The organism is Planctobacterium sp. AWM4_229, from assembly GCF_056160305.1.
Genome location: NZ_JBSWWX010000005.1, coordinates 1 through 57,671, shown reverse-complemented (window position 1 = coordinate 57,671; position 57,671 = coordinate 1). Strand labels below are relative to the sequence as shown.

Genomic DNA, 57,671 nt, shown 5'->3' with positions numbered 1-57,671 from the left:
TCCGGGTCAATGGTTTCAACCGCTGAAGCAACCATATCTACTATCGCGTCCACTTCTTCACTATTTAACACCGCGCCGCGGCGCATGGTAATAACCACTGTAGCACTACCACGAGACATTTTGCGGGCAAATACGTTTTCGCGTGGCATCGCCAGCAATACTTTGGCTTTACTGACATTAGACATGTCTTCAATTGTGCGTGCAATCTGTTGCTCACGGGCATGCTTTAAGCGCTCTTTCTCTACTCGCTGACTGACACCAAAGCCCATGTCTTGCATGATGATATCGGTACCAGAATCAGGCGCTTGTGCTAAACCCTGACGCGCCAATGAGAGCTTTATCGCTTCATATTGGTCTTCGGGCACTAAAATCGTATTGCCTTCCAACTCATAAGGGATTTGCGCAACATCCAGATGATCCAGTGTTTGAATGAGTTCATCGGTGGGTAATTTAGCAAGCGGTCTGTAATCGGGTTCTTGTGCCCAAATGACGATAAAAATTGCGATAGCTACACAAATTACCAAGGCTACAACAAGGATAATTTGACGCAGCATATCAACACTGCCCAAAGCATCCATAAAGCCGGATTTTTGTTCTGCGGATTCCAGGTCAAGATTATCGCCCGGAACAGTTAAGTCTGTGGTTGCGTCAGCCATTTCTTATTGCTCCGTTATACAGGCATTTGCATGATTTGTTTGTAGGCTTCCATTACTTTATTGCGCACCTGTAAGGTGGCTTCAAAAGCAATGCCCGCCTTCTCTTTGGCTACCATCACGTCAGCCAGGCTTAAATTGGGGTCACCCATTTCAAAGCGATTAGTTAATTCTCTACCGTGTAGCTGCATATCATTCACGCCATTGATGGCGGAACTGAGCATATCAGCAAAGTTTTCACGGGAAGGATTTGTTTGCAATTCAACAGAGGGCGTAAGCTCAGTTTTAGTTTGAGCCGCCAACATTTGCATTTCTCTGTATAAGGAATCTGCTTTGATATCCATCACTTTCTCCAGGATTCTGTCATTTTTTGACAATGTACCCTGTTAAAGCAATGATGATGCCAAAGTTTAAATGCACATATTTATCAATAACTTAAGCGGGGTTCTTTAGTATTTTGACAGGCACTTGAACACGCGTCAGCATCGGTGACAATTTCTTGTCACCGATGTTATGCAACGAGAGAAGGTGTTTTATCAAGCAGGCAGATCGATGCCCATCTCCCGCATTTTAGCCAACTTATAACGCAGGGTTCTGGGACTGATACCAAGTTTTTCGGCGACATCCTTGCGTTTACCATTGCAGGAAATCAACATTTCTAAAATGATTTGATTTTCCTGCTGTTTTAATTCTTGCCCTAATAAATCGGTGTTTTGTGACTCCGGTGGAACTTGTTCTTCTATTTCATTGACTGGAACGTGACAATCCAGCATTAACTCCTGTTCCGATATCTCGTTGCTATCACATAAAATCAATGCGCGCTGGATGACGTTTTCCAGCTCCCGCACATTGCCAGGCCACTTGTACTGCAATAGTTTTTGCTTGGCGGAAAAGCTAATGTCCGGAATGCGGTAGCCTTGTCGCAGGGCATGACGCTCAACCAGGTGCTCCGCCAACGGTACAATATCACCCACTCGCTCTCCTAAAGGCAGCCAGTGCAGTGGAAACACGTTCAATCGGTAATACAAATCTTCCCGGAATTGCCCCTCCTGAACCGCCTGCATCAGGTCTCGGTTACTGGTAGCAATGATGCGGACATCCAACTTAATGGTTTTGCGGCTACCGAGACGTTCTACTTCGCGCTCTTGCAACACTCGCAACAATTTCGCCTGTAGACCTAAATCCATCTCAGTCACTTCGTCCAGCATAATAGTGCCTTGCTGGGCTTGTTCGAATTTTCCTATTGAGGTTTGTAAAGCACCGGTAAATGCGCCTTTTTCATAACCGAACAAGGTGGCTTCCAACATATTTTCAGGTATAGCGGCACAGTTGATGGCCACAAATGGTCCATCTGCGCGACTACTCTGTTCGTGAATGTAGCGACCCAATACTTCTTTACCTGAGCCACTGGGTCCCAACACCATGACTGTGGCGTCGGTTTTGGCAACCCTTTGGGCCAACTGTAAGAGCCGTTTACTGGACTCATCCCCGACTATTGGTCTAAAACTATCACTTGATTGCACAGGTGCATATCTTGCAATCAGATTCAGCAGCACATCGGGCTCGAATGGCTTGGCAATATAATCGGTGGCACCAGTTTGCATTGCAGTAACGGCGTCATCAATTTGGGCATAAGCCGTCATCAAAATCACGGGTAAATTGGGGAACTTGTTGCGCACCACTTTAAGCAACTGGATACCAGTCATGCCGGACATTTGAATATCGCTAACGATCAGATCGACTTTGACTTCATTGATACGTGATATCGCTGACTCCGCGCAATCACAAACCACGACCTTGTAGCCACCTAATTCCAACGTGTCGTAAAGGGCTTCTCTCAGGCCGTGATCATCTTCCACCAGCATTACACATTTCTGATTCATGCACGCTCTCCCTCAGTTTGTACTTTGGCTTGTTTGGCCCTTTCTTTAAATTCTACTTTTCTGTGATGTTGTGAAAACTCGCCTTGTGGAAAGAACAAGGTGAATTTAGCGCCGCCATTGCTCTGATTTTCAACAGTAACGCGCCCTTGATGGCTGGACATAACAGACCTGACGACTGAAAGCCCAAGACCCGTGCCTTGTGCTCTTGTAGTAAAAAACGGTTCGAATATTTGTTTTATTTGTTGTTTTGGAATGCCAGGTCCATTGTCAGAAATCGACAATTGCATACCTTGCCTGCAATTATCCAATTGCAGTTCAATCTGGCTGGAGCCTACGGAGATAGCATTTTGCAGCAGATTATTAATCGCACCGCAAATCGCAGTTCGATTACCTTTCAGCTCTGAGTTTTTGCTCAGGTTTTGAAACTCTATCCTGATTGAATGCGATACGGTTTCTCGTATGTCATCCACTAAAGTTTCTACCAGGCTCGCCAGATGAATGTCTTCAATAATTTCTTGCTTGCCACTTTTGGCAAACAACAACATGTCATTGATCTGACTTTCAAGACCTTTGAGTTGACCAACTAATTTGTCGCTGAAGCGCTGTTGTTGCACTGCAGATATCCCGCTAGCTTGAATATTCCTTGCATAAAGTAAGGCGGCAGACAAAGGGGTCCGTAATTGATGTGCCAATGAAGCCACCATTTTCCCCAGTGCACTCAGGCGCTGCAGATGACTCACTTTTGCCTGTAACGTGCGAGTTTGGGTAAGATCGGTCAAATGGATGAGTTGCCCGGGAACATCGGGGACTTTGGAAATGGCAAATTTAACTTTCCGACCATTGACCAGCGACACCTCTAAGCCATCGTCTTTTTGCGGTTCAAATGAGGTTTCAACAACGTTGCGCCAAAGGCAGCCTTCAATATCTCGTTGAAACAGGGCTTTTGCTGATCTATTGGCAAGCTCTACCAAGCCCAAACGATTAACAAACAAAATGCCCGCAGGTACAGCGTTAAACGCCAGACGCATTTCATCAGACAAATACCGTTCTGAGGAAAGTGATTTTGTAAATTGAGGTAACGCAGTAAATTTGGACTGGAGTCCACTGCTCACCCTAATGTTTTGTACCTGCATGTCAAAAAAAAGTCATTAATACTAATGAAGCTTTAAATGCACAAGCTGTGCCAACAGGTTAATTATAATATTATCAATAGGTTAAGTGTGATACTTGGTGTGTAAGACTTTCAATTCTTGAGTCAATAGTTTGTCAGAAGCTTTTGCTTATAGTTCTTTGGCAATATTGTATTTGCGCATTTTCTCAACGAGTGTCGTGCGTCGCATTCCTAAGAACTCAGCCGAGCGTGCCACCACCCAATCATGTTGATCCAGAGCTTGGGTGATCATGTTCACTTCAAGATCTGACAGGTACTCTTTGAGGTTAACCCCTTCTGCAGGCAGATCCGGATCAACAAATTTTGCGTGTTCCGCCACCGCCGATGAGTCATCTTCATCATAATCATCGCTGTCATCACTGAACAAGCTATTTAACGCTTCTCTTTCCAGCAGTTCTTCCGGGTATTCCGGATTGAAATCGTCAACGGAAACATGTTGATACTTGATAGGTAAATCGGGTACATCCACCACTTGATTTGGGCATAATATAGTAAGACGCTCCACCAGATTGGATAGTTCTCTGACGTTGCCTGCCCACTTGTGTTCCATCAGAGATGCCAACGCCTCTTCAGTGAACTTTATGCTTTTGCTGGACTCGTTTTCGAAGCGAGATACCAATTCCTGCATCAACAGCGGAATATCTTCCTTGCGCTCTCTTAATGCCGGACTATCTATTGGAAAAACATTTAGACGATAGAATAAATCTTCGCGGAACTTACCCTCGGCAATCATATCTTCCAGATTTCGATGAGTTGCAGCAATAATACGTACATTACAAGGAATTGGCTTAGTCCCGCCCACGCGCTCATATGTGCGCTCTTGTAATACCCTCAGCAATTTAACCTGCATCTGCAAAGGCATGTCACCAATCTCGTCCAGGAATAATGTACCGCCTTCGGCAAGTTCAAAACGCCCTTTTCGAGAACTTACGGCGCCGGTAAATGCGCCTTTTTCATGACCGAACAACTCACTTTCAAGCAGTTCTCCGGGGATAGCACCACAATTCACCGGGATAAAGGGACCGTCTTTGCGCTGAGACAGAAAATGCACATTGCGGGCAACCACTTCTTTCCCCGTTCCTGACTCGCCTAAAACCAGAACGTTGGCGTCGGTAGGCGCCACTTGCTCAATCATGCGGCGCACATTTTGTATTTCCTGACTTTTCCCCACAAGACTGCGGAATAACTTGGTTTTTTGGGTGCTTTTACTCTGCCCAGGTTTACGACGAATGTATTCCTGGCAGCGATGCATCAACTTAGTAAGCACTGGATAGGTAATAGGCTCTTCCAGCAAGCCCATCACATTAGGAATAGAAACCAGTTGTTCAGAGTTTCCGACAGCAACAAAAGGAAATGCGGGGAATTTTTCAATAACATCGGATGCGAGCTCTGGTTCATCACCGTCAATCAAAACAGCATCCAATGCTGCCTCACGCTTGAGGGTTTCAATAGCCTGCTCGAAACTGGCAGTCTCGGGCTGATCACCTAAGAAACTGATCACGGTGGAAAGGTTGTTACGTCTGGACTCTTGGGAACTTATAACCAGAATGCGACTCATTGAAAATCCGTAATACCGAAAATGTTATTATTGCTTTTTGCCTAGTTTGCTTCTGATTGCGAAGAGTTTCAAGTAAGTAGATGAAATATCTACATTAAAGCTTGTTAAATAGGCACAAATGTCTGAAAAGCATACTTTTTGTATTCAATGAGGGCTATAAGACTTAAGTATTAAAAAAGGCGCATTAAGCGCCTTTTAAATTATTTCGGTTAATAATCAAACCAATTCTAACTAAGTAAGGACAATACCTGACTCTGTTGCTGGTTAGATTGAGCCTGCACTGCGATATTGGCCTGGCTCAATACCTGACTTGCCGCCAAATCCGATGTCGTTTGCGCAAAATCCGTATCCTGAATTCGGCTCCGCGCAGCAGCTTCGTTTTCCGCTTGCGTGGTCAACTGGCGCGCAGTGCTCTCAAAGCGATTTTGCACCGCACCAAATTCGGCTCTGTTACTGCCAACGGTCTCGATAGCAGAATCTGCCGAGTCCAGCGCCGTTTGTGCTCCCGCAGCAGTGCTGATATCTGCATTCAGAATGTCGTTTAATGCCGTGGGCAAGTCTCGGGTGTTGACTCCTATACTTTGCCCTGCATTCGCACCAGACTGAAAATTAATAGTGCTATCCGAAGTAAACAGGCTGTTGCCATTGAAATTGGTGTTTTCCAATGTATCTCGAATATTGTCTTGTAACTGCGTTACTTCTTGCTGCAAAGCACTTCGGTCTGCATCCGTTAACAAGCCATTGCCAGCTTGAATGGACAATTCGCGGATGCGATTGACATCATCAGTCACACCTGACAGCGCAGCATCCCCAATTTGTGCTAAAGAAATACCGTCGTAGACATTATTTAATGCCTGTTGATTACCACCTATTTGACTGGACAGTCGATCGATTATTTGCTGAGCGGCAGCACCGTCTGCAGCACTATTGACCTTCTTACCACTAGCCAAACGTTCTAAAAGATTATTTTGACGTTCCTGCACCTGCTGTAAAAGCGAGTTGCCGGAATTATTTGAGACTATGCCTACCATACATACCTCCTATACCTCAGTTACTAGCATAGCAGAATATGTACATTTGTTAACCTCCTTTTTTGTGAACCATTTATCACTAAAGTGATATCTAAAGTGCCACAAATATTCTAATCCACAATAGTCCACCAACAAAACTCGAACCACCTATTCTTTTTCATTAGCTCAATTGGAATCGACAGACGTTGGGCAACAGTCCGACCTCAACGTAAGTTGATAATGGGGTTGTTCTTGGGTCCAATATAAATAACAATCCTCGAGACGCTATAGCAAAAGTCACGGAGAAGGTGTTGATATTGCAAATTTATAACTATCCCATTTCAATTTATGGGCAAATTGTCGATAAAGAAGATGGAATACCTAATAAAGAATACTGAACGATGAGGTTGGAATGAAAAAGTTTGCATTAATTGGTGCCGCAGGGTACGTCGCTCCTCGGCACATGAAAGCCATAAGAGATACCGGAAATCAAATGGTTGCATGTCTGGACCCCAATGATAGTGTCGGTGTCATTGACTCTTATTTCCCTGACACCAGCTTTTTCACCGAATTCGAACGTTTTGATAGACACATCGACAAACGCAGGCGAAGCAACGATTCCGTAGATCTAATATCGATTTGGTCTGCGTGCAAACTGTGACGTTATCTGCGAAAAACCTTTGGTGCTAAATCCTTGGAATATCGATGCCTTGCGGGAAATAGAAAAAGAAACAGGCAAAAGGGTCAGTACCATACTGCAGTTGCGCTTACATCCAAGCGTTATTGCATTGAAGAAAAAATTGGAAAACAGCAAACAAACGAAAAAATTGGATGTTGACTTAACCTACATAACCTCACGAGGGCAGTGGTATCAGCAGTCCTGGAAAGGAGATATTAAAAAATCAGGAGGCATTGCTACCAATATTGGTGTGCACTTTTTCGATCTACTTCATCACCTGTTTGGAAGCGTTCAAGATTGCCAACTTCACATGTCAACGCCCAGCACAGCAGCGGGTTTTCTGGAATTTGAATTGGCAAGAGTACGATGGTTTTTATCAATTGATGTCACTTCTCTGCCAGCGGATATTAGGTTAAAAGGACAAAGGACCTATAGAAGTTTAAAACTGAATAACGAAGAGTTCGAATTTTCAGGTGGCTTTACTGATCTTCACACTGAGAGTTATAAGAACATTCTCGAAGGGAAAGGGTTTACTCTGGAAGATAATAGAGTTGCAATCGAAACTGTCGCTCAAATTCGCAACCTGCAATGTACTGGCAAGCGTCAACTTTCACACCCTTTTGCTGAAAGTAGCTACTTATGAGTTTTAACTATCATCCAAGCGCAATTATCGACGACGGAGCTATCGTAGGAAACGGAACCAGGATTTGGCATTGGACACACATTTGTGCGACTGCACAAATTGGTGAGAACTGCAGCCTTGGTCAAAATGTTTATATAGGGCCTAACGTCGTTATCGGAGACAATGTGAAAATCCAGAACAATGTTTCTGTCTACGAGGGAGTGACTCTTGAAAACGACGTGTTTTGTGGCCCTTCTATGGTTTTTACTAATGTTTATAACCCTCGTTCGAGTGTAGAGAGAAAAACCGAGTTTAAAAAAACGCTTGTTAAAAAGGGAGCAACACTAGGAGCAAACTGCACAATTGTGTGTGGTAATGAGATTGGCAGTAATGCCTTTGTCGGAGCCGGCTCGGTAGTTAATAGTTCAATTAAAAACAATGCGCTTGTTGTCGGTGTTCCCGGAAAACAAATAGGCTGGATGACAGATTATGGTCATCGAATTCCTCTTCCAAATAATGGTGAAGGTCGATACACCTGCCCTGAAACAAGTACCGTATATATTCTAAAAAATGAGCAACTCTTTAAGGCAAGATAAATGCAGTTCTTCGATTTAATAGCCCAGGACGAACCTGTCAGGGAAAATATTGAACTCGGCATAAATTCCGTTCTGAAACACGGACAATTTATTATGGGTCCCGAAGTCTCTGAACTCGAATCTAAGCTTTGCGAATATACCAAGAGCAAGCACTGTATAACTTGTGCAAACGGTACAGACGCATTACAGCTCGCATTACTTGCTGCCGGGGTTGGCAAAGGGGACATTGTATTTACCACCGCATTCTCTTTTTTTGCGACTGCTGAAGCAATTGCTTCCGTGCAGGCCACCCCCTACTTTGTCGATATTGACGAAACCCAATTGAACTTATCTTCGATATCACTTGTGGCCGCGATAGAAGATTCAAAAGCGAAACAATTGGGCAACCCAAAAGCGATAATTTCGGTAGATATCTTTGGTTTACCTGCAAACTATCCGGAGCTACAAGAAGTTTGCCAGGCTTACGACTTGCTCTTAATAGCTGACGGAGCGCAAAGCTTTGGGTCCGAAATTAGAAATGTTAAAACGACCGCAATGGCTACTGTAGCGACAACGAGTTTTTTCCCTGCTAAACCACTAGGTTGTTACGGAGACGGTGGTGCTGTTTTTACCAATGACGATCATATTGCAACGATGCTGCGCTCATTGAGGGTTCACGGTAAAGGGAAGAACAAATATCACAATGTTAGAATAGGGATGAATAGTAGACTCGATACGCTACAAGCTGCTGTGCTGTTAGAAAAGCTCCCCATACTAGAGCACCAGATATTAACCAGAGATAACATTATTCAGAGATACAAAGAAGCACTTGCCGATAACTATGAATTTCAGGTAGCACCGACTGGATACAAAAGTGCACATGCGCAATGCTCATTGAGAAATAAAACCGTGCCTCGAGAAGTTGTACTGGATGCATTAGAGCGCGCTAATATCCCATACCAGATATATTACCCGCAGCCGCTTAATGCAACAGCACCAATGAAGAACTTTCCTTCAGATGGATGCACGGTAGCGACAGATGTCTGCACAAAGATATTTAGTATTCCTTGCCATGTCAGTCTGCAAGATGCAGATGTCGAAAAAATAATCCGTGTATTATCTGAAGTAAACGATAATAACTAAGGGAATATTCGCAGTATGAAAGTAGTGTCTATTGTTGGTGCCCGTCCCCAATTTATTAAACTGGCTATGGTATCCAATGCCTTTAGAAAGTTTAGATCCGATATAGAAGAACTCATTGTTCATACTGGACAGCATTTTGACAAAAATATGAGCCAGGTATTTTTCGCTCAAATGGGCATCCCTGAGCCACACTTTAATCTCAATATAGGCGGTGGCACTCACGGTCAAAATACAGGTAGGATGCTAGAAGTTGTAGAATCTAAATTGATTCACATTAAACCTGATTGGGTAGTAGTATATGGTGATACCGACTCCACACTGGCAGGCGCTCTCGCAGCGGCAAAACTGCACATTCCTGTCGCCCATGTAGAATCAGGTCTTCGTTCATACAATAAGCACATGCCAGAAGAGTTAAATCGCATTTTAACAGATAACTTAAGTTCCACACTTTTTTGCCCTTCACAGACAGCCATGGAGAATTTACAACGGGAATCATTAGATAGAACCGCGAAAGTGGTATTCTCAGGTGATGTAATGTTTGATGCAATAAAACATTACACTCCTATGAGCCAAAAACCACCTAAAATTGCTGCGGATTCTCCCTTTATACTAGTAACCTGTCATCGCGCTGAAAATACAGATAACCCGAAAAACTTACTGAGTATTTTTGAAGCTCTTACCGAGCTGGCCAGAGACCACGAGATTATCTTTCCTGTTCACCCACGAACCCAAAAGGCGCTAAAAGCACAAGGATTAGACTCAAAGGTTTCTGGACTCCAGGTTCTTGCTCCTGCAAGTTACTTCGAAATGCTATGGTTGTTACAAAACTGTAGTATTGTGTTAACCGACAGTGGTGGACTGCAAAAGGAGGCCTACTTTTTAGATAAGCCTTGCGTCACATTAAGAGAACAGACCGAATGGATGGAACTTCTGCAAACTGAAACACACGTCTTGAGCGGGGCAAATACAGCCAAAATATTAAGCAAAACCAGGCACTTGATGAACGATTCAGGAAAGCGCCGTATACAATCCGCCCTGTACGGCTTTGGAGATGCGAGCGAGATTATTGCGAAATCAATCGAATAAGACAATGTTTTGATAAACTACTCTGGATGTTAATTTTCACGTAGGATGTAATTCAAAATATTGTGCGCAAGATAATAAGCCTCAATATCAAATTTATAATAAAAAAGTAGACAAACGCCGTTATGCTAAAAGATATTCGCTTGCACACTGATAGTGATGAGGAAAAGCAGGAACAACTAGAACAGCAGTTCGCTACTAACCTGGATGCTTTGTTGTTAAGAAACATAAATGCTTTTCAACGCAGTATCCCAAGTATCGTTCCCTATATTAAAAAGGTAAAAAACCAAAACATTTCCATATTTTGCAATCGTTTCGGCGAATTCAACATGGTTGACATAGGACTCGGTAGAACGTTTTATGGTTTTCACCCAAAACAAGAAATTGAGGAACAATACAATCAATTCAAACGAAAAGCGCCTTATTTGGATTTTACAGATGTACAAAATCCAGACCATCACGACGAAACATCTGGTGAGCTTCTAGCTGACTCATTGTCACTTACACAACTCCCCAGTTTACAACGGCTTAATAAAGCTCAGCCACTACCAAAACAGGCTGAATGTGTTGTGGTCTTAGGCTGTGGTTTGGGTCATCACATTACTTCCCTTATCAACGATCAACATATTCAACATATCATTATTTATGAACCAGAGCTGCAATACTTTAAGTCCTCCGCATTGGTATGTGACTGGCGAAATATAATTGATGGTGCCAACGAAAAAGGAACTAATCTCTATTTCCAGTTAGGTAAGGATGGTCGTGATTTAATATCTGATCTGGATGAACTCTGTAAGGCGTTCAATGTAAAAGGCTGTTATTTATACAAACATTACAACCACCCCATTTTTGATGCCATTTATACTCAACTGCTTTCCAGCCCTTGGGAAACATTAAAAACTCAGGGGTTCAAGTTCAGTCAAAATAAAGATTACCGTGATTTTTATCCCCCTTGGACAGCCCCAGTCGACATGAATAACTATCAACAGGTAAGTAAGGACAACACTTTATTCAAAGAAAATCTTGCATCACTCAAGAAGTTTTTTCCTGAAGTTTACAAAGACTTTATAAATTACGCCCCAATAAAATGGTTACCTGTTGAGAACAAAGTTAACGGCAGAATAAATATAATACACAAAGAAACGTTAACGCCTTTCCATGGCAATGATCCCCTTGAAGAAACGACAAGTAGCTTTAACAACTTTAAGAAACACCCGAACAAAGATGGCGTTATTTTTGGTTATGACGGTAAAAAGCTAAAGCACTACGTACATTACCAATTTGTCAATAAAACTGAAAAACTGCTTAAGGAAAGCAAAGAAATAGGGACATTACCAAACACGATTAAATCACTTATCATGTTTGGCTTGGGTTTAGGACATCAATTAGAACATTTACTTGATGACTTTGAAGTAGAAAAACTGTTTATCTGTGAACCTAACAGAGATTTCTTTTTTGCTTCACTATTTTCCATAGATTGGTGTCGTATCTTAGACACTATCAACCAAAAGCAATGGCGACTGTATCTCAATATCGGAGATGATGGCAGTAACCTTATTCGCGATCTATTGAATCAATTTTATTCAATCGGTCCCTACATTTTAAGCAACACCTATTTTTATCAAGTTTATTACAATGCAAATTTGTCCAGAGCTATTGCACAGCTCAGGGAACAATTACAAGTCGTTGTATTAATGGGAGAGTACTTTGATCATGCGTTCTATGGTATTGAACATACTAAGCAAGGCATATTAAGAGGATTCAAGCACTTAATAAAAAACCCAAGTAATGCTTTGACTTATGATAATCTGCATCTGCCTGTATTTCTTGTCGGTAACGGCCCTTCGCTCGACCAATCTATTGCTGACATTAAATCTATGCAAAGCCAAGCAATTCTTATCTCCTGTGGAACCTCTTTGCAGGTACTATACAAAAATGGAATTACTCCAGACTTTCACGCTGAGATTGAACAAAACCGTGCCACCTACGACTGGGTTAGTCGAATTGGCGATAAAGAGTACGTAAAGAATATTTCATTGCTTGCCTGCAACGGTATCCATCCTGATACCGCCGATTTATTCAAAGATGTCTACGTGGCTTTCAAGGAAGGGGAATCTTCGACCATTTGTTGTTTAAACCTCTTAGGGGAAGATAAATATCCCACTCTGGAACATGCTTTTCCAACCGTTTCGAATTTTGCCCTTAATGTATTTAGTCTCATTGGTTTTAAGCAGTTGTATCTTTTTGGCGTGGACCTTGGATTTGTCGATAACAAGAATCACCACTCGAAAGAGTCTGGATATTATAACAACAAAGGCGAGGAGCTTTACGATTACGCGGAAAGTAACAATACCTCGCTAATCGTTCCGGGTAATTTCAGGAAGCAAGTTTTCACCAAGCATGAGTTTAAAATAGCAAAAACTCTAATGGAAGAATTACTCGCATCGAAGACGTTAGATTGCTTTAACTGTAGTGACGGCGCCAAAATTATGGGGACAACACCATTGTCACTGGAAAATATTTTATTGACCTCTACAGCAGAACAAAAAAAACTCACTGTTGCAAAGATCAAGGAAGCGTGCTTTGTCCGCCCGCCAATCACTGAGCGTTTCACTAAGTCTTTTCAAGACATGTACCAACAAGATACTTTGAAAAAAGAGTTGAATAGGTTCATTAAGGCCAGTTCGACGCCTTTTGAGAGTCTTCCAAATGTGGAAAAATTTGTAGAACAACAGAGAAAGCTTCTGGTATCGTCTTTTAAAAGTCACTCTTCTTTGTTTTTTTACCTGTTATATGGTTCCACCAACTATGCGAATGCCCTATTCAGCAAATTAGCAGGTGCTGCAGAAAAAGAAGATTCTGATTTACTTGATGCAGCGAATACAGCCAGAGCTTTGTGGCAAGAAATGTTGCACAAGATAGAGTCTCTCATTACCCGGCCCGGAGATAAATTTGACATATCCAATTCCATGCATGGTAGTAGAGAGCTCACTTTTCTACAATCTGTGCCGTTAGACGATATCGCTTATTCCACACCACTGGCAAAAGACAACAAATTCGAATTCAGGACAAGCTGGTATCTGGACAAGCGGACTAAGTTGCACCCTTTTGATTCGTCAGTCAAAAATTCAGGTATTCACCAATTGATGTTGACAGCAGGAGAAGAAAACTGCCAGGACGTTAACCAGGTATTACAACAGTTTTTAAATGATGTTGATTGTGAAAATGAATTAAAAAAAGTCGTGATTGCGGTGGAGAGTTTAAAGGTATTGTCCAAACTACATATCCCTGAGGGAAATGCTGCGCTCAAAGTGTGTTTAGTGTGTTTTATTGATAGCCTTCAACAGGGGGACTTGAGTTCGCTTGAATCTGGAGATAAACCTTTTTCCATTTACTCAATGTATGAACAATGGTTGGTAAAAGCACTTCATTCAATAGACAGATGGCAAATAATTATCCCTCGTTTATCTTTTTTTCAAAACAGTCCTGACACTATTGAAAAATATGCTGAGGAATTGCGCAAAAGCAACTTCTATAGTGAATATTATGTGAAATTTAGTGATTATCTGGCACTCCCCCAATCAAATAGCCCGTTGAATCTTTTAGACGGGCTAAAAAACAGAGGAGAATATTGTGCAATGCCAATAATAGCGGATGACATTGTTGGCAGGGAATTAACAAGCAAAGAAAAATCAGATTGGCTAAAACTAGCCCAAAAGAAGCTATCTTAAAGCGCACTAATGGTGATTCGAATTGACTAAAAAAGTACTTCTGGTTTTTAAAACTCCTATTCTGAAATGCCCTCGGCCAAGGCGTTTGTACTTAGAGTTAAGTAAGAAGCACCAATGCTCCTATCTGTGCCCTGCAGCTTTAGATGAAAAAGCAGATCACCAGCGCCGTGGATTTATAAACAAACAAGTGCAATCTCCTTTTGTCAGGTGGCTCAACAAAATTGCAGTTAAATTTGGGGTATTGTGGCTTGCAGAAAAGCTTGAGGTACGACGGTATCAGTTGCCACGCATAAATGATGGTGAGTTCGACATCATTTTTGTCCACGACCTGTTTCTTTTGCCGCATTTTAGCCACTTTAACAAAAGTAAAATCATCTTCGATGCGCGTGAATATTACCCGCTGGAATTCTCTGACGATGCTGCATGGCAGCAAACCCGAGGTAAGCTGAGTGAATATGTTTGTCGAAAGCATATGCCCTTAGCCCATAAGCTTCTTACAGTATCCCCAACCATAGCAAGGTGGTACGAAACCTTAGTCAACAAGAAAGTCTACTTTTTCCCCAGCTATCCCAGACAAGAGTTACTTTTTGAATGGGATGACAGGCGAGAGATTAGCTACCCCATTCGGTTTATTCATCATGGTAATGCATTTAAGAATCGCGGCTTGGAAAAAATGATTCACCTCATGCACCTCTTAGGGGGCAACTATCAATTAGATTTGATGCTTGTAACCACTCCTTCAAACGCCTATTTTGATAAATTGAAAAAACTCTCAGAAGAAGTACCTAATGTTCGCATCATTGCACCAGTCCACCCTGATGAAATCATAAAATACTGCAGCAGTTACGATGCCGGACTGTACCTACTAGAGGTTAATAACAGTCAGAATAAACATTGCTTACCCAACAAATATTTTGAATTTCTTTATGCGGGGCTGCCCGTTATCACCAGCTTCTCTGAAGATATGAAAACCTTAACCAATCAATACGGGACAGGGATTGGCTTTTCTGAAGAGTCTATCGATGAAATTGCTCACTCCATTCTCAATCTGACACCTGAGGATTTTGTAAAGTTCCGGTCGGCCATCCGGGATAACATCCATCTATGGAATTTGGCAAATAATGTTAAAGAGAATCTTCCAGAGTTACGATAATACCTAGTAAGGAGACAATTTAAATGTGCGGTATTAGCGGTATATTCCAATTTGATAACAAGGTAGATGTGGCCGAGTTAACAGAGTTTAATCTCTCATTGACTCATCGGGGTCCTGATTTCCAGTCAACCCACATATCTACATCGGGTAATTTGGGCTTGGGTCATTGTCGTCTCTCTATCGTAGATACTTCAAGCGTTGCGAATCAACCATTTCTATCAGATGACAATAGTTGTGCACTTTCGTTTAATGGTGAGATATATAACTATGTCGAAATCCGAGCTGAACTGGAGGCTTTGGGATATCAATTCAGAACCCATTCAGATACCGAGGTCTTATTAACATCTTATCAAGCTTGGGGAGAAGCATGTGTTCACAAATTTAATGGTATGTGGGCATTCGCCATATGGGATGAGCAAAAGCAGCACCTTTTCCTTGCAAGGGACAGGTTTGGTGTCAAATCCCTTTATTACAGGAGCAAGGAGCAGTATTTTGCATTTGCATCAGAGCAGAAAGCATTTAAAAAGCATCACGACGGGCTAAGTATATCAAGCACTCAGGCTAGCTTCTTAATGCTTTATCCGGAAGCGGTTGAATCGGAGCGAGGTACGTTGTACGAGGGGATAGAAAAACTGCTTCCCGGCGAATATATGATCGTTTCCAAAAACAATACGAAAATTTGCAAATGGTGGAATACATACCAATACCTGGCTAGTGGTAACTATGCCAGCGACGCACAATCACTCACAGAGCTATTTATCAATGCCTGTGAGATACGTACCAGAACAGATGTAAAAATAGCGACATCTTTGAGCGGTGGGCTGGACTCTTCAGCGGTTACCTCTGCTTTAGCAATCTTGCCAAATTTGATAACGAGTAAAAGTTTAAAAACCTATGTGGGTTCCTTTGAAAACAGCCCTCTCGATGAATTCAAATGGGCAAAATCGGTGATAGATAAATATCATCTTAATTTTGAAAGGGTCAACATTAGAGGCGATGACGCATTGTCTCATCTGGAAACCACCTGTCTTGCCCTTGAAGATGTAACCTCACTGCCCGCTATCGGCCAATGGCTTGTGTATCAGAACATGAAAAACGATGGTTACAAGGTCTCTATTGAAGGCCATGCTGGCGACGAATTACTGGGCGGCTATCAACGTCATATTAATGTCTATCTGGGTGATCTTTTACAACAGCGAAAATCCCCTGAAAGATTAGCCCAGGTCCTCACCATGTTGGCAGATATGAATCCCGAAATAAAACGCAACTTTGTCCGTGGCAATGTGTTAAATGCGCCACTAGACGCAGCATCGCTGCATGGCAAACTGAAAAACAAAAAACTTTATTTAAAGGCACTCTTATTCGGTGACTATGATTTCCAAAAGGACATCGTCACAGAGCATGATGTGTCAGAATACAGGCAGGAAGACATGTTATTTCAGAAATTGTATGAGGATTTTCACTATTACTCCTTGCCCAATATCCTGAAAAATTATGATCGACTGTCAATGGCAAACTCAGTAGAAATAAGGTCTCCCTTTTTAGACTATCGCTTTGTGCTTGCCGCCTTCAGGGCAAATAGTGACCTGAAAATAGCCAATGGCCGAAACAAAACGCTGATTCGAGAGCACTTTGAGTTTGTGCCGGAAAAAGTGAGAAATAGAACTGACAAGTCGGGGTTTACTCCCCCAATGCAGCAATGGTTACAATCATCGTTAATTGACTGGCTTTCTGACTTGATGTCAGACTCTCGTATAACCGCTTCTACTTTGTTTGATGGCAAAACACTTTCAGAAACCGTACGGTTTTACATCCGCAACAAGCAGTTGGATAAAGTATTACTTTATTGGCCACTTATAAATTTAGCACTATTGGATAGAGGCACTCGTGAATTTAATTGATCGGCGGATTAATAGTTTTTTGACACAGAATGAGCAACTCCAGAAGATCTTGATTTGGGGCAGTGGTCAAATTGGATGGCAAATTAGAGACGTTATCCAGAACGATTTTCCCCAAAGAAAGTTCTTGGGTTTTATCGACTCTGGAGTTCAAAAAGAAATAAAAAAAGACGGGTGTGAAATATACCCCACAACGTCACTCGAAAGTTTTGAGTTTGATGTATTGATTATTGCTAGTATTGCCTATGAAATGGAGATACTCAGAACAATTCAGAGTGAGTTTCCATCCAGCGAAGAAAAAGTTTACCTGATTTCAGAAAACCTTGAAATTCTCCACAAGATTAATCAATACAAGGATGCAAATAATATCAAAGCCCTGCAAGATCTTGCTTTTGATTACCCTGATTGTGCTGCTATCTGGAATAGTCTGGCACGATTAGAAACCAATGAAGGGTTAAGACGCACTTATCAACAATGTGCAGACAGGTTGGCCGCCGAAGAAGGTTAATAAAGCGTAAATTAGTGTGTAAGTTGGAATCCCGGCTGTTTTAACCGAGCGCATATAATTATCTTAACATTAAGTGTTAATTGTCGATAACTTATCATTGCGGACGAATCCCGTAATCACAAAAAAAAAGAGGCAAGTTTATGATCAAATGGTTCAAAGAAAAGATAACTTACATTGTCGATGGACCAGTAGCACTGCTTATTCAAAAGCTCGACGACAAACAGCCTGGTTCACTGTATATATACGGCGCGGGTAAAATGGGTAGAGCCGTGTACGAGTCTTTATCACAGCGGCAAAAAGAGTCCGTTGTCGCTTTTTATGATCGCTCTGCAGAATTTATGGATTTAGAGGTCGATGGAAATCAAGTTCTTCCCCCAGAACAAATTCGAGAGATTGAAAAAGGCAATATTATTGTCGCCTCGGAAGCATTTAAAAATGAAATTTTGGAGTTTCTAGCCCACCGTATTAAAAGTAATAATGTCTCAATAATCGCCTTGTAAGGGACGCCATTTTATAAATAAAAAACATCCGGAGATGAAGAATGGATTTAGCCGATAAGAAAATATTAGTCATTGGTGGTGCAGGCTTTATTGGCAGCCATATTGTGCAACAACTGCTTATGACCGACGTAAAAGAAATCATCATTTATGATAATTTCACACGAGGCAATAGCTCATATATTGAGTCGAGTCTCAAAGATCCCAGATGCAGTATTTTCTCGCACGGCGGTGATATCAGAGATACGGATATTTTAAACGCCGCCATGCGAGGAGTGGATGGGGTATTTCATTTGGCGGCGATGTGGCTATTGCATTGCAAAGATTATCCAAGGACTGCTTTCGACGTCAATATGCAAGGAACGTTTAATGTTTTAGAAGCTTGTGTTAAGAACAACGTCAAAAGGCTCGTATATTCTTCTTCAGCCTCAGTATACGGTGATGCCATTGAGTTACCTATGTCAGAAGAACACCCCTTCAACAATCGCAATTTCTACGGAGCGACTAAAATTGCCGGTGAAGCAATGTGCCGAGCCATTTTTGACAGATATGGTCTGAACTATGTTGGCTTGCGATACATGAATGTTTACGGTCCACACCAAGATCAAACTGCGGCTTACACGGGTGTTATTCCGATCATGCTAAACAAAATTGATGCTGGAGAATCTCCTCAGATTAACGGAGATGGTTCTCAGGCGTATGACTTTATTTCAGTGCGAGACGTTGCTCGGTGCAACATTCTTGCAATGGAATCCGATGTAACGGATCAATTCTATAATGTTGGCTCTGGAGTTCAAACCTCAATAAAACAGTTATGTGAACTTATTTTGGAGCTAAAACAATCAGATCTGAAGGTTCAATACAACCCATACAGTGAAGAAGATGCGAGGCGCTTAGTCCAGAATAGAATAGGGTGCCCGAAAAAGGCACTTGAAGAACTAGGCTTTCAGTATCAAGACACTTTGAGGCAAGGTTTGGAGAACCTTATTTCATGGAGGAACAGTCAGCTCTATGACTCATAGAGGTCGTTGCAATCTGGTTATCTCCAAATCTCTCTAACAATTTGCATCTTGAATTGGCTAGAACGTTGACTCATATTCATTGCTTACTTCCTCAGAGAGAGGTGTTTCGTCACTTGGCTCTTTGTAGCGCTACGTCGAGTGCTGAATACGGCCTTACCCAGTGGCTGTAGTGTTGCCATTCTGAGAGTTAGTTGCCCAGATCTGAAAGAATTGGTGTCGATTGTACTAATTGTATTCTTTGAACAGGGTATTTCAGAAGCTTGATGTCATGATTAGACACCTTTCAAGCAACGCCTTATTTGTTGGCTTTGAGCTCTTGATGTTATGGGCTGACCAGTCCAAGCTTCGTTAAGTAAATTAATTGACTCTAATGCATGAAGTTATTCATGCAAATATGATTTTGTCCACCCAATTACTTGCAAGCTTGGGCCGTTCCATCGCCTTAGACTTTCCAGCTTAGGAGAGCCCTTTGATAATATGTAATTGGAAATCTTTCCACAACATCGTCTTGATATCATCACTACCTGGCTCCAGATTATCTTCTTGCTCAAAGTCACTTTCTTCGAGTTCACTCTCTTCAAGGCCCCAATCTTTTGGTTGAAGCCCCGAACAGTCTATCATTGGGTGCTGTGTCCCCCAACAACTTAGCTTCTCTATATTTGATGAAAATCGTTGGCATTCTTCTTTCAACTCCTGCGAGTGCATTATCCCTTTAGACGACTCACTACTTTTAGAAATAAGCATATCAGCGCTTCGAATGTTCAGTTCATTGAGTAACAGCAAACCTTCTTCCCCCAAAACCGATTGAAATAAGTCGACCGCATTATTGTTAACAATCTCATCACAAGCAAAGAAAGCCGTACGTGAGCTAGAGGAAACCTGAAAACGCTTTGCGATAAAACGATCACAAAATAAACGCAATTGCGTTTCAAGAATGCCTCTAAGTTTTGTTAATAGATCAGCGCAATGGTGACGCTGCCAGAGATAATCACAAAGTAGATAAAGGGACTGATTATAATTCCTCATAAACAAGAGCATTTCTTGCCCTTTATTATCTCTTCCTTTTTCTGCCAATAAATTATCGTACTCTCTCATTAGCGCTTCAGCCTTTCCATAGGCGCACCTATAAACCCGTGACCTGGGCGGCATTGGTTCATTCTGCCACCATCCGGGATGAGTCAAAACCTGCAACCGCTGGCCTTCACCATGAAGTAACACATCTTTTAACCTTTGAAAACGCCAATAACCATTGGAGTCTGAACAATAATCAATATTCTCCATGAAAGTTTTTGAGTAGCAATTTATCAATCCACCATAATATTCAGCATTACAAGACATCAAAAAAGCGTCTGGATTATGAAAACTTACCGCTGTGGGTTCTTGGCCAAACCAGTCTGTAAGCCACTGTTTTTCCCTTGAGATAATGTCATCAAGCGATGTTTCGCAAATGACATTGTGGAAGCCTGCATCAAAATGCAAAGCAATGTCATGCCCCAGCTCCTGGATCTGCCTGACAATGTCAAATTGCCCCTTTTCATGTAGGTTATAAAATTCGCAATGAGGATTTAAAAAATAAGTCGCGGTAATACCTAGTTCATGTTCAATTTTAGCCAAATGCAAGGCTCTGTTCAGAGACAGGTCCAAATCGTGCCGCCACAAAATAAAGGTAGACCGTCCTGAAACTTCACAATAGCGTGAAAATGGATATTTTTTTTGGGCCAGACTCAATAGTTCACGATAGTGTGTCAGAGTAAAGTCATTACTATTGTCGACATTTTCACCGATACTCTGCTGCATCTTGCTAATTAACCTTAAATTTTTTTGTTAGTTTTAACACTACTTGGGTACTTTCTGTGTTTAACGCTCATTGACGTCAACTAAGTTGATATATTTTTACAATCACAGATACTATTTTAATCCAATTTTCTGCAATTGAGATGAGAAAGCATTTTCAATACTTTTTCACTGTTTTCATTTTGTGAATATTCCTCACCCTCCAACGTAGCTTCAAGAATCTCTAGTTTTCCATCCAAGGTACCTACATACAGTTTACCATCCTGTATAACGCATTCTCCGGGCCTAATTCTGTCCGCCAAGACTTTATCCTTCACTTTAGCCACCGCCCAAATTTTTAGTTTCCGGCCCGCAATTCGGCTAAATGCCCCGGGGTACGGCCGAGTCTGAGCACGAATAAAGTTGTACAAAGAGACACTCGATTTTTGCCAATCTATATGCCCGTCTTTAGGTGTTCGCTGTGGAAATGTTCTTCTCAAAGATTCATTCTGTGGGGTGTGTTTAGCACTTCCATCCAAAATGTCTGGGATTTTTGCCTCTAACAATTCGACACCCAATCGCTCAATTCTTTGATACAAAGAAGCGATAGTATCACTCTCGTCAATAACCGTTTGTTGAGCATCTACAACCGGTCCATTATCTACACCGTCAGCAAACCGAAACAGTGTTATACCTGTTTTTGTCTCACCATTTATCATGGCCCATACCAATGGTGCTCCTCCAGTGTAATCTGGTAAAAGAGAAGCATGCATACCATAAGCAGGCGCGATCTCCATCCACGGTTTGGTAAGCATGTGATACCAGCCAACCACTACAAACATTTTCGGCTGCCATGCCCGTACCTGATTAATCAGATCGGGGCAGTTCATTTTATCTCGAAGCATAGTGCAAGGAATGTTGTGATACTGGCAATACCCATTAATATCTGCATGTAGTACATTCTTCACTCTTTCTTCGCTATAAGAAATGCTAAAGCTTTCAGGTGCCGTAACCACACCTGATACTTTAATGCTGTTCAACTTATTAAGGCTATCAAGGCATCTTAGGCCAAATTTACTGGCACCGATAAAGACAATGCTCAATTCTGCCCCCCAAAGTTGTTTAAGAAAGCATCAAAACTCAGCAGCGACCAAATCAACAAGCGCCTGTTGTTACTGCCCGTTAAATGTTCCTCTATTAAGGCTTTGATGGTATTTCTATCTATATACTCATAAATGGCAGAATCGTTCTCCAGCAATTTGGCCCTGACAAAATCAATACTCTCCCCTTTAAACCAACTGGCATCAGGTGAACTAAATCCCTGCTTTTCTGCTTGCGTGATCTTATCTGGGATAAATTTAGACATCACATTCCTGAGTATCTGCTTGCCGTCCTTTGTTTTTTTGAAATACCGCAACGCTTTGTTGCCAGGTTCATTTTCGTTCATTCGAACCACTTGATTAAGATTATTCAGCTTAAGTCGGACCGGGCACTGCATTGCAAAATCCACCAAGTCATTGTCCATAAATGGCACCCTGGTCTCTAAAGAGTGTGCCATACTGAGTTTATCTTCGACGACAAATAACCCATGTAAGAACGTTTTGGCTTCAAAGTACAAAGAATGGTTAATATAATCTTCGGCAGTTTCGAGTTTGTTTTCGTGAGTCCTAAATACACCGCGAAATATGTCACGTGTCCAGACATCATTTACATCAGACCAAATTGGTGAAAACACTCTCTTGAGTTGGTTGTTGGGTATTAGCCTCTGCCAAAATGCGTAGTACTTATCAATATAATCTTCAAAATCATCGCATATAGTTGCGCGATAGTATCGCCATGGATAGCCCCCAAAAAGTTCATCCCCGCCAGCTCCTGACAGTACTACCTTAACAAACTTGCTAGCCAATTTTGCGGCGTAAAAATTTGGGTACGACTGACCGACTCTCGGTTCTTCAATATGAAATGCCAAGGAAGACATACAACGTTCCATATCTCCAGCCTTAAGCACCATTTCGTAATGTTCAGACTTAAACAACGCTGACATAGCCTCGGCTTTACTCCGTTCATCAAACGTCAGTTCAATTCCAGAGGCCGAACTTAAATCGAAACCACAGGTAAATGTTTTGATATAAGGTAATTGTCTGGATGCCAGTGCCGTGAGCGTTCCTGAATCCATTCCACCGGAAAGGTAGGAACCGAGCTCAACATCAGTTACCAATTGCCTATTCACCGCTTGTTGTATAAGCCTATCAAGTTCCTCATGGTACTCTCTAACATCACCAATATCGTCCGGTTCCCTAAAATGGTAATCCCAATACTGAGTCCTTGAATGAGTGGCTTTAGAGCCCACTTTATACTGTATTTTCTCGTATGTTCCCGGAGGAAAAAGCTGGATGTTTTGCAACAATGTTTGTTCAGTAAAAATATTTTGAAAAGTAAAATACTCTAGCAATGCTCTTTTATTAATATGTGGTTTGAAAGAAGGGTGTTGCATTATTGCTTTTTGCTCAGAGGCAAACACAATGCTATCGTCCAGACGTCCGATATATAGAGGTTTAATTCCGTAGCGATCTCTTGCCAAAAGCAACGCTTTTTCCTTTCGGTCCCACAAAGCGAAAGCGAACATACCGTTAAATCTTTCAATCGCTTTTTCTCCCCACTCAGATAAAGCATGAAGCACAACTTCAGAGTCTGTTTGAGAGCGAAACCAATAGCCTATTGCTTCAAGCTCTAATCTTAACTCTTTATAATTGTATATTTCACCGTTATAACTGAGGATAAATCGATGACAGGGAGAAATCATTGGCTGATGGCCTGCGGGAGTCAAATCAATAATCGCCAATCGTCTGTGACCGATAGCGATATTCTCTTCCGACCATTGACCTTCGCCATCAGGACCGCGATGAATGATTGCGTTTGTCATCTTCCGCAGTAACGTTGCTGAAGCGGGCTTACCATCCAGATTAATATATCCAGCTATACCACACATAAATCTCTCACAGGTCCATTTTCACGGATATCGTCAAAGTCATACAATTCTCTGTATCAAAGCGATTTTAAGGCATCTACTACATATGCAAAGTCATCTTCTGACATCATGTTATGCAAGGGGATAGCCATAGTTTGATCATTACACGCTTTTGCATTGATGAAATCATTTGGACATAAGTTAAATCTTTCACGATAAATAGCCAACAAATGAACCGCATGAGTTCCGGGTCGAGTTGCGATTCCTTTAGCTTGCAGACTCTCCATAATATCGTTCCTGTTCATTGGACTCTGAGACGGATCAATATAAGTCACATAGGATTGCCAACCATGTCTAACTTCATTACTCTCCACGGGTGTTTTCAACCACTTTAGAGAGCTTAAATTTTCTGAATAGTAATTCGCCCAGTGTTTCCTAAATTCAATAAACGCTTCAAGTTTATCTAGCTGAACCAAACCGACAGCGCCCTGTAAATCGGTCATACGATAGTTAAAACCAAGTACGTTGAAGTCCGGTAATATATATGGCTTGGGACCGAGATGTCGTTGCTCTTCAGAAAGAGTAGCCCCATGATTTCTCAACTGCACAATGATCCGTGCTAATTCATCACAATTGGTTGTCACCATTCCACCTTCACCAGTGGTAATGGATTTTCTCGGATGGAATGAAAACGAAGCAGCATTACCAAGCCCTCCGGCTCTGCGGCCTCGCAATTCAGCTCCAGCGGCACAAGCAGCATCTTCTAATATCAAGATATTTTCAGGGAGTACTTTTTTTAAACGTTCAACATCAACGCACAAGCCAAAAAGATGAACTGGGATGATGGCCTTTGTTTTTTCGGTGACGCGTTCAACAACCTGATCAATATCCATATTGAAAGATGTCTTACAGACATCAACAAAAACCGGTTTAGCACCACAATAAAGGACAACATTAGCTGTTGCTACCCAAGTAAACGCAGGAACGATGACCTCATCGCCGGGTCCCACTCCCATCGCTACCAGAGCTAAGTGTAATCCCGTCGTGCAGGAGCTAACAGCTATCGCGTGTTTCACACCATGCATCTCAGCAAAACGTTTTTCGAATTCTTGAACTTTAGGCCCTTGAGTTATCCAGCCGGACATGATTGGTTCTCGTACAGCGCGCCATTCATCTTCACCTGTCATTGGCAAAGCTATCGCAATTTCTCTTTTTTCCATGATATTACTCACTGTCAAATTTATTCCATTTAGATTCCTGTGAACAATGCACTCTTCTTCATATCACCTGTCATTATTCCGGCCCCTGTGGTTCTTTATTATCGACACCGATCGGATTAACTATTAACTTTTCTTTCCATTGTCCGATATATTTGCAAGGAAAGAGTAATGTTCAAAACTAAGACCATTATAACTATGTCATAGTGCTCTGGTCGTGTAGTATTTAATATTTTCTTATATCACAATGATTTGGGTGTACTTTTACCAATTCCCACCTGATAAGAACAGAGAGTACCTTTGAACAAAGAACGCAACAGAGTAGTCGCTATTCACCAACCAAATTTTTTTCCCTGGCTGGGGTTTTTCGCCAAAGCTATTCGCAGCGACAAATTTGTACTGCTTGATCACGTTCAGTACTCAAATAAAAATGCTGGTACCTGGACCAACAGAGTAAAACTAATGAATGCAGGTCAAGCCAAGTGGTTGACCGCGCCGATAGATAGAAGATTCAGCGGTGTAAAACCAATAAACGAGATTCAATTTTCGTCTGACAAGCCATTCCAAAAGAAATTGATAAATCAGCTTCATGTAAACTACAGGAATCATCAATTTTATGACGAAATCATGGCTGATATAGCAATATGTCTGTCATACGAAACGGATTTATTAGCCGCATTTAATATCCACACCATAATGTTTTTTTGTACTAAATTAGGAATTGAACCAGAAAAAATTGTGCTTTCCAGCGAAATTTCATTACCCATAGAGGCACGTAGCAATGAATTATTGGTACAGATAGTGCGGGAGTTGGGCGGCGATACCTACCTGAGCGGTGATGGTGCCGATGGGTATCAAGACGAAAACTATTACCAGCAACAAAATCTCTTGCTTCAGAAACTCAAATTTAAACATCCCATATACCCGCAACTAGATAGTCCGGTATTTATACAGGGGCTATCTTCAATTGACGCTTTGATGAATGTGGGATGGCGAGGATTAAAATGTTTAATAACGGAACCAGCTCTTGACGAATCAACGCTGGGAAAAATAGAGGTTAGTAACTAGTGCAGTTAGCAATGAATAATCAAAGCATCATAGACATTTGTTACCAGTTGGCGAATAAAGCAGTGAGGCAGTTCCGTGGATGACGCTGAATTTCTGGAGTTATTAAATGCAAAACCATTTGCGTTGAATAATTCTTTAAAGCAATCCTCTGCGGATGTTCCCCATATATGGGTCATTGGCTTACCTCGTTCCGGTACGACGCTGACCATGCAATTACTTTGTCAATACCTCGATATCGGATATATCAACAACCTCATGGCACGCTTTTGGGCCTCTCCCTTTGTCGGCGCATGTTTATCTAAAATTATTTTAGGCGATAGAAACCAATCTTCATTTGTCTCTGTCTATGGGAAAACGGGAGAACCGCACGGCCCCCATGAATACTCTTATTTCTGGCATGATCTATTAGGTATAGCAGACCACACCGATATTGATTTTGCCAGAATAGCGCATGATTGTAACTGGATGAATGTAAAACAAACTCTCAATAACATAGCGCATAATCTTAATAAAAATATGATGGTCTACAAGGCACTTTGGCCCGCCTATTTTGCTGATGTGTTTGCAGAAATATTTCCAAATTCCATTTTTGTTGTTATTGAGCGCTCTGTAATAGATGTAGCTTGTTCTTTGGCGTTAGCAAGGGAAGCTTACTACGGAGATCGAAATTGTTGGTGGAGTATGACCTACCCCGGCTACCAAAAAACACTTGAGTTGCCCTACGAAGATCAAATTGCAATTCAACTAAGAGAGTTGACCCATATTTGGGCTGGTAAATTAGCAAAAATCGCAGACAACAGGAAAATACAGGTGAATTATGAGGATTTGTGCAGGCAACCTAACGATTTCCTTGAGCGGGTTAAAAGTACAACCCAAAACTTAGGGGTTGAGCCTCCAACGATTCTGGCACCACCCTCGAATTCTTTTACGCCACTTGTAAACTCAATTGAAAAAAGCGGATTAAACAAAATCGAAAAAGCGATAGCTACACATTTCCCTACAGGGCATGGCCTGATGCCACTATCACAAAAATTGAATACCAGAGCAGAATAATGAATGTGTTATTAATGAGTATTCATTGTCTGGAGACCGCAGCTGGAGTGAGAAGCAAATGAATATATTTGAACGGTTAGATTTTTCAGAAACACACCTAACCAAGGTGAGAAGTAGTTTGTATCACAGCGACAACGAAGGATTCTATATTTATAAGGATTTTCTACAGAAAGATGAAACTGCTCACCTCAGAAATATTTGGTTGCGGGAGCAAATTAAAGAACTTTTTCCACTGCGCGATACCAATAAACCCATTAAGTTTGGAATGGAAAACTTTAGCTGTGGTGGCAGAGCCCAGATTACGCGTTATAACTTCCCTTGGAACCCTGTAATTGACCAGTTTTCAACGACGTTATCGTTTGCAATTGCTCAATACAAGAACATGATAAGAGCGACAAAGCTTTACAGCGACATTAACTATTATCCCAAGTTGAAACAACAAGAAATGCACACCTTTCGATTTGTTAACACCCGCTCAGGTTCTCCTGTTCAAATGCATCGGGATTACATTAAAGAACACAACTATGGTCCAGATCGCATCCAAGCCACTTTATTTTTAAGTAATTATGGTCAGGATTGGCAATCTGGCGGTTTCCTGTTTCGCAAGAACAATGACCAGCTGGTACTGATGGGAGAAGATGTGCCCTTGGCAGCAGGCGATTTAATCCTATGGCGCCATCACAACGAACACGGTGTACAGAATGTAGAATCAAGCACTGAACAAACTGGATTTTCACGCATGTTATTTCTAGATGAGGTGGTGGTTCATGACTGACTCAAAAACGCTAACAAGCGTTCCTATGCAAACGCTTTTCGATGCGGCAGTTGAAGCGAACGTGCCTCCTTCAAAGTACTTTTTTGATTGGAATAACAATAGTCATTGGCAATTTAACCTCCTGCGAGACTTTGGATTAACGCCAGATAGTAACGTCTTAGATGTCGGGTGTGGTGCGATGCGCTTGGGAACAACCTTGGTACCGACTCAAAAAAAAGGAATTTACGCGGGTATTGATGCTCATCGTGCCTATATTGAAACTGGCAAAAATATATTCGAAAAAATTGGCTACAAAATAGATGAGTCGTTATTTCTGGTCAATGCTGAATTCGACTTATCGGCTATCAACCACAGATTTGACTTTGCTATTTCTCAGTCAGTACTAAACCATTTGTCACGTGAACGCATCAACTCCTGTCTGGCGGCAGTAAAAGAAAAAATGAAGCCCGGTGGTATCTATGTGGTCACTTACAATGAAATTGGCACGAACCCTCCCTTGGGAATTTACTATCAAAATCTGATACCGATGGAACTACCGTCATTTAGTGTGAAAGAAGGGGAACAATACTTTTTAGATTTGGCTGCAAGCCTGAATATTAAATTTGAAAAGCTGAATTGTGCTCACAGCACAGGCCAAAAAGTGGGGGCATTTTACTTTTAGGTGAATTCTGAATTTTACGAAGCGCTGCAAATTATTGTCGTTAAACATTTAATTTCCAGAGCCGATAAAAAACAAACACGGTGGACAATAAAGCGAAGTTAGCATTGAAAAAACGATGCCAAGTACAAAGATGAATGGTTAAAAAGACAATGTTCCAAAAAGTACCTGAATGGTTAAAGCAAGAAAACGAACAAAGGCAATGGCCCTACAAAAGAAATCTGGAAGATGAAGCGTTTCTTCGCGCTTTCAATAATGACCTAAAGGGTATTGAAGCCGAATTCCCATGCCCTGATGAGGAGCCTCATCCTCTAATGCTGTTTTACGGATTGCCTCGTTGTGGAAAGACATTTTTCTCTCAAGTGATGCGGCATTGTTTCGATATTGAAGTTGTTGACAACCTCGTTGCTCGATTTTGGGATGCCCCCTGTGTTGGAGCGAGATTATCTAAAGTCCTTAATGTAAAATCAGTACAAACGAGCTTCAATTCAAACTATGGTAAGACTGGTAGCTTGGGAGATCCTCACGATTTTGCCTATTTCTGGCAAAAGTGGCTTAAAATCGACTCTTGGCCCTACGACCCCAGATCTTCGAGAGCTTCAATAGATTGGCGCCAACTTGGAGAACAATTACGTCGATTGAGTGCAGAGTGGAACAAGCCCGGATTAATGAAAGGCGTTCTCCCTTCCTATCACATTGCGCAATTTCATAAAGCCTACAAAAATACACAGTTCATCTTTCTTGAACGTGACCTGCTTGATGTCTCTTACTCATTACTCAGAGGCCGCCATGAAAATTATGGTGATTTTAATCGCATATATGGACAGGTCAGCGATCCTGAAGCCTATTCCAGATATTCATCAATGACACCATATGACAGCATTGCTTGTCAGTTAAAAGATCTTTTGAAGATGTACCGTGAACAAGAAAAACAATGCCTTACTGGTGAAATTACAACGATCAATTACAGAAATTTATGTGACTCTCCAAATGAAGTGGCGGAGAAACTCGCTGAAGTCTTAAAGGATAATTTTGATTATGACTTGCCTATACGCCAGTCAATGCATATGAACAATGTAAAACTATCCACTCATGATTTGAATAAAGAGCACGTAAGGGAGCTTGCAACCGCACTAGAAAAACAGGGACTTCCTTTATATGGCCCCTACCGGAACTGATATGGAAATACTGGCAATTCTCTGGTTAGCTTTTCTGACAAGAATTCTATTTCTAATAGAACCCCAAAAGAATTCGACTTCGGATCTATTAGGTAGCCTTTATCAAACTCAGCGACAAAAAGGACATCACTGGATAAATGAGCGGCCTATTGCTGCCGTACAAAATGGCGTGCTCCTGAATTCTCCACTTAGCATGTGGTTAACCAGCCGTTTTCCAAGAGCTAGCTGGATGTTTGTTGGCAGTACCATCTCCATAGGTAGTGACCTGTTGTTGATATATGGTCTGTTTGTCATGCTTGAGCAATCTGACATCGCAAGAATGTTCCAGTTTATGAATGTTTCTGCTGCTGGATGGGGCGCCATTCTATTGGCCTTTTCTCCGGCACTATTTCCGGTTACAGCTAGACTACGGGGAGGCATAAAAGCACGCTCTCTTGGTTTATTAATTTGTACTTGCTATTTGTTCTTCCTTTATAAGTTTATTGTGGAGGCCCAGTTTTTATACGCACTTGTATGTGTACTGCTGACACCGGTTATCATCCTTTCATCGATATTTGGAAGTCAAGCACTGCTCGGAATAGGCCTCTGCTTGAGTATCATGTATGCAAGCTGGCAAATTTTATTAATTCTGTTTCTGGGATTGCTTTTGTCAGGTATCCCAAGCCCTCTTAAGTCGCACAAAGTTATTGAGTTCAAAATAGCACATTATCAAATGTATATGACCCTGGTGAAGAACGGCTATTTAGGCACAAGAAACAATCTATCAACACTGCTGCACCATGTGTTAAATGTGCATCGACGGCCTTACGCATTCTGTAATTATTTGCTAAATCAATTTTCTCCATTTGCAGCACTGTGGAGTATTGGAAATTTCCTGTTGATAATTTACTTCCTGGATGCTTTTACATTGGGAAAAGCGAATCTCCTTTCCTTTAGTCTGTCTGTTTTTGCTGCAACAGTCTTGTTATTTTTTATCACATCGTTTCGCCGTCTCCTTTTTTTAGGTGAAGCCGAGCGCTATTTTGAATTTGCCACCCCCTTTTTGGCATTTGTTGCTATTGCATTTGTAGCACAACATCCAGCCCACTCCTGGTTACTTAGTTTTTCACTGGTAATATCCCTGACCATTATTTTTTGCAACTATTTCTTTATGAACTGGAAATTACTGGCGAATCAGCTTTGCTTACCGGAATCCCCATACAGCGAAGCGTTGCTTAAATTTCTAAAAGAACATGATTTCAATGCGGTTACTTTTCCCTTAAAAATGGCCCGTTCATTGCCGTTTTATCAACCCGATTCAAAAGTGAGCTATTACCAGCGATTAGTATTTGATGGAATCAATGGCCACAAGAAAGCAATGGAAGAAATTGCAAGTAATGATTATGAAATGTCTGATCTGAGTAATCTCCAGATTTTGAAAGAAAGATATAAAGTTGAAAACGTTGTGGTTGATACACGAGTTGCATCGGAGTTCCTTTTGCAAAAACTTTCAACGCTAGAAAATATTTTCGACGACGGCATTGTCAAGATTTATAAAATCCAATAGCACGATGAGTAATTCCATACAGGTGATTTATGTTAGATATCGTATTTTCAGATAAAAAGAGAATCACGCCATGCTCGATTCATATTAATGACCGAGAACTTTTTGACACATTAGATAAGAACGTTGTATGTATTGGAAGTTGCTTTGCCGAAGCCATTGCCAATCACCTATCAGATCTCGGCATAAATACCTACTACGAACTTAAAAGTTGCTACCGATTCAGCGCTAAAAGTCTCGCTGACTATTTGCATTGGGTGGGTAGAGAAAAGGCAACAAATAGTGATTTGATTACTCAAAACTTTTACTTCTCTTCTGATAATCAGCTCGTGCGCTCCTTGAGACATACAGATTTATTCGATAGTGCCGACAATTACGAATATTTGAAGAGCAAATGTGATGAAATAGACAAGCGCTTCGTGGAAAAAATGCGTCAGGCTGATTTGGTTATTGTTACATTAGGCACAAACCGTTATTTGAGACATATAGATACAGGCACAGTGATTACCAATGTGGGAGGCATCACAAATAACAAACGTGAGGTTATTGATCCTACAACTGAAGAAACAAAACAAGATGTCCAGTCAATAATTGAAAATGTCAGCAAGCTAGCCCCCCCGGGAACGCCACTTATGTTTACTGTCAGCCCACAAAGATATGGCTGGGCTCCAATCGGAAACTACATGGATGATAGAGAAGTAAGAACGTCTGACAAATTTACGGTATCGCACGATGGTATAGTGGCTAATAGTTACGACAAGGCAAAGTTGAGAGTCTGTTTGCAAGATTGCTTGGAATCATCTAGCAACAATGACAAAGATCTCATGTATTTCCCATCTTTCGAGATGGTTTTAGATGAACTGCGTCATCTGGATAATTTTGGCCGAAGAGACAAAGATTTTGGCCATGTGTCCAGGGACACTTCGGCATATGTAATCAATAGATTCGCCAACGCCTATTTAAATAAAGACATTCAACACTTTTATGTTAAGTACAAGGCCAATATCAAGTTAATTGGTAATATGCGATTCGAAAGTGCAGAAGAGTTCGAGAAGGTAATATCAAGCCACCTGGAGCTGCTAAAAGATAATGCGAAATACGGCATCCCCGCTTCTCTGCTAGAATTAATAGCAAGTACTATCGAAAAATTTCCTATCAAATTAAGCTCTTTGCAAAACAAGTTGCAAGAAGTTAGACAGGTTTTAACAGATACAAAAGTCCAATCAAGAAATGACTTAGTCGCTCAGCTCTATAAAAATGTGGATGCCATTGAGCCGGATCGCAAAGTGCTAATTTATGGAACAGGTGACACCGCAATTGATGTATTAAAAAACACTCGAATACTCGAAGGTAATGTCCTTGCTTTTGTGGGAAAAGCCTCCAACGAGAAAGATTTCTTCTTTGGAAAACCATTGGTTAATCCGGCAAAATTGCACGAAATGAGCTTCGACAACATAATCGTAGCCGCAATAGAGTCTCGTGAAGATATCACTACAATGCTCAAATCTCTGGATATCGATATAGCAAAAGTGGTGACATGCTAGAAATGGTACATGAACGTCAAATGATTCAACAAAGCCAGGTAATAATCCACTATCAGAAACAGATGTGATGGAAAAAAATAAGTTGGATGTCGCGGTGTTTTCGCATACTACCAGCATTCATGTTAAAAACCGTTATCGTTTCCTGCAAGACTTAGGACATAACAGCCAAATCATTTGGCCAAAAGCACCAGCGAAAAGCCTCTGGAGGTTATTGCCCGGTATTATCAAAGCCAAAGCGGATATATACCACTGCCACTACGCTTACTCTAAAGTAACCATGTTCGCCTTTTTAACCGGAAAATTTCCATTGTTAATAAGTACCATGGGTGGAGATGTGTTGTTAGAAGAGCAGTGGGATGCGAGTCTAATTGACAAAAAGATTACCAGATTGTTGCTGAAGCATGCTGACGGAGTAACCGCTAAAAGCGATTATAATCGCAAAGTGATTGCAGCGCTGGGAAGACCTGAGAGAGATACCATGGTGCTTAATTGGGGTGTCGAAACTAGCCTGTTTCGAACCATATATCCGACTCCCACATTTGGTAAAATTTCTCCAGATCAAAAAGTCATATTACATCCAAGGGGGCTAGAGCCGATTTACAATGTCCCTTTGATGCTTGAAGCTTTGCGTAAGGTCATAAATGATGGCCAGGAAGTCAAGTTGTTGCTACCAAAGGCATCGGGTTCCCCCCACATAAAGGCAATTTGGCAGAAAATAGAAGCGCTTTCTTTGACCCAATACGTCATTGGGGCTGCTGACTATTCACCGCAAGAGATGAACACTTTATACAATCGCGCCAATCTTGTTATCAGCATTGCAAAAAGTGATGGCATTCCCATGACAGTTTTGGAAGCATTGGCAACGGGTACTCCCGTTATTTTGGGAAAACTTCCGCATCTACAACAAGAGTTTGATGACCGCGTTGTAGAGTGGACCGAATTAGATGCTGATAGCATTGCGACCACCATCAAATTCGCGCTCGAAAATGATAGTTGCGATGCCGCTATGCAACGAAGAGAGTTTGTAGAAAAACATTATAATAGTGCGCGCGAACTGGAAAAATACAATGCCGAGTTATATCGGCTCGCATGCATCAAACCAGCAAAAAAGTGGCTACCCAGATGTACCTTGCTGGGATTAATGCTTGTCAGTAGTCTTCTTAAGATAGCCACGGCCCTCTTAGGCAGACAAACAATGAAATGGGCTTATCTGAGGCCAGATTACCCGGATAAATAAGAACAAACAGGATAAACGCTTTTGTTAAAAGGGCTCCGAAATAACAAAGAGTATACAAACATGACAGGTACACTTGAAAACATTTTTTCTAAACCTTGTAGCTCAGAAAATGGATTATTCATCGTGGAGGATAACTCCACATTAGAAAATCAAAAACAAACAAATAAGGCCTTTTCCCAGAAATGGACAGAATACAGTCAAGAGCAAATATCTGAGCAGCAAAAACTGTTTGATTTTCAAAAACAGTGGTATTTGAAACTATATGGTTTTGAAAGCGAGAGTGCACTTGCGGAATTTTTACAATCTAAAGCGGTAATACTCGATGCAGGTTGTGGATTGGGCTACAAAGCAAAGTGGTTTTCAGAATTGAGTCCATCCTCTATGGTTATTGGCATAGATTTTTCAGACGCAGCGGCTATCGCCGCCGAAAGGTATAAAGAAAACAATAACTTGTTTTTTGTAAAAGGTGATATTGCTAACACCTATTTCAACAACAACAGTATTGACTATGTTAGCTGTGATCAAGTTATCCACCACACGGAAAATGTTGCTAAAACTTATGAAGAGTTAGTAAGGGTCCTTAAACCTGGTGGTGAATTGGCTGTGTATGTGTACGCTAAAAAAGCGTTACCGCGCGAGTTAATTGATGATTACTTCAGAGAAGCCTCTAAAACCATTTCCCACGAGGATATGAAAACATTCAGTGAACAGATGACACTATTAGGGAAGCAACTTTCAGAATTAAACATTCAATTAGACGTTCCAGACATACCGTTACTCGGTATCAAGGGTGGAGAGATGGATTTACAGCGTTTCATTTACTGGAATTTTCTAAAATGCTTTTGGAATTCCGATCTCGGCTGGTCGACTTCAGTTACAACAAACTATGATTGGTATTCACCTTCTAATGCGTTTCGTTATAGTCAGGAAGAGTTTTTACAGTTTGCAAAGAATAATGGTCTGACAACGACGTTTCTACACACAGAAGAAGCGTGCCACACCGGCAGATTTCAAAAATAAATAACTAAAGCGCTCATAGGGGGACTCCCCCTTCCGCGCAAAATACTCTTTATTGGTATCTTTAGTTAATCTGACAATCCAATTAATTGGCCCGAATAGCCGATTTTTTTGCACTGTGTCTTGATATCTGATTCGAAAGCTTCACTGGCAATCACCAGTGTCTCTATGTCGTGCTCGACTATACTTGAAGGAGGATAAATATGATGCCCCATAAATCTGTGTCCGTTGTCAATAATGGTTGAATCGTACCATGCCGACAATCGTACGCCACGGTCACTTAATCGTTGTACAACCGCGATCCCCAAATCCCCCATGCCAAAAACAGCAACTTCACTCAGATTTAGTTTTTGTATCTTGTCCACTAACACGACTTCCGCTGGTGTAAAAAAACGATAAATTTTAGATAAACCTATCATCACGGCCCCTTTATCCAAGCTCACAAGATAATGCGGGCCCGCAAATAGTGCTCAAGCGCAATAATATTTCGGGCATTCGCGCAATAAGTGATTGGATTTCGTTTATACAGAACATCTTTCGTTGTCCACTTCGAATCAATTCGAACAGAAAATTGATTTTTTCTTCACTACCGATACGGCATAACTCGCAACTAAAATGCACCATTTGCACAGTATCTTCCATTACCCCTTTATTTTTGGCAATACAAAAGTGATTATATAGAGACTCCACTAAGAACTGCTCTTCGTGTCGAAAGCGATAGGAGATGTTCCTCTGAAATTGATATGAAAACTGGCTTTCCAAATGGTACATATCAGATTTACAAAAAGGTAAAAAGCCATGGCTTGGCATTATAAATCTATCCGCTGAATAGCCCATCATTGCTGCACCATTTAGGATACCTTGCTGATTCAACCCAGCGGGCCTCTGCTGTTTCGATATCCAGTCACCATATATGACAGGGCGCAAACCATTAAAGAAAAAGGATTTGTCCACTCTCCCACCTAACATGACATCGTCATTACCAACGAGATAGTATTCACTCAACCTTTCAAGCCTATGCAATCTGCTGGTAATCGCTCTGGAATTAAAGGTGGGAAGATACTCCTGGCAACCGTGAAAAAGTTCTTGATGGGAGACAAACTCAATTCGCTCTTGAGAAACTAAACTGGTATTCAAAAAACCTGGAAATTGATTATCTGTAACCACAAAAATTTTATTATACCAAGGAGCGTAGTTCACTATTGAGCGAAGACAAAAACGCAGTTCATCATGTTGAATAAACCTTAAGTCATCAAATGATTGTTCTTTATTTGATGCATCTTGAAGTGAAAACGACTTTAAATAATGCTTCCGCTTTTCGACATGAGCGGGATCAGCACCATCAACCCAATATATTACAAAGTCTATTTTCTGCGGAAGCTCGTTATCCATTGGCACCATCAACTTTCTTCACATTAAGTTACCCAGTGTCAATCAAGCGCCTTAACAATGTTCAAAACACTATCCAGCCCTGCTTTTATCGCCTTGATCTTTTCGCTATCCAATGATGACAAAGCCCTTTTCACTTCAGTTGAAGAAATGCTGGGAGTTCGAGGTAAATACACGACTTTGCAACGCGCTTCTAATTCGTCAAACTTTCCCTGCCAATCTTCGCCAATACCAAAAATACTGACATCATACTGCTTAATATCGCTTTCTTTTTGTTCCCAATTGGATTCAGGAATAACCCGGTCGACACATTCAAGAGCCGAGACAATCTCAGCCCGTTCCTGATATGAATAAACGCTCTGCTTACCCTTTAATTGATTAAACTCGTCGGTGGAAACCCCCACAATCAATTCGTCTCCCAAGGCACGTAAACGGCGTAACATACGCAAATGACCGATGTGAAATAAATCGAAGGTACCATAGGTTAAAACGACTTTAGGCATGATTACTCTCAATAAACCGTAGCATTTTTCAACATACTTAGATTCCAATCTCTGACTGGTGTTTGCCAATCTCCGTAATGAGAGGTTAGATATTCTTCGACACTCTGAGGAAAGCGAATGGTTTGCTGCTTAAATTCATACTCTACGGTATTGAGTAGGTGCGAAGCAGGCATTGAGATACCGCGAGAAGCTAAACTGTAGTCCATCCTGTCACCGTCTATGTATTTGACGAAAAAGTCCATCATCGGCAACTCAATTTCACTATTAACAGGTTGTAATTTGAAGCTTCGGATTGCGCCTTCAGGTACAGCTTTATAGCGCTTTGTCGAAATGTGTTCTGTTAGTTTCCACTGACACTGGAACTCTTGACTTAGTTGCATCATCGCCACGTTCATAGCCTTTTTGAGCTCATCCAAATCATCGGCATTAACAGCCAAATCAAGATCATCATCCCATGGAATCAGGCGTCCATCTCGAAAGATACCCAGCAACGTTCCGGCATCTACATAATAGTTTACTGCATTCTCATTAAGGCACTGGGTTACCGTAAAAAGTACACGCAGGGCATTGCACTGGGTATCTGCGGATTGCCCCAAAGACACGGACTTGAGCATACGGGCAGGCAAAATCACAATACTTTCCCGGCTAATAGCAAAACGGGCGACTAATTGGTTGCTGATTTGTTCAAAATACTCACTGGCTATCAAGACAAAATCAAAAACAGCCGTTCTGAGATGTTCTGGACTAAACACGGTATAACCCAATATTTCTTCCCCAATTTTTGCTGTGTCATTGTCAATAAATCCCTTGACCCGGACCGACTCTTCAAGGTTTTCCAGCGCTGAACTACCAGCAAGACCTGCCCCAAAAATAAAGACAGATTTATCACGTAGTTTATCTAAATCGCTATTCATCATACTTCGTTGTTAACTTACCGTGATTGTTTTTGATAGCTGAGAAAATAAATCATAACCATCCCAGATGACATCGAATTCAAGTGCGCTCCCCAGAGGAACCACCCTATCTATTGCATTTATCGGCATCTGCTTTACTAAGCTTAATAAGCGCTCTTTCTCGACGCCGAAATAACTAATTGTTTGACATTTTTCGTCAATATATTCAATTACTTGTTCCGGTGTTGTCAAATTAACCCAAAACAGCTGAGATTCCCCTGCGTGCCAACTTAACATTGAAGGGGAAAAGTCTCGCAGCTGCAAAACTTGAGTGTTGGGTAAACTAATAACGCCTTGCAATACCCCTTTTGCGCCTAACAATTGCTCTGTAACAAGATGATTTACCGTTCTGCCGGGGCTAAAGTTGTTCTTGCTTCCCAATTTATTTATTTCTTCGAGCAACCTTTGTGGCGTTTCTGCATTTTCCGAGCAACAAAAGACGACTTTAGGAGAACTGCAAGCTCGTTGCGAAAAAGCACTGATATCACGGGACAGTGCCTCAGCGAAACGACACTCATCTTGTAACTCATCAATGTCAACAATACTGATGGAATATTTATCCGAAAAAACAATATCCCGACAATCAACACGACAAGGCAGTTGGCGGATATGCGCTATTGAATCATCACTCCCCCATAACATCCTGGCACTTACCCTACGCGAGATAAACTCTGTTACCGCATCATTATGGGGCCAACTCACGAACAGGTTATTTTGTGCGACGGTGCGATGTTCTGGTTGACTCAGCAGCTCTGCCAGAATGGTCACTAGTTGAGTTTTCATCTCTGATTCAACCTGCGAAGCACGCACGATATTTGTATTCCCCATCAGAAGCGATAAGACCCAACTGTAAAAAAATTGGATATCGACATTGGAGGGCGCGATATGCAATACACAGCCCAAGGGTTTATTGACAATGTCGTCATCGCAGCGAAATTGCCGTTCAAACTTTTTTAACTGAGCGGGCCGAATCCAATAGCCTAAACTGACCAGCTCTGGACTCAATTCAGTGTTTACACCTTTGAGTAGTCTGGTACTTAGCTGGTTTAAAAAGGCGATTGTCACATTAGAAAAGGGGGACAATAGTGGTGCATCCAACACGAATTCAACAGGGCAACCTTCCCGCTTATTTGCCAGCGGCGCCACCAGATATTCGATTTCATTCAGATTATTGTGCGACTGTATCACTGCATCCCCTAACTTCCGCTTTAGCCATTCTACCCGCCACACTAAAGTACTTGCCTTTGCGACCACATGAACAGTCGTCTACCCCGAGAATCGTGCCCAAATCTTCAGTTAACAAAGAATTGCCCGGATAACTGCTTGGAACAATTGATAGCACCTGAATAACACCTTGCACATTATCAGGCACTACAGCCAATGAAATCGGGTCTCGAACAATGATATCGGCATAGACTGGCGCGTGTAGGTGACCTTGCTCACATTCCACAAATATTGACCCCACTTGCTCTGCCATTCCATAAAAATTATGCACCTGGCTCAGCCCCAATACATCTTTGCAAGTTTCTTTAAAGGTTGCATTACTCACTTTTTCTGCTTCGAGTTTCTTCCACCCTCCGCTATGCAACAGCATCCCACGACTCAAGTTTAGTCTCAGATTTTGCGCTTTTAAACTCTGGATAAAGTGTTTCCATACCATAAAAGTAAAGCCAAATAGTAAAACAGGTAAATCCCTGTGCTCTTCATTAAATCTTTGCACTACATCAAGGTTTAATGACATATCATCGTTTAGAGCAAATACAGGCTTACGTCCAAATAAAGATATTCCTTGAATACCAGCTCCTCTGGCCGAATAGCTGTCGCGACTATTAACTACTCCAGGATGATCGATGATTAGCATAGGCATTCTTTGCTTACCAATGAAGTCTTGCAAAACCTTTACAAGCACCTTAGATTGTCTGCGACTAGTTTCCTGATCCAGTATGATCTTTGCTGGAACTTGCCCGGTTGTACCAGATGAATACAGAGTTTTAAAAATATCAGAGTCTGCAATACTGCGCAGACTCAAGTGTTTGAAAAGCCGCACTGCCAGATAAGGAAATGTTTCAAGATCCGAAAGCTCAACTTGAGAAAATAGGTTGTTGTATTCGACACAGTGGGTTTGATGATATTGATGTAACGACTTTAGCGTGTCCAATAAACGAAGCTCTTTCTCTGCTTGTGGCATTGAAAATGGCGAAATCTCAAACCAATGCTCCGGTACCAATTGCGGTATCATGCTTTCTCCAGGTCAAAAAGTGAAATAATCGCCTGATAATCGGTTTTTTGATTACTATTCACTGGAAAGTTTTCTAACTGAATAACCTTGATAACGCTGGGGTGAAGCTTTAGTCGCTGACTCAGCTGCTGCTTTATAGCTGCGCAACTGTCTGTTTTTTTCACGGCGACAAACAACTTATCGTCGCTACCACAAACTCTTGCCTCCACTCCTACTGCGTCCAGAAAGTTTTCAACTTCATCCAATCCAATCCTTAGTCCGAAGATTTTTACAAACCGCTTACGACGTCCAACAATATGAAAGTCTCCGTCATCATCCTGCCATGCCAAATCTCCTGTTTTAAGCACATCGACGGGCGAAAACTTACCGAGTCTTTCACGGTTGTCAGCATAGCCCAACATCACATTGGGTCCTTGATAAATCAATTCACCATACTCTGCATCATCAGCTTCTGAATCTTTCAACAACGACAAATGCCCACCTGGGATAGCATTACCGATAGAGCCTGGTTTTCTGGATAATTTATCAGGAGGCAACCAGGCCATTCTGGCGGTAGCTTCTGTTTGACCGTACATAACATAAAAAGCTTTACCTTGCTCCTGCATCCACTGAGCGTAAATACTCGTTAATTCAGGCTTAAGTCTCCCTCCGGCTTGTGTTATGTAACGCAGTGCCGGAAATTGTTTTTGATGGAAGCGCAACTTGTGAAGCATCTCATAGGTATAAGGAACGCCAGCAAAGCTAGTGATACCATCACATTCTAAATGCTGCCAAAAATCTTTGCTGATCACTGAAGTGTCCGTAAGCAGGCAGCGAGCCCCTTGCAATAAATGACTATTGAGCACCGAGAGGCCATAAGAATAATGGCAAGGCAGTGTTGTGATGGTGGTATCGCTATCCAGAATAGGCAAATAAGCACAGATTGATTCGGCGTTGGCTTGTAAGTTAACGTAACTTAACGCCACCTGCTTGGCGGCACCAGTGCTACCAGAAGTGGGCAACAAAACAGCGAGTCGACTATCAACAGGAGGTTGAGAGAAATCGGTATGCTGAACTTCTCCAGACCTGATTAAAGCTTGTGGCTGAAATTTGGCAACGAGTTCGCTACTCATTTCTTCCGCCAAACTAGCATCCAACATCATCACTGCAACCTGCTTTTGCAAACAGGCCAGATAATGCACTATGGTATCGATATCATTTTTACAAAATAAAAAGACCAAAGTCCCCGTGGGCGGCAACTTTGTTTTAGCGTCTGACACTAACGTTTGTAACTGCGCAAAAGAGTAATCGTTACCCTCAAAGGTAAACGCTGTTCGCTCGTTGAAACAATCAGGAAAATGCCAGAACATCGCCATTCAATAATGATCCACCTAAGGTAATGACAACGCGCCGTCGACGCCAATAACTTGCCCGGATACATACACCGCATCGTCCGACAATAAAAATCGAATCACATTGGCCACATCCGAAGCAAGACCGAGTCTTCCAAGCGCAACGTTAGTTCTGATATCTTGCTTTTGTTGCGCATTGTAGTGCGCAGTTAGGTCTGTTTCTATAAATCCTGGAGCAACCGAGTTGACGCGAATACCTGCTACACCAAGTTCTTTGGCTGCAGATTTGGACAACGATGAGAGGCTTGCTTTTGACATCGCATATCCAGCCTGGCCCTTAGCTCCATATTCCCCCACTATACTACCCAGATTAACAATACTGCCTTTCTTTTGGCGCATCATTAGCCTGGAAGCGAACTGTATGTGTTCGAATGCCGCGCTGACATTAATGGCAAACATAGCCTCAAGGTCTTTCTTCCGAGTCATGGCTATTGCTTGTTCTTGCATAACACCAGCGTTATTGACTAATCCATCTAGTTGACCAAATTGTGACTGAATCAACTTAAATTGTTGTTTTAGTGCTTCACTATCAGTTACGTCATATATCAAAGAGTAAAAACGCTCAGAAGATTCTTCATCGATATCGAGCGACAATTTTTCCGCAGTTTCAGCATTGCGACAATTTGCAAGTACTGTTGCCCCGGCTGCAAGACAGCTTTTTACACAAGCCGCACCAATGCCTCGACTTGCACCAGTGATTAAAACAACCTTGTTATCAAGTCCTGGCATAGTAAAACCGTTATTAGAAGGCGACATCGTATTTTTGCAAGATCTCTTGCGCTTTTTGCACAGAGCTCATATCTATGATGTCATCTGTGTCCAACATCACATCGAACACACCTTCAATTTCTGCAATCAATATCATATGTGCAGTCGAATCCCATTCCGCAATCGTGTTGTAGGTTAAATTAGCGGTTACCTGATTTAACTCAATATTCAGTGCGCTGGAAAACGCTTGATATAGCAGTTCTTTATTTGTCATTTAGTTTGTCTCGAGAACAATTTTTTTAAGGTTACCGTGCTAAACAAGTAGCGTTCATAGTCCAATGTGATCAGCACATACTCATTATCTTTATCGACTTCCCGGTAACCAAGTTTAAGGTTATAACTCAATGCAGCCTGATTGTTTATTTTGACTTTGGCACACAACTCTTGTACACCCAAATCTTCAAAGCAGTAATCCAGTAGCAATAGCGAAGGCGCAAAAGCCAGAATGTTGCTACGATAACGTTCATGGCCTATATAAATTCCGGGCTCCAACTTGCTGGCCTGAGCTATCGCTTCACCACCCAACGTTTTGATATTTGCCGAGCCAATGGCTTCTTCTTTGTATTGAATAACAAAGTGCTGTTGGTCTGTACAAGTACGGATATTGTTAAACCAGTTTAATTGCTGTGTGGCCGAGATAATGTCATTTGACACCATCTGTTGTCGCACAAAATCGGAGTTGCGCCACTGGCGTAAGAGTTCCAGGTGATGGCTCTTCACTGGCACCATATCAATTCCATAGCCACTCAATTTAACGCCCATCGAGCCGCTCCGAATCAAGTAGTGAAATTGTATCTAAAATACGCTCGTAACCTCTAGTATCGGCATATTTCTGTGCTGCATCCATCATGGACTGTAATTTAGGTTCATTTTGCCACAACTGTTTTACCCCTGATATAACAGTGACCATCTCTTTCGTTTCCCTGAAATCAAAATACTGGCACCACTGCTGCTTTTCAGAAGCTTGGGCTGCATTGAGTTGATTGTCAGCAACCACTAAAAGCACTGTGGGACAATGCATAGCCAGCAGCTCGAATTGACTAGAGCCCGCTGCAGATAGCGTCAAACGGCTATGAGAAAAAATCGTTGCAAGATCCTGGCAATCGATGACCAGCTGGACTGTTAACAGGGTATTGGCACAGAATAACTTAATCTCTTCTAGTTCCGGGTTATTGCTGGTTGTAACAAGCCTGATTTGGCCGCCAAACTCTTGCAGGCTTAACTCCTGCAAAATTTTCAAAGATAACCCTTGTGGATCCGTCCCTCCCATGACAATGGTAAGAGAGTTTCGGTTAGCCATGGGTTGTGGCAGTTCTGCCAAAAACTCGCGGCGTAACAAACGGTATTGTTCACCAAGGCACAACTGAGCAGCGGGCGCAGTCTTCTCATACCCTAAGGAGTCAGCCCCTCCGGCGCTATTTATAATTAGATCAACTTCTAGCTGGCCTCTATCGTTACAATCGTCAAATAGAACGAGGCTCGCAGGTAACTGCGACATACCTGAAATGTATTGTTCAGTGAATTTATAGCTATCCAGCACAAGCAAAACATCACCCGTAAAATCAACATGTTCATTGAACCAACGATACTCATCGTTAATGGCTAGCTCTTCGGGCAAAGCAATGAGAGAAAAATCCCAGTCGTGACGACTCAAACAAAATGGTATGGATTCAACGGGAACGATAAAGCTACATTTGATGTATTGCTCGCTGAGTGCTTGGGCAAGCGCTACACAGCGCATCAAATGCCCCATCCCAACAGTATTAGAAGCTTCGGTACGAAAATAAGCTCTCATTTAGCGACAACGTGTTCCCAGCTCATGGCTTGCCCTAATTTGAGATCGCAAGCGGCTACTTTACCAAGCAATTCATGATAATGTTTGGGTGCTAGTCCCAAGGCAGGTCGCACCACTTTTAGATTACTTTTGGTAAAGACCTCTCCGGCTTTGATATCAGCAGAAACATAAACAGAACGACGATACTTTTTGGATTTTTGCTCCGCCTCGGAGCCACCGTATTGAACTTGACCTAAAGCTTGCCATGCTGTTTTACTCTCTTCAGCCAACATTTTGAATTCTGCGGGCTCTAGCGAGAATGCTGCATCGACACCACCTGCAGAGCGATCTAATACAAAGTGCTTCTCGATTACCTTTACGCCCAAAGCCACACTGCCAACCGCGGCACCTATTCCACGTGTGTGGTCAGATAAGCCCACAATACAACCAAATTTATTACGAAGATCTGGAATAGTATTCAAATGTGTATTCGTTGGCGCTGCCGGATAGGTACTGGTGCACTTGAGCAATACAAGTTGCTTGCAGCCATTATCATAGGCAGTGGCGACGGCGTCTTCAATCTCTTCAACAGAAGCCATACCTGTCGACATAATCAATGGTTTCTTCTTGGCAGCCGCACAGGCAATCAAAGGTAGATCGGTTAGCTCAAACGAAGCTATCTTGAAGCAAGGAACATCAAGTTCATCTAAAAACTCAACGGCTGCCTCATCGAAAGGCGAGCTAAAAGCAACCAACCCTCTTTTTCGGGCATGTTCAAAAAGCGGTTGATGCCACTCATAAGGCGTAGACGCTTTTTGGTACAAAGAATGTAATTTTTCTCCAGCCCAAAGGCTGTCAGATTCCCCTATGACAAAATCAGTTGCCTCACTATCCAGCGTCATTGAATCCGCAGTATAGGTTTGTAACTTTATGGCATCGACTCCCGCTTCAGCCGCGGCATCGATCATGTCGATAGCTAGCTCAAAACTTTGATTATGATTACCACTCAACTCAGCAATAATAAAAGGTCGGCCGGAACCAATTGAAAATTCACCTATATTGAATTGCTGCTCAAATTGTCTTGCCATGCTCAGCCCGCTTCATCGAAAAGTGATGTTACACTTTCAACTAGTTCTGCAGCGGGAATAGGTGTGCTAGATGACTCTGTCGCATAATCTGGCATTAGTGTTCGCGCATCGACTTCACCCACAATCACCAAACTTGGACAATCAACCGTTGTGGCCAACCACTGAGGAGCCGATGGAACAGTAATGAGTAAGTCACTACTTTTCAACATACTCAACGTTTTACGCATTGGCTGAGAGCCATCAAATTCCGACCAGACGTGAAAACCCGCTTTTTCTAGTAATTTTTGCAGCTCTTTGCCATACGGATAGGAACGCTCACTAGTTCGCGCTTCAGTGGCCAGAGCAATAACTTTTTGCTTGTTCGCAATTTTGTCTAACTTGTGACTACTTTCCGTTTGGATTTGCATGTTCATTTCAATATCGGAAAAGCCACAACACTGGCGCAAGTAAAATTCCGGATAACCAAAATCCGGGACAGTGCCATATTCCCACCAAGGTGTATGCCAACGCGCCATACCGAAGAAAGTACTTTGCATATAATTAGCAGGATTGTGAACGTAATCATGCTGCAGCGTTTGCTTGTCTAGTTGATCAATCAGTTCGGCAACAGGAATCGACATGAAGTTCCCCTGCAGGTTTTCTCCGGCATCCTTTAAAAAACGAGCCAGAAAACAAGGCATAAACCAGGTATCCAAATTGATAATCTGCTCGTATTCCTGGCCGATGATTTTTTCTGCCAACATTAAAAAACGTTCCATCGCATGAATGATGTTGTCAGGCCATTCGTCCTTTTCCATCTTTAAAATGTCTACATCAGGCTCAGCCAGCTTAATGACATCCGCCCCTGCAGAGAAGGTCAATACAGAAACATCAGCTTCGGGGTACTTTGACTTAATATAACGAATCGCTGGTATGCCAATGCAGGTAACATCACCAAGTCCGAGCATCCGTATAATGAGAATTTTTGCGGGTACTGCCACCGGCAAACTCCTTATCGGTCATGGACATAAGCGCGGTACATTAACTCCGCTCTTATCCAATCTTCTTGTGTATCAATATCTTGAACTAAATGCCTGGGCAACACAACCGGATAGCTGTTTTCAGAAAACACCACTTTGTTGGACAACCAAGCATCGGTTCTCCCCCAATAAAACTGCCCAGCATCATGATAAACTTCCTCCAAATCTTGGGATCGCTTGTTTATGTTCTCCGGCATCATAGGTTTCAGTCCGCTTCCAGCTTTTACCAAGGCTCGCTGAACTGGGAAGGGAAAACTCGTCACTGAAAAAGCAAAATCAAATTTATTGTCCAGTTCCAGCGCCCGTAAACCGGCCTCAAGATACTTTTGCTCAAGAAACGGGGCGGTGGCATAAATACAACACACATATTCCGGTTCAAAAAAATGCTGTTGGCAAAATTCAATGGCGTGGTTGGTAACAGGGCGAGTTCCTACAACATCGTTTGACAGGCTTTCTGGACGTATGAAGGGCACATCTACCCCAAGTGAAATCGCCAGTTGTTTAATCTCTTCACTGTCGGTGGAGACAATGACCTTATCAAATAACCCACTATTGATGGCCGCCTCAATCGAATAATTGATTAGCGGCTTTCCCGCGAATAACTTAATATTTTTTCCTGGTATGCGCTTACTGCCACCACGAGCGGGTATAATCGCCAGTTTCAATCTAAGGCCTCTTTTAAAGTTGCAACGACAAAATCCTGTTGAGATTCCGTCAGGTCAGGATACAGAGGCAAAGTTAATGCCATCTTGTAATAGTTTTCTGCAACCGGAAAATCTCCAACACAAAACCCTAATTTTTGATAATAGGGCTGCAAGTGAATCGGAATGTAGTGAACATTAAGTTGCACACCTTTTGACAACATATAGTCGTATACGGCTCTTTGCTCATGGTTAATCAGCTGAACCACGTACAAATGCCATGCTGACTTGGTTTGCGGGTTCTCAATTGGCAATTTTAACGGCAAACCTGCCAGAAGCTTGTTATATCTGGCCACCAATTGTCTGCGTATAGCGATAAAAGAATCTAACCTTTTTAATTGAGAAATACCTAGAGCAGATTGGATGTCACTCAGTCTGTAATTCAATCCCAATAAGTGCTGTTCATATTCCCAAGGCTGCCCTGTAAAGTGTCTATAATCAGAAACTACCCTTGTAACACCGTGCTTTGCATATAACCTGGCTTTTTTCGCCAAATCCGGGCAATTAGTTATCAAGGCACCACCTTCGCCAGTAGTCATAGATTTGACTGGGTGGAAACTAAACACACAAAAACTTGAAAACTCACAGTTCCCCACGGGTTTATCAAGGTAAGTTCCGCCCAACGCATGGGAGGCATCTTCGATAAGCGCGATATTTAGTGGCTTCAAAAGTTGTTGCAGCTCGCTCATTTCACAGGAGTTACCCGCAAAGTGCACAACAATAATGGCTTTTGGCAGCTGTCCTGAACGTTTCGCAGCATCTAATTTAGTACGTAAGGTACCAATGTCGATATTATGACTAACGGGGTTGATATCCACAAAGTCAACGCTTGCACCACAATATAAAACGCAATTGGCCGAGGCTACAAATGAGTTTGGACTAGTCCAAACTGTGTCTCCCTCTGCGATACCCAGCGCTAAACAAGCAATATGTAATGCCGATGTTGCGCTGTTAACCGTAATGCAATGCTCTGCCCCCGTGTACCGACAAAGGGCAGTTTCGAATTCAACTCCCTGCTGACCTTGGGTTAAGTGTTGATTTCGCAGCACATCACAAACCGCCGCCACATCTTCCTCATTAACGTTGTGTTTTCCGTAATGAATCATGGATTGTCTTTATCAAGTTGTTTGATTTGTTCAATTGTCAAAAAATGGGGGTTTGTGCCAGAATTGTATTCAAACTTTTCGTCTACCGGATTTCCAACTTCACCGAGTTTATTTTCGGAATAATTGATATCTTTATCAAAAAATGTAATAGGCGGGGTAATAACAAAGTGATCGTGAAACTCTAGCGAGTGATGCGCCACTTCTTCAGGCACCATCACTTCGTGTAATTTTTCTCCAGGCCGTATCCCGATGACTTCAAACTCATTATTTTCACTCATAGCATAGGCTAAATCGGTAATCTTGACGGACGGAATCTTTGGAACAAAGATTTCTCCTCCGCGCATACGTCTGAAACTCTTGTCAACAAATTCAACACCTTCGTCGAGGGTGATCCAAAATCGTGTCATTTCCATGTGGGTGATAGGTAATATCTTAGTTCCCTCATTTAATAGCTTCCGGAAGAAAGGCACAACGGACCCGCGAGACCCTACAACATTACCATACCGAACCACAGAGAATCTCGGACCTTTCGCCCCGCTGATGTTATTTGCAGCCACAAATAATTTGTCAGAGGCTAATTTGGTTGCACCATACAGATTTACCGGATTTGCAGCTTTATCCGTAGAAAGCGCGACAATACGACTTACATTAGTTTCAATAGCGGCATCAATAACATTTTGAGCCCCATGAATGTTGGTCTTAATACATTCATTAGGGTTGTATTCTGCGGCTGGAACTTGCTTTAATGCAGCAGCATGTATGACATAATCCACGTCGCGCATTGCTGCTTTCAGACGTTCTTTGTCGCGTACATCGCCGATGAAATAACGCATGCACTTTGCGTTGTACTTCTGTTGCATTTCAAATTGTTTCAGCTCATCGCGGGAGTAAATTATCAGCTTACGAGGTTTGTAGTGCGTTAAAAGGTGAGAAACAAAACGATGTCCGAATGAACCGGTACCGCCAGTGATTAGTACACTCTTATTGTTGAACATAAGCGATCCTCTGTACTTGCTTCTCTCATGTTCAGGAAGCTTTATTATTATTTTTTGTATTTTTTCACCGCTTTGCGGTTTCTTAAAAAACCCACCAGCACACCTTGCTGTTCAACTTTCATGTCATCCACCAATGCAGTTAATTCTTCATTGGTCTTCAGCAAATCTTGCAGCAAACTCTTATCGGAAGCTTGTTCAGACTGCAAAAAACCGGCAACGAGCTTTTCTCTGTCTTCGACTGCTTGCTGCAGCTTTTCAGCATCAAATTCTTCAGCAGATAAAATCTCCTGAATCGCCGAAGAATTTTCCTGAATACTTTCAGGCTCTTTGTCAGAAAAGAAAGGTATTTTATTCAAACCGCTTGGTGTTTTTGTCGCTGGGCTTCGTAAGCTTCCTGTTTCGCTGATTCAGGAATCTCTGCCCAAGCATTCTTAATGGGTAACATGAGATTAATCACTTCATCCATAATCTTCAAGCTATTCTGAATACTAGCATCTGTAAGTCGACGCACCATGTAATCATAAAGCGCATAAAGATTTTCGCCTACTTCACTTTTTATTTCCAGATCAATGGTATCTCTGAGATTAACAAGAATAGAAGTGGCTTTAGAAAGATGCTGTGCTTTCGATTCGAACTCTTTGCGTTCAATACTGCCTTTGGCCATGGCCATTTTCTCTAACGCACCTTGCATCAACATCAATGTAATCTTGTGCGGATCAGCGGTAGATAGGTCTTGTTTTAAACTACCCTTTTTATACGCCTGAATACCTTTTAAGCCCATTTTACACCCTTAAATTCTATAGTCCGCCTAGCGCAGCGAACAATGCATTACCGGTATTATTCAATGATGAAACGGTTTTATCCAGCGCAATATACTTATCTCGTTGGATCTGTTCAAACGACAACATTCTCAATTCAAATGCTTCACGTTCGTCTGCTAATAGGTCTTTTTCGCTCTTTAAATCATCCTCTCTATCACGCAGTAAACCGCCGAACGTTGTATATTCATAGAGAAAATCATATAAGGACTGAGCGACTCCATTGGTGCTGTTTGTAAACAAATCCGCCACATCATCGAAACTGTCTTCTAACGCCTCGTCAAGGCGTTCGTCTCCACTGCCAATACCAAATTCGTCTACAGCACTGATTTCTAACTTACCATCGTCATCGAACGACAGACCAATGTTAAAAACACTGCCCAGACTATTATCTGACACAGTGGTTGTTAATGCACTTAGTATGCCAGATTGGATACTTCTTACCATAAAATCACCGGCTAAAGCGCCATCGTCTTCCAACTCAGATTCACCGTATCTGGTCAAGCGGGTGATTTCGTCGACTAATGAGTTATAGTTATCGATGAAATCCTGAATTTTTGATTTTAAGCCTTCAGTATCGTTACCTATAGTTACACTTGAGGCAGCAAAGCCTGTTGCTGTTGATGCGTCAGTTTCGGACACCTCAAAGGCTTCAAATGAAACGTTAGGGATGACGTTTTCAAATTCATTGGTGCTACTCTCTACCAGCACATTATTTACGTAAGCCTGAGCATTTGCCGCATCAACTTTAGCTTCGTCACCGGTATTGGTGCTTAGGTCCTGGTCAGCGTTATAACCGCCACCACCATCATTAGTATGGCTGGTTACTGAGGCCAGTTCGGCGTCGCCATCTTCATTCACTATCCTCAAATCGTTACCACTACCGGTAAGCAGAGATTCAAAGATAATTTTGGGACCATCTGTCGTACCAGTGTCCAGTAAAATCGCATTCACCAGCTTGGTTGTGCCATCATCTTGTATATTGTCATCAGAGCTATTAATGGCGTTTACGTATTCTTGCAGCGTCATATTAGTGGTGACACTAACAGCAAAACTATCGCTGGAAGATTCGAAATTGAATGTAACGGTCGTACCTGCGCCAGTGTATAAAGTATCGTCGGTATCGGTAAATGTGCCGTCTGCTGTACGATATTCGGTACCTGAAGCTAACTGCGCAACGGCAATCTCGTAATCACCTTCAATGGCACTGGTAGACGCTTCCATGGTGAATGGACCCGTATCACCTTCGTCAGGCTCGGTAGGATGATCAATGGAGGGCTCACGGGCGTTGAGGTTGTAGTCGTTTTTGAGTTCTTCGACCGAGTCCTGAAACTCGTCAACTTTGGACTTTAGTGATCCAATAGCAGAAATAGTGGCATCCAGAGTCTCTTCACGTTCATTTAAACGCTCTTCTTTTGGTGCACGCTCAGCATCGATTAGCTGAGTAACAAGATCATCAAGCGCTAAGCCTGAACCAACCCCTAAACTCTGAATGCCCATGATTTACCTCTACTAGACTTCTTTGCTAAACAGTACTCCTACGGCTTCACCGACATCAGACTGTAAGCCTCTGATTCGGTCTGACAACGCCAGAACCTCTTCTGAGGGTATTTGTCTGATCAATTCTCCCGTATCCGAATCTGTTACTTGTACGATTGAACGATTAGAGTCATCGTTAAACGAAAAGTTTAGATTCGTTCTCTGAGACTGCACAAAATCTCTCACTTCAGATACAGCATTTTCAATATCCTGTACCGAAGATTCTTCACCTATGCTGTTGTTATCGGCTTGTGGCTCAGAAACATTAGGCGTTTCACGAAAATTTGAACGACTTGCAGCACGGCTGTTGTTGCTGCTTTCGTTGTCGTTTTCGGCCTGCAGTTCTTCACTTCTGCGCACGACAGCGGGTTGTGTATTTTGTGTCAGATTAGCATTAAAACCTGTTTGTGCTAAATCAATTTCCATCTTTCACCTCCTGTTAGGTAAAAGCGATTGCAATCTCACTTGATGACATTGCAATCAGGCAAAATCAATAAAACAGCAATTATCCCAACAGAGCCAATGCACTTTGCGGACGCTGATTGGACTGACTCAACACCGAGATACTGGCCTGCTGGACAATTTGATTTCTGGTCAGATTCGCCGTTTCTGAAGCAAAATCGGTATCCTGAATACGTGAACGTGCACCGTTTAGGTTTTCACTCACTGTAGACAAGTTACGGATAGTTGATTGGAAACGGTTTTGCAAGGCACCTAACTCTGCACGTTGTGCACCAATTGACGAAATCGCTGTATCGATTGATGCTAAAGCTGCCGAAGCACCACTTGACGTTGAAATGTCAACACTGCCCACACCTAAACCTGAAGCACCAAAGCTTGCGCCATTAGAGCTGGAAAGGTTAACTGAAATACTTTGACCTGCGTTTGCACCTACCTGGAAAGTAGCAGAAAAGCCACCATCAAGGATGTTCACATTCGCAAATTGCGTGTCGGCACCGATTCGTGACAATTCAGATAACAGTGCAGTTACTTCTTGTTGCAACGCCGTTCTATCGGCAGATGAGTTGATACCATTCTGAGACTGGATAGCCAATGTACGGATACGTTGCAAGGATGTTGTCGTTTCAGACAAGGCACCTTCAGCAACCTGTACCAATGAAATTGCGTCGTTTGCATTTCGAACAGACTGATCAATACCTTGAATCTGGCTGGTTAATTCCGCAGAAATCTGCAAACCTGCCGCATCGTCGGCCGCCCGGTTAATACGGAAACCAGATGACAGTCTTTCAAATGAAGTATTTAACGCATCGTTTGAGTTAAATAATTGACGTTGCGCATTTAATGACGAAACGTTTGTATTTACGAAAATACCCATGTTATACCTCCTGAGAACCAGTTAACTTAAGAGAGAGCCACTAGTTCGCCTACTTTTTTGTCAGTCGAGAGTGCTGACGTTAAACTTGTTTTGCTCTTTGTGTTTCGACCTCACTCGAAACCAAAAAAACAAAACCCGCAATACCCCTCAACAATAGGTATCGGCATTCTCTGAAGCTTCTTTAGGATTTTTTTGAAATTTTTTAATTTATTTTCAAAGCTACACCTAAGCCATTGATTGAATTAAGGTTTATCACCAAGCAAAAAGCACACTTCGAGCTAAATACGAATTAAAAAAAGAGAATTTCAACGCCCTTTTCAAAACTTATGACGGCCGAGCTTTCCTATTTCTGCTGCGATTCCATACATTTCATAGATAACCAAATAGTTGGCATGAGTAATGCTTCGGACAACGGTAGAATGAAAGTGTATTTTCAGTGTTCAAAACTTTGACGGTAAAACTGGCATGGAAAGTGAATATCTGAATCAACGAAATTGAAATCGCTTTGTTTGAATGATGGATTCACTGGCGAAGAAATAAAAAAGCCAGGTCCGAAGACCCGGCTAAATTGCTCACGTTAGGAGAACGAGCAATGGGTTTTGTCGCCCGACTGCAGGATTTGGGAAGAATTACTGGCCTCTCAACCATACTTCTACACTCTCGGTCCTGCTAGTCGGCGTTTTCACTGGCGCTGTGTTATTAATTATTAGCAGTGATACAAAAACCGTTTTTACTGTCTGATTGAGAACCAGACTTAGCTCGACATAGGTCGAACAATTATTAACGATTTATCCCGAAGGAACTTCAGATAAATCGTTGGGTTTGTCGCCCGACTACAGGATTTGGGAAGAATTACTGGCCTCTCAACCATACTTCTACACTCTCGGTCCTGCTAGTCGGCGTTTTATTTTGTAGGTCGGAATTTATTCCGACAAGTCTCTTAATTTGGAGACCACTGTTCGAATAAATTCGAACCTACCTGTTAATTTTGTCGGCATTTAATCCGACATTTAAGTTTGTCGCCCGACTACAGGATTTGGGAAGAATTACTGGCCTCTCAACCATACTTCTACACTCTCGGTCCTGTTAGTCGGCGTTTCTGAGGCGGCCTCTCATTTCCTACCCTCATTAAAACAACTACCAACATTGCAAATCCCTGTTTAGTTTGCTGATGACCAATTAAGTTCTTATCAGCACAGCCTACATAATCCGTGTTAGCTTTGAATAAAATCGAGAAGGTAATTTCTAAACAAAAAAGTATAAGAGCCATACTGTTTTAAACTTTAGAGATTGTAGTCACCGCTGACTTTTTACCTTCTCTGCTTCTTTGCAAAACCTACCCATTTGTTTTGCAAAGAAAAACCTATAATTCTGTGTACTAAAGAAAACGCTGTTTAAGAATTCGACCTTAATTTAGCAACTAATTTTCAATTTTTCTTTGTTTCTGAAATCTTTGGCACGCTTACTGCTTTATATTACACGACAGTTAATATTTTGACTGTCGAAATAGCTGGGCAACTGTTCTACAAAAGCCTATGCTATAGAGTGAGCGAAAGCTCTGCGTCGACTTGCGGGATTGATGGCCTATACCTCAATACCTCACACTACCTCCTGGCGTTGGTCTCGTAAGTCGGCGACTTAATCTCATCCCTGAGATTGAGGGTTCAAAAGCTTTTCAAGCAATTACTCTTCTTGAATATTATCCAAGTAAGCTTAGTGCCGATTGAGGTCTCTGATTGGCCTGTGACAACACAGTCGTACTGGCCTGTTGAATGATCTGATTACGAGTCAGTTCAGCCGTTTCTACCGCGAAGTCGGTATCCTTGATACGTGATCTTGCAGCAGACAGGTTTTCAGAGACGTTAGACAGGTTGCGAATTGTAGACTGGAAACGGTTTTGTAATGCACCCAATTCTGCGCGCTGTGCGCCAATTGCGGAGATCGCCGTATCGATTGCAGTTAGTGCCGAAGAAGCATTTGCTGCGCTGGTAATATCAACGGTACCCACACCTAAACCTGACGCACCAAAACTGGAACCGTCTGTAGAAGACAGGTTTACTGAGATAGTTTGTCCAGCGTTTGCACCTACCTGGAATTGCGCGGAAAAAGTACCTGATAAGATATTATTACCAGCAAATTGCGTATCTGTTGCTATTCTTGAAAGCTCTGCCACCAAAGCTGTTACTTCTTGTTGCAATGCCGTTCTGTCAGCAGAAGAGTTAATACCATTCTGAGACTGGATAGCCAGAGTACGAATACGCTGTAAAGCCGTTGTTGACTCGCCTAATGCACCCTCAGTAGTTTGCACTAGTGAGATAGCATCATTGGCGTTGCGCACTGATTGATCCAAGCCTTGAATTTGAGTGGTCATTCTATCGGTGATCTGCAAACCTGCGGCATCATCTGCAGCTCGGTTAATGCGAAAACCAGAAGACAAACGCTCAAACGATGTGCTTAATGCGTTGCCAGAGTTAAACAACTGACGTTGTGAATTTAATGATGAAACATTGGTATTTACAAATAAACCCATTTTTTTTCTCCTAACGATTTTGGTATTAATTGAGCATTTCGCTCTAATTACTAAGTAAGCTGTTTTTTATTCTTTACTTAGTCAGACCCGGCTTGTTGTTTTTATTAGTTGCTCAGTGCCTGTGCTTATGTATCGTCAGCAGTAAAAAATTCCTTTAACTTTTTTTTGACTATTTTTAATATATTTCATTTTCTTCTTATTATTCATTAACTTACGAAGCTACTTTTTGTCAAATAATTGGCGCTCATTTTATGCTCTGAAGAGCAGAAACAAAAAAAAGCCGGCTTCTTAGCCGGCTTTGTATTATCTTGCTCAAAAAGTCCTCAACACTACCTCCTGGCAAGATAAATTTTTCTAGATTATCCCAATAAAGATAATGCTGACTGAGGACGCTGATTAGCCTGAGCTAATACTGAGGTACTTGCCTGCTGGATAATCTGATTACGCGTCAAGTTCGCAGTTTCTGTAGCAAAGTCTGTATCTCTGATACGAGATTGCGCGCCAGATAAGTTCTCAGAAACCGTACTCAAGTTACGAATAGTAGACTGAAAACGATTCTGCAAAGCACCCAACTCAGCACGTTGTGCACCGATTGATGAAATAGCTGTATCTATTGACGCTAAAGCAGCAGAGGCACCTGAAGCCGTCGAAATGTCTACACTTCCCACACCCAATCCGGAAGCACCAAAGCTAGCACCGTTGGAAGATGAAAGGTTGACAGAGATAGTCTGACCTGCGTTAGCACCAACCTGGAATGTAGCAGAAAAACCACCACTTAACAGTGAATTACCTGCAAAGTTAGTGTCTGTACCAATTCTTGATAGTTCAGCGACCAAGGCGGTTACTTCTTGTTGCAGTGCAGCTCTGTCAGCAGAAGAGTTAATACCATTCTGAGACTGGATAGCAAGGGTACGAATACGTTGCAGTGATGTGGTAGTTTCTGACAATGCGCCTTCAGCAGTTTGCACCAGTGAAATCGCATCGTTAGCATTACGAACTGATTGGTTTAAGCCTTCGATTTGAGATTGAAAACGATCAGTAATCTGTAGACCTGCGGCATCGTCAGCAGCACGGTTGATACGGAAACCTGAAGATAAACGTTCAAATGAAGTGGATAACGCATTACCTGAATCAAACAGCTGACGCTGAGCATTCAGTGAGGATACGTTAGTATTAACGAATAAAGACATGATGTCTCTCCTACACTCTCGATCCAGCTATATTGGGTAAATATAGATCTGGGATCCGACCTGTGGAACAGGTCTTAAAGTTTAAAACAACAACAGTTCTGGATATGGGTAGTATCTTGAAACTGTTGCACTGGCTCTCTCACATAGGGTTATCGCCTGCTAAACTTAAACCTTGAACAAAAAACCAAACTTTTTTTCAATCATTTGTTTTTATTGGCTTTTATTGGACTTTCACTGGGCTTTTGTTGATAAAACACAGGGTGTAATTTAGCGTCAAATAAATGGCTACTTCTGTAAACAGGATAAATTAGAAGTCGCTAGCAGGTTCTTCCTTGGGAACCGTGGAACATCATCAATTTTATGAAAACAGACAAAAGAAAAAAGCCAAAGCTAGAAAGCTTTGGCCAAACTCACGTTAGGAAAATGAGTATAAATCGTGACAATACTATCCGGCTTTAATGGGCTTTCACACTACCTCCCGGCGGATAATATTTCATATGGGTAGAAATCGTTTGAACTGTAGGTTCGACTTTAACACCATGGATGGTGTGTATGTCTTTTTTGCAGGGAGCAAAAAAAGACCAGTCGGACAAAGGTGTTTGGTTTGACATCTTTGTCCAGCTCGCCGATTTTTGTTCCCGACAAAATCGGCATTCACTACATCCTTGTAGCTAAAGCAGGACCTACATATGACCTACAATCCTATTAACCCAACAGTGATAACGCTGACTGAGGACGCTGATTCGCCTGAGCAAGTACGGTAGTGCTGGCCTGCTGGATAATCTGGTTACGCGTCAGGCTGGCTGTTTCAGTAGCAAAGTCAGTATCTTTGATACGTGAACGGGCACCTGATAAGTTCTCAGACACGTTACTCAGGTTACGAATGGTAGACTGAAAACGGTTCTGTAAAGCACCCAGCTCAGCACGTTGTGCACCGATAGAAGAAATCGCCGTATCGATTGAGGTTAGTGCGCCTGAAGCACCTGCAACTGTTGAAATATCCACCGTACCTACACCCAAACCTGATGCACCGAAGCTGGCACCATCGCTTGAAGATAAGTTAACAGAAATAGTTTGACCTGCGTTGGCACCTACCTGGAATGCTGCGGAAAAGC

General features: G+C 42.0%; 54 protein-coding genes (1 of these 54 running past the window's edge). 20 read left to right on the top strand and 34 right to left on the bottom strand.

Annotated features, from left to right (window positions below; genetic code table 11):
- The 6 genes from fliF to ACXAGP_RS11915 all read right to left on the bottom strand — a co-directional run.
- Positions 1-656, bottom strand: the beginning of a protein-coding gene (fliF, locus tag ACXAGP_RS11940; RefSeq protein WP_475261630.1) for a flagellar basal-body MS-ring/collar protein FliF. It extends 1,036 nt beyond the left edge of the window; the window shows 656 of its 1,692 coding nt (coding positions 1-656); it begins with the start codon at positions 654-656; the stop codon falls past the left edge of the window.
- 14 nt (positions 657-670) lie between these two features.
- Positions 671-997 carry a flagellar hook-basal body complex protein FliE gene (gene fliE / locus ACXAGP_RS11935; RefSeq protein WP_475261628.1) on the bottom strand — a complete coding sequence of 109 codons (327 nt, stop codon included), beginning with the start codon at positions 995-997 and terminating at the stop codon, positions 671-673.
- A gap of 192 nt (positions 998-1,189) precedes the next feature.
- Positions 1,190-2,536, bottom strand: coding sequence for a sigma-54-dependent transcriptional regulator (locus tag ACXAGP_RS11930; RefSeq protein WP_475261627.1), 1,347 nt, complete (start codon positions 2,534-2,536; stop codon positions 1,190-1,192).
- Positions 2,533-3,576 carry a sensor histidine kinase gene (locus ACXAGP_RS11925; protein WP_475261625.1) on the bottom strand — a complete coding sequence of 348 codons (1,044 nt, stop codon included), beginning with the start codon at positions 3,574-3,576 and terminating at the stop codon, positions 2,533-2,535. The genes ACXAGP_RS11930 and ACXAGP_RS11925 overlap by 4 nt, the downstream gene beginning before the upstream one ends.
- A 240-nt stretch (positions 3,577-3,816) precedes the next feature.
- On the bottom strand, positions 3,817-5,265 hold the full coding sequence (locus tag ACXAGP_RS11920; protein ID WP_475261623.1) for a sigma-54 dependent transcriptional regulator: 1,449 nt from the start codon (positions 5,263-5,265) through the stop codon (positions 3,817-3,819).
- Between the two features lie 227 nt (positions 5,266-5,492).
- Complete coding sequence (locus ACXAGP_RS11915; RefSeq protein WP_338293845.1) at positions 5,493-6,296, bottom strand: flagellin N-terminal helical domain-containing protein; 804 nt, start codon at positions 6,294-6,296, stop codon at positions 5,493-5,495.
- A 391-nt stretch (positions 6,297-6,687) separates the two neighbouring features.
- Between ACXAGP_RS11915 and ACXAGP_RS11910 the strand changes: the two genes are divergently transcribed.
- The 11 genes from ACXAGP_RS11910 to ACXAGP_RS11860 all read left to right on the top strand — a co-directional run bounded on the left by ACXAGP_RS11910 (position 6,688) and on the right by ACXAGP_RS11860 (position 19,186).
- A complete protein-coding gene (locus ACXAGP_RS11910; protein WP_475261621.1) occupies positions 6,688-6,936 on the top strand; it encodes a hypothetical protein in 249 nt (82 codons plus the stop codon).
- 49 nt (positions 6,937-6,985) lie between these two features.
- Positions 6,986-7,597 (top strand): Gfo/Idh/MocA family oxidoreductase, encoded by a 612-nt coding sequence (locus tag ACXAGP_RS11905; RefSeq protein ID WP_475261620.1) that lies wholly within the window; start codon positions 6,986-6,988, stop codon positions 7,595-7,597.
- Entirely contained in the window at positions 7,594-8,172 is a 579-nt protein-coding gene (locus ACXAGP_RS11900; RefSeq protein ID WP_475261618.1) for an acyltransferase, read from the top strand. The genes ACXAGP_RS11905 and ACXAGP_RS11900 overlap by 4 nt, the downstream gene beginning before the upstream one ends.
- Positions 8,173-9,294 (top strand): DegT/DnrJ/EryC1/StrS family aminotransferase, encoded by a 1,122-nt coding sequence (locus ACXAGP_RS11895; RefSeq protein ID WP_475261617.1) that lies wholly within the window; start codon positions 8,173-8,175, stop codon positions 9,292-9,294.
- A gap of 15 nt (positions 9,295-9,309) precedes the next feature.
- Positions 9,310-10,380, top strand: coding sequence for a non-hydrolyzing UDP-N-acetylglucosamine 2-epimerase (wecB, locus tag ACXAGP_RS11890; protein ID WP_475261616.1), 1,071 nt, complete (start codon positions 9,310-9,312; stop codon positions 10,378-10,380).
- A gap of 122 nt (positions 10,381-10,502) precedes the next feature.
- Positions 10,503-14,108 carry a motility associated factor glycosyltransferase family protein gene (locus ACXAGP_RS11885; RefSeq protein WP_475261615.1) on the top strand — a complete coding sequence of 1,202 codons (3,606 nt, stop codon included), beginning with the start codon at positions 10,503-10,505 and terminating at the stop codon, positions 14,106-14,108.
- A 280-nt stretch (positions 14,109-14,388) separates the two neighbouring features.
- Positions 14,389-15,261, top strand: coding sequence for a glycosyltransferase family protein (locus ACXAGP_RS11880; protein ID WP_475261614.1), 873 nt, complete (start codon positions 14,389-14,391; stop codon positions 15,259-15,261).
- Between the two features lie 23 nt (positions 15,262-15,284).
- Entirely contained in the window at positions 15,285-17,162 is a 1,878-nt protein-coding gene (gene asnB, locus ACXAGP_RS11875; protein ID WP_475261613.1) for an asparagine synthase (glutamine-hydrolyzing), read from the top strand.
- Complete coding sequence (locus ACXAGP_RS11870; RefSeq protein WP_475261612.1) at positions 17,149-17,667, top strand: hypothetical protein; 519 nt, start codon at positions 17,149-17,151, stop codon at positions 17,665-17,667. Before asnB (ACXAGP_RS11875) ends, ACXAGP_RS11870 begins: the two co-directional genes overlap by 14 nt.
- 140 nt (positions 17,668-17,807) lie before the next feature.
- Complete coding sequence (locus ACXAGP_RS11865; RefSeq protein WP_475261610.1) at positions 17,808-18,167, top strand: nucleoside-diphosphate sugar epimerase/dehydratase; 360 nt, start codon at positions 17,808-17,810, stop codon at positions 18,165-18,167.
- A gap of 41 nt (positions 18,168-18,208) precedes the next feature.
- Positions 18,209-19,186: an NAD-dependent epimerase/dehydratase family protein gene (locus ACXAGP_RS11860; protein WP_475261608.1), complete on the top strand. Its 978-nt coding sequence runs from the start codon at positions 18,209-18,211 to the stop codon at positions 19,184-19,186.
- A 456-nt stretch (positions 19,187-19,642) separates the two neighbouring features.
- Here the strand turns inward: ACXAGP_RS11860 and ACXAGP_RS11855 are convergent, their stop codons facing one another.
- The 4 genes from ACXAGP_RS11855 to ACXAGP_RS11840 all read right to left on the bottom strand — a co-directional run bounded on the left by ACXAGP_RS11855 (position 19,643) and on the right by ACXAGP_RS11840 (position 25,147).
- Entirely contained in the window at positions 19,643-20,983 is a 1,341-nt protein-coding gene (locus ACXAGP_RS11855; protein ID WP_475261606.1) for a hypothetical protein, read from the bottom strand.
- Between the two features lie 116 nt (positions 20,984-21,099).
- The gene (locus tag ACXAGP_RS11850; protein WP_475261605.1) at positions 21,100-22,062 is read right to left on the bottom strand and encodes a methionyl-tRNA formyltransferase; all 963 of its coding nucleotides are present in this window, start codon (positions 22,060-22,062) and stop codon (positions 21,100-21,102) included.
- Positions 22,059-23,948: an asparagine synthase (glutamine-hydrolyzing) gene (asnB, locus tag ACXAGP_RS11845; RefSeq protein ID WP_475261604.1), complete on the bottom strand. Its 1,890-nt coding sequence runs from the start codon at positions 23,946-23,948 to the stop codon at positions 22,059-22,061. The genes ACXAGP_RS11850 and asnB (ACXAGP_RS11845) overlap by 4 nt, the downstream gene beginning before the upstream one ends.
- Positions 23,949-24,004: 56 nt before the next feature.
- Positions 24,005-25,147 (bottom strand): DegT/DnrJ/EryC1/StrS family aminotransferase, encoded by a 1,143-nt coding sequence (locus ACXAGP_RS11840; protein ID WP_475261602.1) that lies wholly within the window; start codon positions 25,145-25,147, stop codon positions 24,005-24,007.
- A gap of 297 nt (positions 25,148-25,444) precedes the next feature.
- On the opposite strand from ACXAGP_RS11840, the gene ACXAGP_RS11835 reads away from it, so the two are divergent.
- From ACXAGP_RS11835 to ACXAGP_RS11795, 9 genes are all read left to right on the top strand, one after another.
- Positions 25,445-26,212, top strand: coding sequence for a WbqC family protein (locus tag ACXAGP_RS11835; RefSeq protein WP_475261600.1), 768 nt, complete (start codon positions 25,445-25,447; stop codon positions 26,210-26,212).
- Between the two features lie 75 nt (positions 26,213-26,287).
- Positions 26,288-27,265 (top strand): sulfotransferase, encoded by a 978-nt coding sequence (locus tag ACXAGP_RS11830; protein ID WP_475261598.1) that lies wholly within the window; start codon positions 26,288-26,290, stop codon positions 27,263-27,265.
- Between the two features lie 58 nt (positions 27,266-27,323).
- Positions 27,324-28,040: a hypothetical protein gene (locus tag ACXAGP_RS11825; RefSeq protein ID WP_475261597.1), complete on the top strand. Its 717-nt coding sequence runs from the start codon at positions 27,324-27,326 to the stop codon at positions 28,038-28,040.
- Positions 28,033-28,701, top strand: coding sequence for a class I SAM-dependent methyltransferase (locus ACXAGP_RS11820; protein ID WP_475261595.1), 669 nt, complete (start codon positions 28,033-28,035; stop codon positions 28,699-28,701). The genes ACXAGP_RS11825 and ACXAGP_RS11820 overlap by 8 nt, the downstream gene beginning before the upstream one ends.
- 134 nt (positions 28,702-28,835) lie before the next feature.
- Entirely contained in the window at positions 28,836-29,876 is a 1,041-nt protein-coding gene (locus ACXAGP_RS11815; RefSeq protein ID WP_475261594.1) for a hypothetical protein, read from the top strand.
- Between the two features lies 1 nt (position 29,877).
- Positions 29,878-31,422 (top strand): hypothetical protein, encoded by a 1,545-nt coding sequence (locus ACXAGP_RS11810; RefSeq protein ID WP_475261592.1) that lies wholly within the window; start codon positions 29,878-29,880, stop codon positions 31,420-31,422.
- A 29-nt stretch (positions 31,423-31,451) separates the two neighbouring features.
- Positions 31,452-32,963 (top strand): GSCFA domain-containing protein, encoded by a 1,512-nt coding sequence (locus ACXAGP_RS11805; protein ID WP_475261590.1) that lies wholly within the window; start codon positions 31,452-31,454, stop codon positions 32,961-32,963.
- 67 nt (positions 32,964-33,030) lie between these two features.
- Positions 33,031-34,200: a glycosyltransferase family 4 protein gene (locus tag ACXAGP_RS11800; RefSeq protein ID WP_475261588.1), complete on the top strand. Its 1,170-nt coding sequence runs from the start codon at positions 33,031-33,033 to the stop codon at positions 34,198-34,200.
- A gap of 60 nt (positions 34,201-34,260) precedes the next feature.
- Positions 34,261-35,220 (top strand): class I SAM-dependent methyltransferase, encoded by a 960-nt coding sequence (locus ACXAGP_RS11795; protein ID WP_475261586.1) that lies wholly within the window; start codon positions 34,261-34,263, stop codon positions 35,218-35,220.
- 65 nt (positions 35,221-35,285) lie between these two features.
- On the opposite strand, the gene ACXAGP_RS11790 is transcribed toward ACXAGP_RS11795, so the two are convergent.
- The 24 genes from ACXAGP_RS11790 to ACXAGP_RS11675 form a co-directional block, all read right to left on the bottom strand.
- Positions 35,286-35,636, bottom strand: coding sequence for a hypothetical protein (locus ACXAGP_RS11790; protein ID WP_475261585.1), 351 nt, complete (start codon positions 35,634-35,636; stop codon positions 35,286-35,288).
- 10 nt (positions 35,637-35,646) lie between these two features.
- Positions 35,647-36,609: a stealth family protein gene (locus ACXAGP_RS11785; RefSeq protein ID WP_475261583.1), complete on the bottom strand. Its 963-nt coding sequence runs from the start codon at positions 36,607-36,609 to the stop codon at positions 35,647-35,649.
- 38 nt (positions 36,610-36,647) lie between these two features.
- Positions 36,648-37,109: an adenylyltransferase/cytidyltransferase family protein gene (locus ACXAGP_RS11780; protein ID WP_475261582.1), complete on the bottom strand. Its 462-nt coding sequence runs from the start codon at positions 37,107-37,109 to the stop codon at positions 36,648-36,650.
- A gap of 8 nt (positions 37,110-37,117) precedes the next feature.
- Positions 37,118-38,026 (bottom strand): LicD family protein, encoded by a 909-nt coding sequence (locus tag ACXAGP_RS11775; protein ID WP_475261580.1) that lies wholly within the window; start codon positions 38,024-38,026, stop codon positions 37,118-37,120.
- A 9-nt stretch (positions 38,027-38,035) separates the two neighbouring features.
- A complete protein-coding gene (locus ACXAGP_RS11770) occupies positions 38,036-39,250 on the bottom strand; it encodes an acyl-CoA reductase (RefSeq protein ID WP_475261578.1) in 1,215 nt (404 codons plus the stop codon).
- Positions 39,231-40,301 carry a LuxE/PaaK family acyltransferase gene (locus ACXAGP_RS11765; RefSeq protein WP_475261576.1) on the bottom strand — a complete coding sequence of 357 codons (1,071 nt, stop codon included), beginning with the start codon at positions 40,299-40,301 and terminating at the stop codon, positions 39,231-39,233. The genes ACXAGP_RS11770 and ACXAGP_RS11765 overlap by 20 nt, the downstream gene beginning before the upstream one ends.
- On the bottom strand, positions 40,298-41,656 hold the full coding sequence (locus ACXAGP_RS11760; RefSeq protein WP_475261574.1) for an AMP-binding protein: 1,359 nt from the start codon (positions 41,654-41,656) through the stop codon (positions 40,298-40,300). The genes ACXAGP_RS11765 and ACXAGP_RS11760 overlap by 4 nt, the downstream gene beginning before the upstream one ends.
- 15 nt (positions 41,657-41,671) lie before the next feature.
- Complete coding sequence (locus tag ACXAGP_RS11755; protein ID WP_475261573.1) at positions 41,672-42,421, bottom strand: SDR family NAD(P)-dependent oxidoreductase; 750 nt, start codon at positions 42,419-42,421, stop codon at positions 41,672-41,674.
- Between the two features lie 13 nt (positions 42,422-42,434).
- Positions 42,435-42,674 carry an acyl carrier protein gene (locus ACXAGP_RS11750; RefSeq protein WP_475261572.1) on the bottom strand — a complete coding sequence of 80 codons (240 nt, stop codon included), beginning with the start codon at positions 42,672-42,674 and terminating at the stop codon, positions 42,435-42,437.
- Positions 42,671-43,222, bottom strand: a complete 552-nt coding sequence (locus ACXAGP_RS11745; protein ID WP_475261571.1) for a GNAT family N-acetyltransferase — start codon at positions 43,220-43,222, stop codon at positions 42,671-42,673. The genes ACXAGP_RS11750 and ACXAGP_RS11745 overlap by 4 nt, the downstream gene beginning before the upstream one ends.
- The gene (gene pseG / locus ACXAGP_RS11740; RefSeq protein ID WP_475261569.1) at positions 43,212-44,255 is read right to left on the bottom strand and encodes a UDP-2,4-diacetamido-2,4,6-trideoxy-beta-L-altropyranose hydrolase; all 1,044 of its coding nucleotides are present in this window, start codon (positions 44,253-44,255) and stop codon (positions 43,212-43,214) included. The genes ACXAGP_RS11745 and pseG overlap by 11 nt, the downstream gene beginning before the upstream one ends.
- Positions 44,252-45,322, bottom strand: coding sequence for a pseudaminic acid synthase (pseI, locus tag ACXAGP_RS11735; RefSeq protein ID WP_475261568.1), 1,071 nt, complete (start codon positions 45,320-45,322; stop codon positions 44,252-44,254). Before pseI ends, pseG begins: the two co-directional genes overlap by 4 nt.
- Positions 45,323-45,324: 2 nt before the next feature.
- Positions 45,325-46,302: a glycosyltransferase family 9 protein gene (locus ACXAGP_RS11730; RefSeq protein ID WP_475261567.1), complete on the bottom strand. Its 978-nt coding sequence runs from the start codon at positions 46,300-46,302 to the stop codon at positions 45,325-45,327.
- Between the two features lie 11 nt (positions 46,303-46,313).
- Positions 46,314-47,006, bottom strand: a complete 693-nt coding sequence (gene pseF / locus ACXAGP_RS11725) for a pseudaminic acid cytidylyltransferase (RefSeq protein ID WP_475261565.1) — start codon at positions 47,004-47,006, stop codon at positions 46,314-46,316.
- On the bottom strand, positions 47,003-48,148 hold the full coding sequence (pseC, locus tag ACXAGP_RS11720; RefSeq protein WP_475261564.1) for a UDP-4-amino-4,6-dideoxy-N-acetyl-beta-L-altrosamine transaminase: 1,146 nt from the start codon (positions 48,146-48,148) through the stop codon (positions 47,003-47,005). The genes pseF and pseC overlap by 4 nt, the downstream gene beginning before the upstream one ends.
- Entirely contained in the window at positions 48,145-49,143 is a 999-nt protein-coding gene (pseB, locus tag ACXAGP_RS11715) for a UDP-N-acetylglucosamine 4,6-dehydratase (inverting) (RefSeq protein WP_475261562.1), read from the bottom strand. Before pseB ends, pseC begins: the two co-directional genes overlap by 4 nt.
- 47 nt (positions 49,144-49,190) lie before the next feature.
- A complete protein-coding gene (locus ACXAGP_RS11710; protein WP_475261561.1) occupies positions 49,191-49,499 on the bottom strand; it encodes a hypothetical protein in 309 nt (102 codons plus the stop codon).
- The gene (gene fliS, locus ACXAGP_RS11705; RefSeq protein WP_475261560.1) at positions 49,496-49,924 is read right to left on the bottom strand and encodes a flagellar export chaperone FliS; all 429 of its coding nucleotides are present in this window, start codon (positions 49,922-49,924) and stop codon (positions 49,496-49,498) included. Before fliS ends, ACXAGP_RS11710 begins: the two co-directional genes overlap by 4 nt.
- Before the next feature lie 16 nt (positions 49,925-49,940).
- Positions 49,941-51,461 (bottom strand): flagellar filament capping protein FliD, encoded by a 1,521-nt coding sequence (gene fliD, locus ACXAGP_RS11700; protein WP_475261559.1) that lies wholly within the window; start codon positions 51,459-51,461, stop codon positions 49,941-49,943.
- 12 nt (positions 51,462-51,473) lie between these two features.
- Entirely contained in the window at positions 51,474-51,926 is a 453-nt protein-coding gene (locus tag ACXAGP_RS11695; protein WP_475261558.1) for a flagellar protein FlaG, read from the bottom strand.
- Between the two features lie 79 nt (positions 51,927-52,005).
- Entirely contained in the window at positions 52,006-52,836 is an 831-nt protein-coding gene (locus ACXAGP_RS11690; protein WP_475261557.1) for a flagellin N-terminal helical domain-containing protein, read from the bottom strand.
- Positions 52,837-54,535: 1,699 nt separating this feature from the next.
- The gene (locus tag ACXAGP_RS11685) at positions 54,536-55,366 is read right to left on the bottom strand and encodes a flagellin N-terminal helical domain-containing protein (RefSeq protein ID WP_338293903.1); all 831 of its coding nucleotides are present in this window, start codon (positions 55,364-55,366) and stop codon (positions 54,536-54,538) included.
- Between the two features lie 359 nt (positions 55,367-55,725).
- Positions 55,726-56,556: a flagellin N-terminal helical domain-containing protein gene (locus tag ACXAGP_RS11680; protein ID WP_475261556.1), complete on the bottom strand. Its 831-nt coding sequence runs from the start codon at positions 56,554-56,556 to the stop codon at positions 55,726-55,728.
- Between the two features lie 705 nt (positions 56,557-57,261).
- A partial coding sequence (locus ACXAGP_RS11675) for a flagellin (protein WP_475261555.1) occupies positions 57,262-57,671 on the bottom strand: 410 nt, incomplete at its 5' end.

Excerpts from the sequence above, each read along its gene's own strand:
- ACXAGP_RS11755 (WP_475261573.1), bottom strand. The coding sequence starts at position 42,421 with ATGCCAGGACTTGATAACAAGGTTGTTTTAATCACTGGTGCAAGTCGA.
- ACXAGP_RS11815 (WP_475261594.1), top strand. The coding sequence starts at position 28,836 with ATGGTTAAAAAGACAATGTTCCAAAAAGTACCTGAATGGTTAAAGCAA.
- ACXAGP_RS11695 (WP_475261558.1), bottom strand. The coding sequence starts at position 51,926 with ATGGAAATTGATTTAGCACAAACAGGTTTTAATGCTAATCTGACACAA.
- ACXAGP_RS11820 (WP_475261595.1), top strand. The coding sequence starts at position 28,033 with ATGACTGACTCAAAAACGCTAACAAGCGTTCCTATGCAAACGCTTTTC.
- ACXAGP_RS11745 (WP_475261571.1), bottom strand. The coding sequence starts at position 43,222 with ATGGGCGTTAAATTGAGTGGCTATGGAATTGATATGGTGCCAGTGAAG.
- wecB (WP_475261616.1), top strand. The coding sequence starts at position 9,310 with ATGAAAGTAGTGTCTATTGTTGGTGCCCGTCCCCAATTTATTAAACTG.
- fliE (WP_475261628.1), bottom strand. The coding sequence starts at position 997 with ATGGATATCAAAGCAGATTCCTTATACAGAGAAATGCAAATGTTGGCG.
- ACXAGP_RS11760 (WP_475261574.1), bottom strand. The coding sequence starts at position 41,656 with ATGGCGATGTTCTGGCATTTTCCTGATTGTTTCAACGAGCGAACAGCG.
- fliD (WP_475261559.1), bottom strand. The coding sequence starts at position 51,461 with ATGGGCATTCAGAGTTTAGGGGTTGGTTCAGGCTTAGCGCTTGATGAT.
- ACXAGP_RS11825 (WP_475261597.1), top strand. The coding sequence starts at position 27,324 with ATGAATATATTTGAACGGTTAGATTTTTCAGAAACACACCTAACCAAG.
- asnB (WP_475261604.1), bottom strand. The coding sequence starts at position 23,948 with ATGTGTGGTATAGCTGGATATATTAATCTGGATGGTAAGCCCGCTTCA.
- ACXAGP_RS11930 (WP_475261627.1), bottom strand. The coding sequence starts at position 2,536 with ATGAATCAGAAATGTGTAATGCTGGTGGAAGATGATCACGGCCTGAGA.
- ACXAGP_RS11800 (WP_475261588.1), top strand. The coding sequence starts at position 33,031 with ATGGAAAAAAATAAGTTGGATGTCGCGGTGTTTTCGCATACTACCAGC.
- ACXAGP_RS11785 (WP_475261583.1), bottom strand. The coding sequence starts at position 36,609 with ATGGATAACGAGCTTCCGCAGAAAATAGACTTTGTAATATATTGGGTT.
- ACXAGP_RS11865 (WP_475261610.1), top strand. The coding sequence starts at position 17,808 with ATGATCAAATGGTTCAAAGAAAAGATAACTTACATTGTCGATGGACCA.
- fliS (WP_475261560.1), bottom strand. The coding sequence starts at position 49,924 with ATGGGCTTAAAAGGTATTCAGGCGTATAAAAAGGGTAGTTTAAAACAA.
- ACXAGP_RS11775 (WP_475261580.1), bottom strand. The coding sequence starts at position 38,026 with ATGATGAATAGCGATTTAGATAAACTACGTGATAAATCTGTCTTTATT.
- pseB (WP_475261562.1), bottom strand. The coding sequence starts at position 49,143 with ATGTTCAACAATAAGAGTGTACTAATCACTGGCGGTACCGGTTCATTC.
- ACXAGP_RS11680 (WP_475261556.1), bottom strand. The coding sequence starts at position 56,556 with ATGTCTTTATTCGTTAATACTAACGTATCCTCACTGAATGCTCAGCGT.
- pseI (WP_475261568.1), bottom strand. The coding sequence starts at position 45,322 with ATGGCAAGACAATTTGAGCAGCAATTCAATATAGGTGAATTTTCAATT.
- ACXAGP_RS11840 (WP_475261602.1), bottom strand. The coding sequence starts at position 25,147 with ATGGAAAAAAGAGAAATTGCGATAGCTTTGCCAATGACAGGTGAAGAT.
- ACXAGP_RS11810 (WP_475261592.1), top strand. The coding sequence starts at position 29,878 with ATGGAAATACTGGCAATTCTCTGGTTAGCTTTTCTGACAAGAATTCTA.
- ACXAGP_RS11780 (WP_475261582.1), bottom strand. The coding sequence starts at position 37,109 with ATGCCTAAAGTCGTTTTAACCTATGGTACCTTCGATTTATTTCACATC.
- ACXAGP_RS11690 (WP_475261557.1), bottom strand. The coding sequence starts at position 52,836 with ATGGGTATTTTCGTAAATACAAACGTTTCGTCATTAAATGCGCAACGT.
- ACXAGP_RS11765 (WP_475261576.1), bottom strand. The coding sequence starts at position 40,301 with ATGATACCGCAATTGGTACCGGAGCATTGGTTTGAGATTTCGCCATTT.
- ACXAGP_RS11795 (WP_475261586.1), top strand. The coding sequence starts at position 34,261 with ATGACAGGTACACTTGAAAACATTTTTTCTAAACCTTGTAGCTCAGAA.
- pseG (WP_475261569.1), bottom strand. The coding sequence starts at position 44,255 with ATGAGAGCTTATTTTCGTACCGAAGCTTCTAATACTGTTGGGATGGGG.
- ACXAGP_RS11915 (WP_338293845.1), bottom strand. The coding sequence starts at position 6,296 with ATGGTAGGCATAGTCTCAAATAATTCCGGCAACTCGCTTTTACAGCAG.
- ACXAGP_RS11750 (WP_475261572.1), bottom strand. The coding sequence starts at position 42,674 with ATGACAAATAAAGAACTGCTATATCAAGCGTTTTCCAGCGCACTGAAT.
- ACXAGP_RS11910 (WP_475261621.1), top strand. The coding sequence starts at position 6,688 with ATGAAAAAGTTTGCATTAATTGGTGCCGCAGGGTACGTCGCTCCTCGG.
- ACXAGP_RS11895 (WP_475261617.1), top strand. The coding sequence starts at position 8,173 with ATGCAGTTCTTCGATTTAATAGCCCAGGACGAACCTGTCAGGGAAAAT.
- ACXAGP_RS11920 (WP_475261623.1), bottom strand. The coding sequence starts at position 5,265 with ATGAGTCGCATTCTGGTTATAAGTTCCCAAGAGTCCAGACGTAACAAC.
- ACXAGP_RS11885 (WP_475261615.1), top strand. The coding sequence starts at position 10,503 with ATGCTAAAAGATATTCGCTTGCACACTGATAGTGATGAGGAAAAGCAG.
- ACXAGP_RS11685 (WP_338293903.1), bottom strand. The coding sequence starts at position 55,366 with ATGGGTTTATTTGTAAATACCAATGTTTCATCATTAAATTCACAACGT.
- asnB (WP_475261613.1), top strand. The coding sequence starts at position 15,285 with ATGTGCGGTATTAGCGGTATATTCCAATTTGATAACAAGGTAGATGTG.
- ACXAGP_RS11805 (WP_475261590.1), top strand. The coding sequence starts at position 31,452 with ATGTTAGATATCGTATTTTCAGATAAAAAGAGAATCACGCCATGCTCG.
- pseC (WP_475261564.1), bottom strand. The coding sequence starts at position 48,148 with ATGATTCATTACGGAAAACACAACGTTAATGAGGAAGATGTGGCGGCG.
- ACXAGP_RS11900 (WP_475261618.1), top strand. The coding sequence starts at position 7,594 with ATGAGTTTTAACTATCATCCAAGCGCAATTATCGACGACGGAGCTATC.
- ACXAGP_RS11860 (WP_475261608.1), top strand. The coding sequence starts at position 18,209 with ATGGATTTAGCCGATAAGAAAATATTAGTCATTGGTGGTGCAGGCTTT.
- ACXAGP_RS11790 (WP_475261585.1), bottom strand. The coding sequence starts at position 35,636 with ATGATAGGTTTATCTAAAATTTATCGTTTTTTTACACCAGCGGAAGTC.
- ACXAGP_RS11855 (WP_475261606.1), bottom strand. The coding sequence starts at position 20,983 with ATGCAGCAGAGTATCGGTGAAAATGTCGACAATAGTAATGACTTTACT.